Annotated in this window: 27 protein-coding genes; 10 read left to right on the top strand and 17 right to left on the bottom strand. The window is 75.3% G+C overall.

Going from position 1 to position 47,037, the window contains the following annotated elements; translation table 11 throughout:
- The 3 genes from GBN72_RS15140 to GBN72_RS15130 all read right to left on the bottom strand — a co-directional run.
- On the bottom strand, positions 1-14,278 hold a 14,278-nt coding region (locus GBN72_RS15140; protein ID WP_246212501.1), incomplete at its 3' end, for a non-ribosomal peptide synthetase.
- Positions 14,279-14,415: 137 nt separating this feature from the next.
- Entirely contained in the window at positions 14,416-16,035 is a 1,620-nt protein-coding gene (locus tag GBN72_RS15135; protein WP_151772314.1) for a serine hydrolase domain-containing protein, read from the bottom strand.
- A 928-nt stretch (positions 16,036-16,963) separates the two neighbouring features.
- On the bottom strand, positions 16,964-17,767 hold the full coding sequence (locus GBN72_RS15130; protein WP_151772313.1) for a cyclase family protein: 804 nt from the start codon (positions 17,765-17,767) through the stop codon (positions 16,964-16,966).
- 199 nt (positions 17,768-17,966) lie between these two features.
- Between GBN72_RS15130 and GBN72_RS15125 the strand changes: the two genes are divergently transcribed.
- Both GBN72_RS15125 and GBN72_RS15120 read left to right on the top strand, forming a co-directional pair.
- The gene (locus GBN72_RS15125; protein WP_151772312.1) at positions 17,967-20,132 is read left to right on the top strand and encodes a thiamine pyrophosphate-dependent enzyme; all 2,166 of its coding nucleotides are present in this window, start codon (positions 17,967-17,969) and stop codon (positions 20,130-20,132) included.
- A complete protein-coding gene (locus tag GBN72_RS15120) occupies positions 20,132-21,928 on the top strand; it encodes an indolepyruvate oxidoreductase subunit beta family protein (protein ID WP_151772311.1) in 1,797 nt (598 codons plus the stop codon). The genes GBN72_RS15125 and GBN72_RS15120 overlap by 1 nt, the downstream gene beginning before the upstream one ends.
- Positions 21,929-22,036: 108 nt before the next feature.
- Here GBN72_RS15120 and GBN72_RS15115 read toward each other — a convergent pair whose 3' ends face one another.
- From GBN72_RS15115 to GBN72_RS15085, 7 genes are read right to left on the bottom strand one after another with little or no spacing between them, the layout of a single operon-like run.
- Positions 22,037-22,924: a PaaX family transcriptional regulator gene (locus GBN72_RS15115; protein ID WP_246212500.1), complete on the bottom strand. Its 888-nt coding sequence runs from the start codon at positions 22,922-22,924 to the stop codon at positions 22,037-22,039.
- A gap of 1 nt (position 22,925) precedes the next feature.
- Positions 22,926-23,414 (bottom strand): acyl-CoA thioesterase, encoded by a 489-nt coding sequence (locus tag GBN72_RS15110; RefSeq protein ID WP_246212498.1) that lies wholly within the window; start codon positions 23,412-23,414, stop codon positions 22,926-22,928.
- Positions 23,411-25,786: a bifunctional salicylyl-CoA 5-hydroxylase/oxidoreductase gene (locus GBN72_RS15105; protein ID WP_151772310.1), complete on the bottom strand. Its 2,376-nt coding sequence runs from the start codon at positions 25,784-25,786 to the stop codon at positions 23,411-23,413. The genes GBN72_RS15110 and GBN72_RS15105 overlap by 4 nt, the downstream gene beginning before the upstream one ends.
- The gene (locus GBN72_RS15100; protein ID WP_151772309.1) at positions 25,783-27,420 is read right to left on the bottom strand and encodes an AMP-binding protein; all 1,638 of its coding nucleotides are present in this window, start codon (positions 27,418-27,420) and stop codon (positions 25,783-25,785) included. Before GBN72_RS15100 ends, GBN72_RS15105 begins: the two co-directional genes overlap by 4 nt.
- Positions 27,417-28,352 (bottom strand): acyl-CoA thioesterase, encoded by a 936-nt coding sequence (locus GBN72_RS15095; RefSeq protein ID WP_151772308.1) that lies wholly within the window; start codon positions 28,350-28,352, stop codon positions 27,417-27,419. The genes GBN72_RS15100 and GBN72_RS15095 overlap by 4 nt, the downstream gene beginning before the upstream one ends.
- The gene (locus tag GBN72_RS15090; protein ID WP_151772307.1) at positions 28,352-28,837 is read right to left on the bottom strand and encodes a cupin domain-containing protein; all 486 of its coding nucleotides are present in this window, start codon (positions 28,835-28,837) and stop codon (positions 28,352-28,354) included. The genes GBN72_RS15095 and GBN72_RS15090 overlap by 1 nt, the downstream gene beginning before the upstream one ends.
- A 52-nt stretch (positions 28,838-28,889) precedes the next feature.
- The gene (locus tag GBN72_RS15085; protein WP_151772306.1) at positions 28,890-29,729 is read right to left on the bottom strand and encodes a fumarylacetoacetate hydrolase family protein; all 840 of its coding nucleotides are present in this window, start codon (positions 29,727-29,729) and stop codon (positions 28,890-28,892) included.
- Between the two features lie 156 nt (positions 29,730-29,885).
- Between GBN72_RS15085 and GBN72_RS15080 the strand changes: the two genes are divergently transcribed.
- Positions 29,886-30,314, top strand: coding sequence for a RidA family protein (locus GBN72_RS15080; protein WP_151772305.1), 429 nt, complete (start codon positions 29,886-29,888; stop codon positions 30,312-30,314).
- Between the two features lie 102 nt (positions 30,315-30,416).
- On the opposite strand, the gene GBN72_RS15075 is transcribed toward GBN72_RS15080, so the two are convergent.
- The 3 genes from GBN72_RS15075 to GBN72_RS15065 form a co-directional block, all read right to left on the bottom strand.
- Positions 30,417-31,433 (bottom strand): AraC family transcriptional regulator, encoded by a 1,017-nt coding sequence (locus tag GBN72_RS15075; protein WP_164540645.1) that lies wholly within the window; start codon positions 31,431-31,433, stop codon positions 30,417-30,419.
- Positions 31,434-31,561: 128 nt separating this feature from the next.
- Positions 31,562-32,662 (bottom strand): LLM class flavin-dependent oxidoreductase, encoded by a 1,101-nt coding sequence (locus tag GBN72_RS15070; RefSeq protein WP_151772303.1) that lies wholly within the window; start codon positions 32,660-32,662, stop codon positions 31,562-31,564.
- Positions 32,663-32,724: 62 nt separating this feature from the next.
- Positions 32,725-33,228: a flavin reductase family protein gene (locus GBN72_RS15065; protein WP_151772302.1), complete on the bottom strand. Its 504-nt coding sequence runs from the start codon at positions 33,226-33,228 to the stop codon at positions 32,725-32,727.
- A 476-nt stretch (positions 33,229-33,704) separates the two neighbouring features.
- Between GBN72_RS15065 and GBN72_RS15060 the strand changes: the two genes are divergently transcribed.
- The 4 genes from GBN72_RS15060 to GBN72_RS34105 all read left to right on the top strand — a co-directional run bounded on the left by GBN72_RS15060 (position 33,705) and on the right by GBN72_RS34105 (position 38,045).
- Positions 33,705-34,601 carry an ABC transporter ATP-binding protein gene (locus GBN72_RS15060; RefSeq protein WP_151772301.1) on the top strand — a complete coding sequence of 299 codons (897 nt, stop codon included), beginning with the start codon at positions 33,705-33,707 and terminating at the stop codon, positions 34,599-34,601.
- Entirely contained in the window at positions 34,598-35,590 is a 993-nt protein-coding gene (locus GBN72_RS15055; protein WP_151772300.1) for an ABC transporter substrate-binding protein, read from the top strand. Before GBN72_RS15060 ends, GBN72_RS15055 begins: the two co-directional genes overlap by 4 nt.
- A 4-nt stretch (positions 35,591-35,594) precedes the next feature.
- On the top strand, positions 35,595-37,646 hold the full coding sequence (locus GBN72_RS15050; protein ID WP_151772299.1) for an iron ABC transporter permease: 2,052 nt from the start codon (positions 35,595-35,597) through the stop codon (positions 37,644-37,646).
- Between the two features lie 255 nt (positions 37,647-37,901).
- Entirely contained in the window at positions 37,902-38,045 is a 144-nt protein-coding gene (locus GBN72_RS34105) for a hypothetical protein (RefSeq protein WP_164540643.1), read from the top strand.
- A gap of 99 nt (positions 38,046-38,144) precedes the next feature.
- Here GBN72_RS34105 and GBN72_RS15045 read toward each other — a convergent pair whose 3' ends face one another.
- The gene (locus GBN72_RS15045; RefSeq protein ID WP_151772298.1) at positions 38,145-39,197 is read right to left on the bottom strand and encodes a DUF3533 domain-containing protein; all 1,053 of its coding nucleotides are present in this window, start codon (positions 39,195-39,197) and stop codon (positions 38,145-38,147) included.
- A gap of 359 nt (positions 39,198-39,556) precedes the next feature.
- Between GBN72_RS15045 and GBN72_RS15040 the strand changes: the two genes are divergently transcribed.
- Positions 39,557-40,996 (top strand): hypothetical protein, encoded by a 1,440-nt coding sequence (locus GBN72_RS15040; RefSeq protein ID WP_151772297.1) that lies wholly within the window; start codon positions 39,557-39,559, stop codon positions 40,994-40,996.
- A 119-nt stretch (positions 40,997-41,115) separates the two neighbouring features.
- On the opposite strand, the gene GBN72_RS15035 is transcribed toward GBN72_RS15040, so the two are convergent.
- Together GBN72_RS15035 and GBN72_RS15030 are read right to left on the bottom strand one after the other, a co-directional pair.
- Positions 41,116-42,651: an MFS transporter gene (locus tag GBN72_RS15035; RefSeq protein ID WP_151772296.1), complete on the bottom strand. Its 1,536-nt coding sequence runs from the start codon at positions 42,649-42,651 to the stop codon at positions 41,116-41,118.
- Positions 42,648-43,199, bottom strand: a complete 552-nt coding sequence (locus GBN72_RS15030; protein WP_151772295.1) for a TetR/AcrR family transcriptional regulator — start codon at positions 43,197-43,199, stop codon at positions 42,648-42,650. Before GBN72_RS15030 ends, GBN72_RS15035 begins: the two co-directional genes overlap by 4 nt.
- A gap of 562 nt (positions 43,200-43,761) precedes the next feature.
- Between GBN72_RS15030 and GBN72_RS15025 the strand changes: the two genes are divergently transcribed.
- Positions 43,762-45,093 (top strand): phosphatase PAP2 family protein, encoded by a 1,332-nt coding sequence (locus tag GBN72_RS15025; RefSeq protein WP_151772658.1) that lies wholly within the window; start codon positions 43,762-43,764, stop codon positions 45,091-45,093.
- Between the two features lie 55 nt (positions 45,094-45,148).
- Here the strand turns inward: GBN72_RS15025 and GBN72_RS15020 are convergent, their stop codons facing one another.
- Positions 45,149-45,352, bottom strand: coding sequence for a type 2 periplasmic-binding domain-containing protein (locus GBN72_RS15020; RefSeq protein ID WP_369695885.1), 204 nt, complete (start codon positions 45,350-45,352; stop codon positions 45,149-45,151).
- A gap of 334 nt (positions 45,353-45,686) precedes the next feature.
- Here GBN72_RS15020 and GBN72_RS15015 point away from each other — a divergent pair, with 334 nt between their 5' ends.
- Positions 45,687-46,997, top strand: coding sequence for an MFS transporter (locus GBN72_RS15015; RefSeq protein WP_164540640.1), 1,311 nt, complete (start codon positions 45,687-45,689; stop codon positions 46,995-46,997).
- Positions 46,998-47,037: the final 40 nt, after the last annotated feature.

The raw sequence follows: 47,037 nt of genomic DNA, 5'->3' as shown, positions 1-47,037 counted from the left end.
GCTCGGCGGCGGCGGCGAGTTCCGCGACGCTCTGGTGGGTGAACAAGTGGCGCGGCGTCAGGTGCAGCCCCGCGCGGCGGGCGGCGGAGACGATGCGGATGCCGAGGATGGAGTCGCCGCCGAGCGCGAAGTAGTTGTCGTCGGCGCCGATGCCGGGCACGCCGAGCACCTCGGACCAGATGGCGGCGAGCGTCTGCTCGGCGCCGGGCCGCGGCGGGCGGGAGGCGCCGCCGGGGCCGGGGGCGGACCACACGGGGTCGGGCAGGGCCCGCCGGTCCAGTTTGCCGGTGGCGCCGAGCGGCAGCCGCTCCAGCGGCACGACCAGCGACGGGACCAGGTGGCCGGGGAGGGTGCGGGTGAGCAGGTCGCGCAGTTCGGCCGGGTCCACGGCCCCGGACCCGCGCGGCACCGCGTAGGCGACCAGCCGGCGGTGGCCCTCGTGCTCCACCACCCGGGCCGCCGCGGCGGCCACCCGCGGGTGGCGGGTCAGCGCGGCCTCGACCTCGCCGGGTTCGATGCGGAACCCGCGCACCTTGACCTGGTCGTCCGTCCGGCCGAGGTGGACCAGGTCCCCGTCCGCGGTGCGGCGCACCAGGTCGCCGGTGCGGTACATCCGGTCGCCGGGCCGGCCGAACGGGTCGGCGAGGAAGCGGGACGCGGTCAGGCCCGGGCGGCCGAGGTAGCCGCGGGCGACGCCGGTGCCCGCGAGGTACAGCTCGCCGGTCGCGCCGGGCGGCACCGGGCGCAGCCGGGCGTCCAGGACGTGGGCGCGGGTGCCGCCGACGGGGCGGCCGATGGGCGGGTCGCGGTCCAGGTCGCCGGGGTCGCAGGCGAAGGCGGTGGCGTAGACGGTGGCCTCGGTGGGGCCGTAGACGTTCAGCACCCGGCAGCCGGGCACCGCCGCGCGCACCTGCCGCACGGTCCGCGCGGGCAGCGCCTCGCCGGCCAGGACGACGGTGTCCGCACCGGCGTGGACGGTGTCCTCGGTGAGCAGCCGGCCGAGCGCGGACGGCACGGCGCTGAGCAGGCCCGCCCGCCACGGCCCGGTCCGCTCGGCGAGCGCCAGCAGGTCCCGGACCAGTTCCACCCGGCCGCCGGACAGCAGCGGAGCGAAGATCTCGAAGACCGACACGTCGAAGGTGAGCGAGGTCGACGCCACGACGTGGTGGAGACCGTGGCCGGCGAACTCGGCGGCGGCCCAGTCGGTCAGCGCCGTCACCGACGCGTGGGCGACGACCACGCCCTTGGGCCGGCCCGTCGAGCCGGAGGTGTGGATGACGTAGGCCGGGTGGTCCGGCAGCAACGGCCGGCGGCGCTCGTCGTCGCCGACGGGGGCGGGCGAGGCGGTGGCCAGGCGCACCGCGGTCTCCGGGTCGTCGAGGGTGACGCGCGGGCACGGGCCGTCCGGGAGGCGTCCCGCGGTGGCCAGGCCGGTCACCACGGCGGCGGGCCGCACGTCGTCGAGGAGGAGGGCGATCCGTTCGGCGGGGTGGCCGGGATCGACCGGCAGGTAGCCGGCTCCGCTCTTGAGGACCGCGAGGAGCGCCACCACCAGGTCGGCGGTGCGGGGCAGCGCGAGGGCGACGAATCGTTCCGGCTCCGCGCCCGCCCCGATCAGCAGCCGGGCGAGCCGGTTGGAGCGTTCGTCGAGCTGCCGGTAGGTCAGTTCCTCGTCCCCGCAGACCACCGCCGGGGCGTCGGGGGTTCGGGCGGCCTGGGCGGCGAACGCCTCGGGCAGCGTGCGGCGCGCCGCCGTCGCCGCCTCCCCGGCGGGCCCGTGGTGCGGGACGTGCTCGTCCCCGGGGGTGAGCACCGGCAGGTCGTCCAGGCGGCGGTCGGGGTCGGCGGCCATCGCGGTCAGCAGGGTGCGCAGGCTCGCGCCCAGGCTCTCCACGGTGGCGGTGTCGAAGACGGCCGGGTCGTGGTCGAGGGAGACGGACAGGGTGTCGCCGGGGGCGACGACCACGCTGAGCGGGTAGCTGGTCGGCTCGACGTCGCGTTCCTGGGTCAGGGTCAGGCCGTGGCGGGTGACGCCGTCGCCGTCGAAGGGGTAGTTCTCGAAGACCAGGATGCTGTCGAACAGGCCGGCCCCGCCGGGCACCTCGCTCCAGGTCCGCAGCTGGGCCAGGGAGACGAAGTCGTGCCGCCGGGCCTCCGACTGGGCGGCCTGGAGTTCCCGCAGCCAGTCCGGCAGCAGGCGGCGTCCGTCGACCCGGACGCGGGTCGGCAGGGTGTTGATGAACAGGCCGACCATGGTGGTGACGCCGGGCAGGCCGGCGGGGCGCCCCGAGACGGTGGTGCCGAACACCACGTCGTCCCCGCCGCCGAAGCGCGACAGGATCAGCGCCCAGGCGCCCTGGAGCACGGTGTTGAGGGTGAGGCCGGCCCGCTGCGCGGTCTCCCGCAGCCGCGCCGAGACCCGCGGGTCGAGGGTGACGTGCACCGCCGCGCTGGAGGAGGCGCGGTGCGCCCCGGCGGGGCGGCGGTCGCGGGGCAGTTCGGTCGGCGCGGTGAACCCGGCCAGCGCCTGCCGCCAGTGGCGTTCGGCGGCCGCGGCGTCCTGGCGGGCCAGCCACCGCAGGTGGTCGGCGAACGGCGCCCGGCGGGGCACCCGCGGGCGGCCTCCCCCGGTCAGCGCCGCGTAGCGCTCGCACACCTCGTCGAAGACCTGGGCCGCGCTCCACCCGTCGAGCAGCACGTGGTGGAACGTCCACACCACCCGCACCCGGTCGGGCGCGAGGCGGATCAGCGTCAGCCGCATGAGCGGGGCGGTCGCCAGGTCGATGCCGGCCAGCCGGTCCTCGGCGAGCAGCCGGTCCAGCTCGGCCGCGCACTCCGCCTCGCTCCGGCCGGTCCGATCGAGGTGGGTGACGGGCACGACGGCGCGGCGCCGCACCACCTGGAGCGGCTCGGCGGTCTCCTGCCACACCAGTTGGGTGCGCAGCACCTCGTTGGCGTCCGCGGTGCGCTGCCACGCCTCGGCGAGGGCGTGCGGGTCGGTGACGCCGGAGAGAGTGAACTGCACCTGGTTGACGTAGGTGCGGCTGTCCGGGTCCATCAGGCCGTGGAACAGCATGCCCGCCTGCATCGGCGTCAGCGGGTACACGTCGGCGACCTCGCGGCCGTCCCCGGCGATCCGGTCCACGGCGGCCTGGTCGAGGCGGGCCAGCGGGAAGTCCGACGGGGTGCGGCCGCCCGCGCCGGGCTCGGCGCAGTGGGCGACGACGGCCTCCAGCGCGCGCACCATGTCCTCGGCCAGACGGGTCACCGTCGCGCGGCGGTGCCGTCCGGCGCTGTAGTGCCAGCCGATCTCCAGCTCGCCGTCCTCGACGCGGGCGACGACGTCGAGGAGGTGCGGACGCCGCTCCTCGGGCGCGTCGGCGCCGTCCAGGCCGCCGGGCACCGAGCGCACCAGGGCGGCGCCCTCGGTGTGCCAGTCGAAGCGGCCCAGGTAGTTGAAGCTGATCGCGGGGGCCGGGCCGGCCGGGAGGTCGCGGGTGAGGCGGGTCAGGACGCCGTGGCCGAGTCCGCGGCCGGGCACCGCCCGCAGCTGCTCCTTGACGGACTTCAGGGCGGTGCCCCAGTCCCCCTCCGGCACCCGCAGGGCCACCGGGTGGACGCTGGTGAACCAGCCGACCGTGCGGGACAGGTCGACGTCGTCGAAGAGCCCGTCCTCGCGGCCGTGGCCCTCCAGGGTGACGGCGACGGTGTCCCGCCCGGTCCAGTCGGTCAGGACCCGGCCGAGGGCGGTGAGCAGGACGTCGTCGACCCGGGTGCGGTAGACGCCCGGCACGTCGCGCAGCAGCGCGTCGGTGCGTGCGCGGTCCAGCCGTACGGTGACCGAGTCGGCGTCGGCGACGGTGTTGCCGCCGTCGGCGTCCACCGGGAGCGGCGCGGCGCAGTGCCGGGCGGTGGCCTCCCAGTGCTCCCGCTCCGCGGCGAAGCCGCCGTTCCCGGCGTGCTCGTGGAGCCTGCGCACCCACTCCCGCACGGAGGTGGTGCGCTCCGGCAGCGCGGCGGGTCCGCCGGCCCGGGCCTGCGCGTAGGCGGTCTCCAGGTCCTCCAGGAGGATGCGCCAGGAGACGCCGTCGACGGCCAGGTGGTGGACGGCGAGCAGCAGGCGGGGGGCCGGGACACCGGTGAACAGGCGGGCGGTCAGCAGCGGTCCGCTCTCCAGTTGGAAGGCGGTGTGGGCCTCGGCGGTGAGGCGGGCCTCCTCCGCCCGCGCGGCGGCCGGGTCCAGGCCGCCGAGGTCGTGCACCCGGAGCAGCGGCGGCTCCTCCTCCCCGGGGGCGGCGCAGGTCTGGAGCCAGGAGCCGTCGTCGCGCCGGGTGAAGCGGGAGCGCAGGGCGTCGTGGTGGTCCCACAGGGCGCGCAGCGCGCGGCGCAGGGCGTCCGCGTCGACGTCGGGCGGCGTCTCGACGACGACGCACTGGTCGAAGACCTCCGGGCGGCGCGGGCCGGCGTCGAGGAACCAGTGCTGGACGGGGGTGAGAGCGACCTCCCCGGTCACCGGCGCGGTCCCGGCGACCTCCGGGGCGCCGCCCGCCTCGCAGGCGGCGGCCAGGGCGGCGACGGTGGGGTGCCGGAACAGGTCGCGCGGGGTGAGGGCCAGCCCGGCGGCCCGGGCCCGGGAGACGACCTGGATGCCGAGGATCGAGTCGCCGCCCAGCATGAAGAAGTTGTCGTCGGCGCCGACCTGTCCGACGTCGAGCAGCTCCGCCCAGATCCCGGCGAGGGTCTGCTCGGCCCCGGGCCGGGGCGCGCGGTGGGCGTCGCCGGCGGCCGACCAGGCGGGGGCGGGCAGCCGGCGGCGGTCCACCTTGCCGTTGGCGGTCAGCGGCAGCTCGGGCACGGTGACGAAGGCGGCGGGCAGCATGTAGTCGGGCAGGTCCGTCGCCAGGTGCGCGCGCAGCTCGGCCGGGGCCGGCTCGGCGGTGTCCGGGGCGGGCACCAGGTGGGCGGCGAGCCGTTTGGTCCCGGCGTGCTCGTACAGGGACACCAAGGCCTCGGCGACCGCGGGGTGGGCGGTGAGACGGGCCTCGATCTCGGCGGGTTCGACCCGGAAGCCGCGGATCTTGATCTGGTCGTCCGCGCGGCCCACGAAGTGCAGTTCGCCGTCGGCGTCCCGGCGCACGATGTCGCCGGTGCGGTACATCCGCTCGCCGGGCCCGCCGAACGGGTCGGCGAGGTAGCGGGCGGCGGTCGCCCCGGGGCGGCCCGCGTAGCCGCGCGCCGGGGCGGCGCCGGCGAGGTACAGCTCGCCGGGGACGCCCGGCGGCTGGGGCTGGAGGGAGTCGTCGAGGACGTACGCCCGGGTGTTGTCGAGCGGGCGCCCGATGGGGAGCACGGCGGGCAGCGGCTCCCCGGCGGTGAAGGGGCGGCGGGTGGCGAAGGTGGTGGTCTCGGTCGGGCCGTAGCCGTCCACGACGGTCAGGCCGGGGCAGGCGTCCAGGACGCGCCGCACCGCCGCGCCCGGCACGGCCTCCCCTCCGGTCCACACCTCCCGCGCGCCGCGCAGGCAGGCGGGGTCCTCCTGGGCGAGCAGCCGGAACAGGCCCGCGGTCAGCCACAGGTGACGCACGCCCCGCTCGGTCACCGCGCGGCGCACCACGGCCGCGTCGGTCCCGCCGGGCGGCGCGAGGACGGCCGTGCCGCCGCGCAGCAGCGGCACCCACAGTTCGTAGGTGGAGGCGTCGAAGGCGTGCGGTGAGTGCACCAGGACCCGTTCGTGCCCGTCGAAGGCCCGGTCCAGGGCGAGCGCGGCGACGTCCCGCTGCCGTACGGCGACGCCCTTGGGGGTCCCGGTGGAGCCGGAGGTGAACATGAGGTACTGCGCGTTGTCGGGGTGGACCGGCGGGTGGACGGGCGGAGGGACCTGCGGCGGGACGGCGCCGGGGGGTCCCCCGGGCTCCGCGTGCGCCTCGGGTCCGCCAAGGGCGTCGGGGGCGTCGGGGGCGTCGGGGGCGTCGGGGGCGCCGTCCGCCCGGACCACCCGTCCGGCGGGCAGCACCGCGCGGGCCGTCCCCTCCCCCGCCGCGTCGGTGAGCAGCAGGTCCGCGCCGGCCTCGGCGAGCATCAGCCGCAGCCGTTCCGCGGGCGCCCGCCCGTCGAGCGGGACGTACACGCCGCCGGTGCGCACCAGCGCGAGCTGGGCGACGACCAGGTGCGCGGAGCGGTCCATGAGCACGCCCACCGGGCGTTCCGCGGCCACGCCGAGCGCCGCCAGGCGTCCGGCCAGGGCGGCCGCGCGGGCGTCGAGTTCCCGGTAGGTGAGCCGCTCGGCGCCGGTCTCCAGGGCCACGGCGTCGGGCGTCCGCCGTACCCACCCGGCGAACAGTGCGGCGGTCGTGGTCACCGGCGCGCCGGTGGTGGCGCCGTTCCCGGCGTGGACCGCCTGTTCGCGGCCCGCGGGCGTGAGCAGGGGCAGGCGGCGGGGGGCGCGGTCGAGGTCGTCGGCCATGCCCTGGAGGAGGACGGTGAGGTGCCCGGTCAGCCGTCCGGCCGTGGAGGCGTCGAACAGTTCGGGGTCGTAGCCCAGGCTCAGGGCGAGTTCGGGTCCCGGCTCGACGACCAGGCTCAGCGGGTAGTTGGTGGTCTCGACGCCTTCGAGCCCGCTCAGCCGCAGCCCGTGGGCGGCGGCCAGGCCGTCGTCCACCGGGTAGTTCTCGAAGACGACGATGCTGTCGAACAGGCCGGTGCGCTCCGGCAGCCCGGTGAACGCCTTCATGCGGGTGAGCGGTACGGAGCCGTGCCGCCGGTCCTCGCCCTGCTCCTGCTGGAGGCGGCGCAGCCACTGCGGCAGCGTGCCCGCGCGGGGCACCGTGACGCGGGTGGGCAGGGTGGCGATGAACAGGCCGGTCATGGCCTCGGCGCCGTCCAGCTCGGGCGGGCGGCCGGAGACGGTGGTGCCGAGGACGACCTCGTCACGGCCCGCGTGACGGCTCAGCAGGAGCGCCCACGCGCCCTGCACCAGGGTGCCGAGGGTCAGTCCGGCCTCCTTCGCGCGTTCCCGGAGCGCCCGGGTGGTGGTGGCGGGCAGCACGGCGCGCACCGCCTCGCGGGACTCGGCGCGGTGGCTCTCGCGCGGCTCGCGGTCGTAGGGCAGCGGGGTGGGCTCGTCGAGGGAGGCCAGCCGCTCCCGCCAGTGCCGTTCGGCCTCCTCGCGGTCGCGGTCGCCCAGCCAGGCCACGTAGTCCCGGAACGGCCGGCGGACGGGCAGCGCCGCGGTGTCCGGGTCGGCGACGCAGGCGAACACGTCCGACAGCACGTGGAAGAGGCTCCAGCCGTCGAGCACCAGGTGGTGGAAGGACCACACCACACGCACGCTGTCGTCGCCCAGCCGGACCAGCGTCAGCCGCTGCAGCGGCGCGCGGGCGAGGTCGATGCCGCGTTCGCGTTCCTCGCGCAGCAACTCCCGCAGCCGGGACTCGCGTTCGCCCTCCGCGACGCCGCTCCAGTCCAGGTGGGTGACCGGCACGGGCGCCGCGCCCCGCACCACGAGCAGCGGTTCGGGCACGTCCTGCCAGACGGGGTGGGCGCGCAGCACGGGGGTGCGGTCCGTCACCCGCTGCCAGGCGGCCTCGAGCGCCTCCGGGCCGGGCACGCCGTCGAGGACGAAGGTCAGCTGGTGGAAGTAGACGCCGCTGTCGTCCTGGGAGAGGCCGTGGAAGAGCATGCCGGCCTGGGTGGGGGTGAGCGGGTGGACGTCCTCCACGCCGGCCGGGTCGTCGCCGGTGATCCGGTCGACGGCGGCCTGGTCGAGCCGGGCGAGCGGGAAGTCCGACGGCGTGCGGCCCGCGGCGCCCGGGCGGGCGGCGTGCCGGGCCAGGCCGGTGAGCGCGTCGGCGTACCGCTCGGCGAGCCGGCCGACGGTCGCCGCGTCGTGCAGGTCCGCGGAGTAGAAGAAAGTGAACTCCAGCTCATCGTCGTTCAGTTGGCCGACGACCTCCAGCGGGTGGGGGCGTACGGCGCGCGGGTCCGCGTCCAGCCCGAGCGGGCGGAAGGCGGCGCGGTGGAGACCGTCCGGGCGGCCGTGCGGGGTGAAACGGCCCAGGTAGTTGAAGCTGATCTCGGCGGCCGGGCCGTCGGGCAGTGCGCCGGGGGCCGCCAGGTGGCGCAGCGCGTCGTGGCCGATGCCGTGCCGGGGCACCGCGCGCAGTTCCTCCTTGACCCGTTTCAGCACGGCGTCCCAGTCCTCGTCCGGTTCCACGGCGAGGGCGACGGGGTGCCGGGTGGTGAACCAGCCCACGGTCCGGCCCGTGTCGACGTCGTCGAACAGCTCCTCCCGGCCGTGGCCCTCGACGTCCACCAGGACCCGCCCGTGTCCGCTCCACGCGCACAGCGCCCGGCCGAGCGCGCTCAGCAGCACGTCGTTGGCCTGCGTGCGGTAGGTCTCCGGCAGGGTGCGCAGCAGGGCGGCGGTGTCCTCGGCGTCCAGCCGTACGGTGACGGCGCGGGCGGAGGCGTAGGTGTTGGGGCCCTGCCGGTCCGTGGGCAGGCGCGTTCCGGCGCCGGCGGTGGCCCGCGCCCAGTGGGCCTCCTCCCCGGCGAAGCCGCCGCCGGCCGTGTAGGCGCTCAGCCGCTCGGCCCAGTGGCGCAGCGGCGAGGTCTTCGGCGGCAGCGCGTGGGCGCCGTCGTGTCCGGCGCGGCGGGCGAGGTAGGCGCGGTCGAGGTCCTCGAGCAGCACGCGCCAGGAGACGCCGTCGACGACCAGGTGGTGCACGGCGAGGTGCAGCACGGGCGGGCGGCCGGCGCCGCGGTCGTGCAGCACGGCGCGCAGCAGGGGGCCGCGGGCGAGGTCGAACGGGCCGTGGTGGGGCGCGTCGGTGTCCGGCCCCCGGTGGCGGGCGAGGGCGAGGCGGGGCGCGCTCGCGTCGATGTGCCAGCGGACCGGTGTGCCGTCCTCCCCGCCGGTGAACCGGGAGCGCAGGGCGTCGTGGTGGGCGAGCAGGTCGTTGAGGGCGTCCTCCAGCGCCGCCTCGTCGACGTCGTCGCCGGTCTCCAGGGAGAGTGTCTGCGCGAAGTGCCCCGCGTGCCCGGGCCCGCGGGCGAGGAGCCAGTGCTGGATGGGCGTCAGCGGCGCGGGCCCGCTCGGCGGCACCGCCTCGGGCACGGCGGGCCGGTCGCCGGCGGCGGCGTCGGCGCACCGGGCGAGGGCCGCGACGGTCTGGTACCGGTAGACGTCGCGGGAGGTGACGGCGAGGCCCGCCTGCCGGGCCTGGGCCACGACCTGGATGCTGAGGATGGAGTCGCCGCCGAGGGCGAAGAAGTTGTCGTCCGCGCCGACCCTCTCGACGCCCAGCGCCTCGGCCCAGATGGCGGCGAGGATCCGCTCGGTGTCCGTGCGCGGCGCCACGTGGCGGGCGGGCCGCGGGGCGTGGCCGGGGTCGGGCAGCCTGCTCCGGTCCAGTTTGCCGTTGGGGTTGAGCGGCAGTTCGTCCAGGACGACGACCGTCGCGGGCACCATGTAGTCCGGCAGGGTGCGGCCGAGCGCGCGGCGCACGGCGCCGGGTTCCACCGTGGCGCCGGGCTCGGGCACGACGTAGCCGGCGAGCCGGTGGTGGCCGTCGCCGCCGTGGGCGGCGGCCGCCGCCTCGGCGACGTGCCGGCAGCCGCGCAGCGCCTCCTCCACCTCGCCGAGTTCGATGCGGAAGCCGCGCACCTTGACCTGGTCGTCCGTGCGTCCCAGGTACTCCAGTTCGCCTTCGGCGTTCCAGCGCGCCAGGTCGCCCGTGCGGTACATGCGGCCGCCCGGCACGGCGAACGGGTCGGCGACGAACCGGGTGGCGGTCAGGCCGGGACGGCGCAGGTAGCCGCGGGCCAGCCCGTCGCCGCCGAGGTACAGCTCGCCCGGGACGCCCGGTGGCTGCGGGCGGAGCATCCGGTCGAGGACGTAGGCGCGGGTGCGGGCCGCCGGGCGGCCGATGGGCGGGGCCTGGTCGGGCGCCTCGTCCCCGGCGAACCACGCGGTGGCGTAGACGGTGGCCTCGGTGGGCCCGTAGAGGTTGGCGATCTCGCAGCCCGGCATGGCGGTGCGCAGGTCGTGCACGGTCTGCGCGGGCAGCGCCTCCCCGGCCAGGACGACGGTGTCCGCCGTCACCGCCGGGACCGCGCCGGTGAGCATCCGGGACACCACCGAGGGCACGCCGCTGACCAGCCCGGCCCGCCGCGGTGCGGAGGTGTCGGCGAGGGCGGGCAGGTCGGGGACCACCTCCACGGTGCCGCCCGCCAGCAGCGGGCACAGCAGCTCGAAGACGGAGACGTCGAAGTTGAGCGAGGTGGCGGCGATCACGTGCCCGAGCCGGCCGGCGAACCGGTCCGCCGCCCAGGCGGCCAGCTCGACGACGCTGCGGTGGGTGACGACGACGCCCTTGGGACGGCCGGTCGAACCCGAGGTGTAGATGACGTACGCGGGGTGGGCGGGGTCGAGGGGGCGGGTCCGGTCCGCGTCGGTGAGGTCCGCGTCCGGGTGGCCGGGGTCCGTGCGGTGGGGGTGCGATCCGGCCGGGTCGGCGAGGCACTCCTCCAGGATCAGCGGCTCCTGGTCCGGCGGCAGCGCGTCCGCGGTGTCGCGGCCCGCCACGACGAGCGCGGGGGCGGCGTCGGCGAGCATGAAGCGGATGCGCTCGGCCGGGTATTCCGGGTCGACCGGCAGGTACCCGGCGCCGCACTTCAGGACGGCCCAGAGCGCCGGCACCAGGTCCGCGGTGCGCGACAGGCAGAGGGCCACCAGGGTCTCCGGGCCGGCGCCGCGGGCGACCAGCCGCCGGGCGAGCAGGTTGGCGCGGCGGTTCACCTCGGCGTAGTCCAGCCGTGCGGCGCCGCACACCACGGCGGTGCGGTCGGGCGTGCGGGCGGCCTGCTCCTCGAACAGGGCGGGCAGGGTCCGCCCCCCGCCGCCCCGGTCCTCGCGGTCGCGGTCCTCGCCGCCCCGGTCCTCGCGGTCGCGGTCCTCGAGGTCGTCCTGGCCGCCCTCCCGCCGCGGGGCCGCCTGCGGGCTTCCGGCGCGCAGCAGGGCGTCCCGTTCGCCGTCGGTGAGCAGCGGCAGTTCGGCGAGGGTGCGGTGCGGCCCGTCGGCCAGCCCTTCGAGGAGGTGGTGCAGGTGCCGGGCGATCCGGGCCGCGGTGCGCGGCTCGAACAGGTCGGTGTTGTACTCGACCGTCAGCTCGCAGCCGCCGTCGGGCACCGGAGTGAACTCCAGGACGAGGTCGAAGCGTGCGGCGGGCCGCGGAAGGGGGTGCTCCTCGACGTGCACGCCTGCCGCGAGCGGCGGGTGGGCGAGCGGCGTCTGCTGGACGACGAGGGCCTGCACGAGGGGCGTACGGCTCGGGTCCCGGGGCGGGGCGAGTTCCTCGACCACCCGGTCGAAGGGCGTCCCGGCGTGCGCGAAGGCGTCGAGCACCGTGGACCGCACGGACTCCAGGAACCGGTTGACGGTGAGCGTGTCGTCCACGTCGGCGCGCAGCACGACGGTGTTGGCGAAGAAGCCGGTGACCTCCTCCAGGTCCCGCCGCCCGCGCCCGTCGGTGACGGTGCCGAAGGCGACGTCCCGCTGCCCGGAGTACCGGGAGAACAGCACGGCCGCCGCACCGGCGAACAGGGTGAACAGGGTGGTCCCCCGGTACCCGGCCGACTCGCGGAGTCTGGCGATCAGGCGGGCGGGGATCCGCAGGCGGTGGGCGGCGCCCACGGTGCCGCGGACGGCCGGCCGCGGGCGGTCGGTGGGCAGGTCCAGCTGCTGGAGGCCCGCCAGGTGGCGTTTCCAGTGGGCGAGGTCCTCGGCCTCCTGCTCACCGGAGCGCCGTTCGTTCTCCCAGACGGCGAAGTCCGGGTACTGCAGCCCGGGCGCGGGCAGGCCGTCGGGCTCCCCGGACGCCTCCGACCGGTACAGCGCGGTGAGTTCGCGGACCAGCACGCCCACCGACCAGCCGTCGGTGACGATGTGGTGCTGGGCGAGCAGCAGGACGTGGTCGTCGGCGGCGCGGCGCACCAGCAGCACCCGGGTCAGCGGGCCCGCCGCGAGGTCGAAGGGGCGGCGCAGCTCCTCGGTGAGCAGGCGTTCGGTCTCCTCGGCGTGCCGTCCGGCGGGCAGCGGCGCGACGTCCGCGGTGCGCAGCGGCAGCCGGGCCCCGGGCGCCACCCGCTGGGTGCCCTGTCCGCCGGAGGTGGGGAAGGTGGTGCGCAGGGAGTCGTGACGGGCGGTGAGCCGGTCGAGGGCGCGGCGCAGCGCCTCGGGGTCGAGCGGGCCGCGCAGCCGCAGGGCGACGCCGGTGTTGTACTCGGTCCCGTCCGCGTCGAGGTCGCTGAGGAACCACAGGCGGCGCTGGGCTCCGGACAGGGGCAGCGGCCGGTCGCGCGGGGCGGGCGGGATCGGCTCCGGCGGGGCCGCGGCGGACGGGTCGTCCAGCAGCGGGGCCAGCCCGGCGACGGTGCGGGCGGTGAACACGTCCCGCACGGACAGCTTCACGCCGAGTTCCTCACGGACCCGGGAAAGGGTGCGCGCGGCGAGGACGGAGTCGCCTCCGAGGTCGAAGAAGTCGTCCTCGGCGCCCACCGGGTCGACGCGGAGCACCTCGGACCAGACGGCGGCCAGGGCGCGTTCGGCGGGGGTGCGGGGCGGCACGTGGCCGGCGGCGGGGGCGTGGGCGGGCGCGGGCAGCGCCCGGTGGTCGATCTTGTTCTGCTGGGTGAGCGGCAGGGCGTCCAGGACGACCACGGCGGAGGGGACCAGGTGCGCGGGCAGCGATTCGCCCAGCGCCGCCCGCAGCGTCTGGGGCCGGGGCGGCCGCTGCGGGTCCGCCGGAGTGACGTAGCCGACGAGCCGCCGCCGGCCGGGGGCGTCCTCGCGGGCCACCACCACGGCCTCGCGCACGGAGGCGTGTCGCAGCAGGGCCGCCTCGATCTCCCCGGGTTCGACGCGGAAGCCCCGCACCTTGACCTGCCGGTCGGCGCGGCCGAGGAACTCCAGCTCCCCGTCGGCCCGCCACCGGGCCCGGTCACCGGTGCGGTAGAGCCGGGCGCCGGGCGGCCCGAAGGGGTCGGCGACGAAGCGGGACGCGGTCAGGCCGGGACGGTTCAGGTAGCCGCGGGCCACCCCGGCCCCGCCCACGTACAGTTCACCGTCCGCGCCGGGCGCCACCTCCCGCAGCGCCTCGTCCAGGACGTGGGCCCGGACGCCGGGCAGGGGGGCGCCGATCGCCGGGGCGCCGGTGCCGGCCCGGAGCGGGCCGGTCCAGGTGGAGACGATGGTCGCCTCGGTGGGGCCGTAGGAGTTGACCATCCGCCGCCCCGGCGCCCACCGGTCGACCAGTGCGGCCGGGCAGGCCTCGGCGCCGACGATCAGGGTCCGCAGGTGCGGCGCGCCGTCCGGTCCGGGGTCGGGCAGCGTGGCGAGCGCGGCGGGCGGTATGAGCGTGTGGCTGATCCGGAACTCGTCCAGGACGGCGGCGAGTTCGTCGCCCAGCCAGGGCCCGCCCGGCGGCACCACCAGCGTGGCCCCGGCGAGCACCGACACGAACAGCTCCAGCACGGACGCGTCGAAGCTCGGCGAGGAGAACTGGAGCACCCGGTCGCCCGGACCCACGGCGTACCGCTCGGCGGCGGCCGCGACGAAGCCGCCGATCCCCCGGTGGGTGACCGTCACCCCCTTGGGAACGCCGGTGGAACCGGACGTGTAGATCACGTAGGCGGCGTGGTCCGCCCCGACGGCGACGTCGCCCGTGTGCCACCGAAAGCCCTCCGCCGAGGCCGCCTTCCCGGCCTCCGAGGCCGCCTGCGCCCGGGCCGGCGCACCCGCCTCCGCCCCCGCCCTCGTCTCCGTCGCCGCCCCCGTCTCCGTCTCCGTCTCCGCCGTCCGCCGGACGGCCGCCAGGTCGTCGAGGACGACCGCGGGCGCGGCGTCGGTGAGCATCAGCGCGCGCCGGTCCGCCGGGTATCCGGGGTCGACGGGCAGGAAGGCGGCGCCGGTGAGCGCGGTGGCCAGCTCGGCGGCGATCAGCTCCATCGAGCGCGGCAGGACCAGCGCCACCGTGCGCTCCGGTCCGGCCCCGCGCCGCAGCAGGTCGCCCGCGATGCGTCCGGCCCGTACCGCGAGCTCCCGGTAGGACCAGGTGCGGCGGCCGTCGGTGAGCGCGGGCGCCTGCGGTGTCCGCGCCGTCCACCCGGCGAACAGCGCGGCGATCGTCGGATGCGCCGTCCCGTTCCGCGCGGCCGGGGCGCCGGGGGCGGCCCACGGGAAGGAGGACGCCGGGGCGGGCTTGTCGTGCGGATCCGTCATGGATGCAGTCCTTCGGAGCGGAACGGGAACGGCGCGCGGCACCGCCGGGCCCGGGCCGCGGGGGCCGGGGCACGGCGGGGCGACGCGGCACGGGCCGCGTTCGGAGTCTGGGGAGGGTGCCGCGGGACCTGTCGGTGCTACCGCGGGGACGGCGGGGCGTCCTGGGGCCGGCCGGTACACGCGGGCCACGGGGACGTCGCCGTGGCCGTCGCGGAATCCGGCCGCGCGGCAGGGGCGGACACGGGTCCGCCTGCGGGGGAACGGGCCTCCACGCGGGCGGCCTTCACGGAGGAGCCGGTCACGGGCACCGCCGCGCCCGGGGGGCGAACGGCGGGGACGCCCGGTCCGGAGGCGTCCGCGGCACGGGCTCCCGCGGCACGGACGTCCACGGAACGGGGACGCGCTTGCGGGTCCGGCACCCGGCGGGCCGCGCGTCCGGAGATCTGCACCCGGTCGAGGACCCCGGTCAGCGGGTCGCGGTGGAAGCGTCCGCCGGGCTCCCGGCGGCCGCTCGCCGGGTCGGCCAGGTCGAAGGAGAGGTCGGCGTAGCACACCAGCGGCAGCGGGAGGTCTCCGTCGACGGAGAGGAACGGGTGGCCGGAGGCGTCCAGGCCCACCCGGTACTCGGCGGAGCCGTTGCGGTAGGAGCCGGCGCACCCGGGGGGCAGCGGGGAACGGTTCCGGCCGGGGACGGGACGCGGCGAGGCGGGCACCGCCGGGCCGGTGAACTCAGCTATCTCCCCCGCGAGTTCGCGCCACATGGCGGTCGCGGAGCTCGCGTTGCCGGTGAAGGCGACGACCACACCGGTCCCGGGGTCGGCCCGCAGGTGGCAGGAGGTGCCCTGGGCGTTGCCGTCGTGACCGCACCACCAGCGGTCCGCACCGCGGAACAGGGCCGCGCCGGCTCCCCAGGCGTCGGCCAGGGCGCCGGGGTGCGCGCCGGGTACGGGCCGGCACATCCACGCCGCGGCGGCCGGCGGCAGGGCGGTGGAGCGGCCGGCCAGCGCCCGGCCGAGCGCCAGCAGGTCGAGGGCCCCGGCGAGCAGGGCGCCGGCCGGCGCCTCGACGGGGGCGAGGTTCTGCGCGACGGGCATCGGGCGGCCGGAGGCGGTGTTGCGGGCGTGACCGGCGGCGACGGGCCGGTGGGGCGCGGCGTCACCGAGGAAGGCGGGGCGTATGCCGAGCGGTTCGAGGAGGAGCGCCCGCACCGCCTCCCGCCAGGTCATGCCGGTGACCTCTTCGACCAGCCGGCCGGCCGCCACGTATCCGGCGTTGGAGTAGCTGAAGCCGGTGCCGGGGGCGAACAGGAGGTCGCGCGGGGAGCAGACCGAGGCGAGGTGGCGGGCCGCGGTCCAGCCGGCGGCGGTGTCGGAGTCCGGGCCGGTCGGCAGCCCGGAGGTGTGGCTGAGCAGGTGACGGACGGTCACCTGCGGTAAGCGGCGCAGCTCCGGCAGCAGCACGGCGGCGGGCTCGTCGAGTTCGAGGTCGCCGTCCTCGGCGAGGAGCGTGACGACCGCGGCCGTGCACAGCTTGGTCACCGAGCCGGTCGGCACGGCGGTGTCCTCGGTGAAGGGCGCGCCCGTGGCGGCGTCGGCGGTACCGGTGTGGACGCTGATCACCTGGGTGCCGGTGTGCAGCGCCAGCTGCGCGCCGGGGACCCGGTGCGCGCGGGCGAGTTCGTCGAAACGGCCCTGGAGCGAGCGGTGGCCAGGGGCCGGACGCCTTTCGGCGACCGGTGTAGGGGGCACGTGCGGCATGGAACGGAGCCTCCTGGGAACTGGTGCTCTGGTGCTCTGGCGACGTGACACACCGACCGGACCGGGGACGGATCCGGCCGGCAGGGGGACGCTGCGCCGCACGTTCGTGACGTTCGTGCGCGGGGCCGGCCCGGGAAGGCCGGCCGCCTGGGCCGAGAGAGAGACTAAGCACAACTGCCGTGAGGCGTCTGCTAACTAGTGATTCTGGGCCATACACATCCAGACACTGATGGCCCAGCTCAAAACACCCCAGGATTTCACAGAAAGTGACCTGCCGTGTTCTCCCGGGCCGCCCGCGCGGAGTTCGGGGAAGGGAAGCGGCCTCGGCCACGCCCGCGGGGCGCGGAGCGCCGCACCCGGGCCGAAAGCAGCCCCGCGGCACGCGGGTCCTGGGACGACGGTGGAGGGGACGGGCGGATGGGGCGCCGGCCCGGCGCCCGCCCCTCCCGCTCCGCCCCGCACACCGCGTCCCAGCAGGCACGGTGGCGGCCGTCCGGCGACCCGGCCGGGCCGCCGCGGACGGCGTGGCGCCGTCCGCCGGGGGAGGTACGGCGGGACCGGGCCGGTACGGCGGGACGCACCGGTCGCGGGCCTGCTCCCGGCACCGGCGGTCCGGCCCCCGGTCGTCGGTCCGCGGACGACCGGACGGCGCGCGCCCGACGGCCGCGCCGGGCGTGCGCCGAGGGAGCCCGCGGGGCGTCCGGACGGCCGGGCGGGCGGGCGGCGCCTTCACGCCGTCCGCAAGATGGCCGACACGAGTCGGATCCCGGACGCCCCGCCCCCGTCGGCGTTCCGTGACCGCCGCGCCCCGGGCGCGGATCGCGCCGCTCCGCCGCCCCGGTGGCCCGCGCCGGTACGGGCGCGCCGCCCCGCCGGTGAGGGCCACGGCCCGTGCGGCGCGGCGGGCCACCGGGGCGGCGGGCCGGCGTCACCGCGCGGCGGCGGGGACCAGCGCGAGGACCCGGCACGGCGCGCCCGAACCGCCGACGATCGGCAGCGGCGCGGCGACGACCACCGCCCCGGTGGCCGGGAGCCGGTCCAGCCGGCGCAGCTGGGTCAGCCCGTACTTGCCCGCTCCCAGGAGCATGGAGTGGCAGGGGTAGGGCGGGTCCAGCTCGCTCGCGTGGCCGGCGTCGGTGCCGACGGTCTCCACGCCCATGCCCAGGATGCCGGTCTCCTCGGCGAGGTAGCGGGCCGCGGCCGGGGTGAGCCCGGGGGTGCGGGGACCGTTCTCCCCGACGTTGGCGAACGCCTCCGGGTCGTCGGCGTACCGGGACCAGCCGGTGCGGTGGAGCAGCCAGCTGTTCTCCGGCAGCGGCCCGTGCTCCTCCTGCCAGGCCAGCAGGTCGGGGACGTCGAGCAGGTAGGAGGGGTCGGCCTCGGTCTGCGCGGTGCTGTCGACGACCACCGCGGGGCCGGCCAGCCGCTGGGCGGGCACCTGGGCGACGTCGTCCAGGTCCCTGCCGGTGATCCAGTGGTTGGGCGCGTCGAAGTGGGTGCCGGTGTGCTCACCGGTACGGAAGTTGTTCCAGTACCAGCCCGGGCCCCGGTCGTCGAAGCGGCTGATCTCCTCCAGTTCGAAGCGGGCCGTCTGCCCGAACTGCTCCGGCAGTTGCAGCACCGGGGTCCCGGCGTGCAGGGGGGAGGTCAGGTCGACGACCTCGATCGTGCCCGAGGCCAGCTGTTCGGCCACCGCGGCCAGACCGGCCGCGGCACTGATGACGTCGCTCATGAGGGGTCCTTCCTGCTTCGGGGCGGGGGGCGGTGCCGAGCATGGCACCCGTCGGGCACGTCCGTCGAAGACCCTCCGCGCTCGGTGGACCGAACTCGCGCCGAACGGATAGCCGCTGCGCGGGCGTCTTCCTAGGGTCGCCGCACATCCCCACCCACGACCTCGGCCCACGCCGGTGGTACGGAGCAAGGAGGCAACGATGGCGGAACGGTCTTTCGCCGCCGAGATCGGCAAACTGCGGCAGGGGGCCGGGACGACCTTCAGCGGGGAGGGAATCCTGGCCGTGACCAAGGCGCTGCTGCAGTCCGGCGTCGCCTATGTGGGCGGCTACCAGGGCGCGCCGATCTCCCACCTGATGGACGTGCTCGGTGACGCGCACGAGGTGCTGTCGGAACTCGACGTGTACTTCGAGAACAGCGCGTCGGAGGCGACGGCGGCCGCGATGCTGGCCGCCTCGGTGCACCAGCCGCTGCGCGGCGCCGTCACGTTCAAGTCCACCGTCGGCACCAACGTCGCCTCGGACGCGCTGGCCAACCTCGCGAGCGGCGGTGTCACCGGAGGCGCGCTGATCATCGTCGGCGAGGACTACGGCGAGGGCTCCAGCATCATGCAGGAGCGCTCGCACGCCTTCGCGATGAAGTCGCAGATGTGGCTGCTCGACCCGCGTCCCAACCTGGAGGCGATCGTGGACGCGGTCGAGGCGGGGTTCGAGCTCTCCGAGGTCAGCAACACCCCGGTGATGCTGCAGCTCCGGCTGCGCTCCTGCCACCTGCACGGCACGTTCACCGCCAAGGACAACGTGCGCCCGCCGACGACCGTCAAGGACGCGATCGAGAACCCGCGCCGCGACATCGACCGGGTCGTCCTGCCGCCCGCGAGCTTCCTCCACGAGCGGGAGAAGCACGAACACCGGTGGCCACAGGCCGTCCGGTTCATCAAGGAGCGCGGCCTCAACGAGGTCTTCGGCAACGGTCTCGCCGACGTCGGCATCATCGTCCAGGGCGGGCTGTACAACACGCTCAACCGTTCGCTCGAGATGCTCGGCGCCTCGGACCCGTACGGCCGCACCACCGTCCCGCTCTACGTCATGAACGTCACCTACCCGGTGGTGGACGAGGAGATCCTCGACTTCTGCGCGGACAAGAAGGCCGTGCTGCTGCTCGAGGAGGGGCAGCCCGACTACCTCGAGCAGAACCTGCACGCCGTCCTGCGCCGGGCCGGCAGCACCACCGCGCTGCACGGCAAGGACCTCCTCCCCGCGGTCGGCGAGTACACCTCGACCGCGGTCACCAAGGGGGTGGCGCGGTTCCTGCGCACCCATCTGCCGGAGGCGGTCACCGAGGAGCCGTCGCTGCTGCTCGCGGAGTCCGACCCGGCGAGCCCCTTCGCGCCGCGCGTCGCCGCGCCCGCGATGCGCCCGCGCCCCCCGGGGCTCTGCACGGGCTGTCCGGAGCGTCCGATCTTCAGCGCCCTGAAGCTGGCCGAACGTGAGACCGGCCCGCACCACATCAGCGCCGACATCGGCTGCCACCTCTTCGCCGTCAACGAACCGTTCAACCTCGGTGCGACGACGATGGGGTACGGCCTGGGGTCGGCGGGCGCCTCCGCCCTGAACTCCAAGGACGCGGACCGGCGCACCGTCGCGTTCATGGGCGACGGCGGCTTCTGGCACAACGGTCTCACCAGCGGCGTCGGCAACGCGGTCTTCAACGAGAACGACCAGCTGCTGGTGGTGGTCGACAACGCCTACAGTGCCGCGACCGGCGGCCAGGACGTGCTCTCCTCCCAGGCCGACAACCCGATCCGCTCGACCAGGCACCCCATCGAGCGGGCCGTGCGCGGGATCGGCGTCCGGTGGAGCCGCACCGTCACCGACACCTACAAGGTGTCCGCCCTGCGGGACCTGTTCGTCAGGGCGCTGACCACGAAGGAGCCCGGTCCCAAGGTGATCGTGGCGCAGAGCGAGTGCCAGCTCAACCGCCAGCGCCGGGTGAAGAAGCAGCGGGCCGCCGACCTCGGGGCGGGCAGACGGGTGGTCCGGGAGCGCTTCGGCGTCGACCCGGAGACCTGTACCGGCGACCACGCCTGCATCCGCATCTCCGGATGCCCCTCCCTGACCATCACCGACAACCCGGACCCGCTGCGGACCGATCCGGTCGCGACCGTGCTGGACAGCTGTGTCGGCTGCGGTGTCTGCGGCGCGAACGCGCACGCCGCGGTGCTCTGCCCGTCCTTCTACCGCACGGACGTGGTGCAGAACCCGACCCGCCGGGACCGGTTCCTGGCCGCGGTGCGCACCCGGTGGATCGCCCTGGCCTCCAGGGGACTCGAGACCCGTGCCGCACGATACGAGGTGACAGCCTGATGACGACCACGACCCTTCGGACCGACGTGCCCGGGGCCCGCCGCGGCCCCGGCTGGCGGGACGGACTGCGTCCCGTCACCCTGGCCGTCCTGGCCATGGGCGGCGAGGGCGGCGGCGTCCTCGCCGACTGGATCGTGGCGGTCGGCGAGGAGGCCGGCTGGACCGCGCAGACCACGTCGGTGGCCGGTGTCGCCCAGCGCACCGGCGCGACCGTCTACTACGTCGAGATGCTCCCGCCGCCGGCGGGCGGCGTGCCCGTGGGAGGGCGGAGGGAACCGGTCCTCAGCCTCTTCCCCACCCCGGGCGAGGTCGACATCGTCATCGCCTCGGAGCTGATGGAGTGCGGCCGCGCCGTGCAGCGCGGCTTCGCCACACCCGACCGCACCACCCTGATCACCTCGACGAACCGGGTGTACTCGGTCGACGAGAAGATCGGGCTCGGCGACGGCCGGGTGGACGCGGACGAGCTCTTCGCCGCCGCGCAGCGCGCCGCCAGGGTCCTGGTCGCCGCCGACTTCGCCCGGATGGCCGACGACGCGGGGAGCGTCATCAGCGCCTCGCTCTACGGCGCGCTCGCCGGGTCCGGGGCCCTGCCCTTCACCCGCGAGCAGTTCGAGGCGCCGATCCGGGCGTTCCCGAAGGCCGCGGAGAAGTCCCTGAGGGCCTTCGCCGCCGCGTACACCGAGGCCGCCGGGCAGGTGTCCGCCGACGGGGCGGGGACGGCCGGGACGGGACCCGCCGGCACGGGAACGGCAACGGCAACGGCAGGGACGGCGTCGTCCGCGACGGGACCCGGCGGGGCGGAGGCGGGCGAGGAGCCGGTCACGGCCGCGCCCGCCCGGCCGGCCGCACCGGGCGGACCGGTCCCCGTGACCATCGGCCGCCGCCGCCCGGAGACCGAGGAGGACCGCAAGCGGGCCGCGGAGCGCGAGCGCACCCGGATCGCGGCGAGCGACCCGGCGTCCCTCGTCGGGCCGGCCCTGACCGCCCAGGCCGGACGGACCGCGCTGCTGCCGGCCGCCGCCCGCTCGACGGTGCTGCACGGTGTCGTCCGGACCGCCGTCTACCAGGGCCCGGAGTACGCCGACCGCTACCTGGACCGGGTCGCGAGGGTCGCGGCCGCCGACCCCGACCGCGACGGCGACGCGGCGCTCACCCGCGAGGCCGGGCGTCACATCGCGCTGTGGATGTGCTACCAGGACACCATCCAGGTGGCGCTGCAGAAGACCCGGCGCCACCGGATGGCGCGGGTTCGTGAAGAGGCGAAGGCCGGTGAGGGCCACCTGGCGCAGGTGCGGGAGTTCCTGCACCCGCAGGTCGAGGAACTGACCGACATGATGCCCGCCCGTCTGGGGGCGTGGCTGCTGCGGTCACGGGTGTTCGGGCGTCTCGTGCACCTGCTCACCCACCGGGGTCTGGTGCTCAACACCACCTCGGTCACGGGGTTCACCGCGCTGGCGGTGCTCGCCCGGATGCGCCCGCTGCGTCCGCGGTCCCTGCGGTTCGTCCGGGAGCAGGAGGCGATCGACGCCTGGCTGGACCTCGCCCTGGCGAAGGCCGCGGACGGCCCCCGTCTCGCCCGCGAGATCATCGAGTGCCAGCGGGTCCTCAAGGGGTACGGCGCCACCTACGCCCACGGCGACGACAGCTTCGGGCTGCTGATGGCCGCCGCGCGGGAGCTGCCGGCCCACGACGGCTCCGCGCGGCGCCTCGAGGCGCTGCGGGCCGCGGCCCTCGCGGACGAGGACGGCGCCACGCTGCGCGAGGAGCTGGCGAACCGGCCGGTGGCGGGCTGACACGGCCCCGGACGGCGGGAAGCCCCGGGGCCCGGTGACGGCGGAACGGACTCCGCCCTCACCGGGCCCCGGGGCTCTCCCGTGCCCCGCGGCCCGGGCGCGGACGGGTCAGGCGCCGCGCTCGCCGCCCTTGCCGGGCGTGGTCCGGGCCGACCAGTGCGGTGCGGCGTGCGCCAGCGCCCGGCCCTCCAGCAGGGCCACCAGCCGCTCGAAGAGCCGGACCGCGGCCGGACCGGCCCAGTCCTCTGCCAGCACCTCACGGGGCAGGCCGGGGTCACGGAAGGGCAGTTTGCGCCAGTGGTCGAGCACGGAGAGATAGGTGACGAAGGCGTGCTCGCCCTCGATCACCGCGGACGCGGCGAGCCGTTCCGCCTCGGCCCCGTACCGCGTGACGAACTCCCGGTAGCGCCCGTCGATCTCGTCCAGGTCCCAGCCGTTGCGCACCATGGTGTGCAGGTCCTGGCCCGCCACGTAGTCGCCGACGAAGACGGCGCAGTACCGGGTGAGGTCGAGTTCGGTGATGGCGCGCCGGGCGGCCGGGAGCATCCGCGCGGGGGCGATCCACACCGCCGAGCCGATGTTGCCGAACCCGAGGGAGGTCAGGTGCGCGGTCAGCTGGTGGCGCAGGGAGCGCGCGGACTCGGGCACGGAGAAATTGACGAAGCACCAGCCGTCGCCCAGGTCGGCGGGCTCGCGGGCGTGCCAGATGACCTGGTCGCCCTCGGCGAGCGCGTCCAGCGCGGCCGGCGTCAGCGTGTAGCCGCGCATGCCCGCGCGGGTCTCCGCGACCAGCCAGCCGCGCCTCTTGAGCCGGAAGACCGCGGTGCGCACGCTGGCCGCGTCGAGACCCGTCTCGGCCAGCAGCGCCACGGTGCCCGCGATCGGCATCCAGCCGCCCATCTTGCGGACGACCGAGCCGAGGAAGCTGACGAGCACCGTCCGCGAACGGCCGGCGGGCGCGGCGGCGGCGGTCGGGGTGCCCTTGGTCTCGGTCATTTCAGCCAGTATGCCGGACCGGCGGCACCCGGCCCGCACCCGGTCCGGCCAATGCGGTGACCCACTCCCGGGGCCACGGCACCGCCGAGGCGTCGCCGTGCGCGCCCTGTCCGACGTGCACGGTCACGTAGGAGCCGCGCGCGGCCCGGCGGGCCGGACGGCCGTCGAACTCCTCGCCCCACACCTCGAAGCCGAAGGTCATCGACGCGGTGCCGACGCGCACCAGCTCCACGACCGTCCGGACCTCCTGGCCGAAGAAGAGGGGCGCCTCGAAGTCGGCCTCGTAGCGCACCCGGGGAGCGGCCGGGAAGTAGCCGTGCAGGCCCCGCTCCCGCATGAGCGAGGCCTCCGCGGCCTCCACGAAGCGCACGACGGTGCTGTTGTGGTAGATGCCGGCCGCGTCCGTGTCGATCCACTCGATCCGGGTCCGGTGCACACCGGCGGGCCTGACGGCCGCGCCGGGTGCGCCGTCCTGCTGGGCGGTGGTCACGGGGACACCGTGTCGCGGCCGGGCGTCCACCGCACGTGCACGGCGTCGTCGCCGCCCGGGCGCAGCAGGGACAGCCGCGGCGGCACCTTGTCGGTACGCGACGCCGGCGGCCTGCGGCTGCCTGCCTTCCACTGCACCGGCCACTGGGCCCCGCTGCCCCGGTACTCCTGCGCGGCCGCCGCCTGGAGCGTCCACTGCGGGTTGTGGAGGTGGGTGCGGCCCAGGGCGCACAGGTCCGCCCGTCCGGCGAGCAGGATGGAGTTGACGTCGTCGTAGGAGGAGATCGCTCCGACGGCGATCACCCGCACGCCGGCCGGGGCGGCCACCCGGTGGCGGATCATGTCGGCGAACGGCGTCTGGTACGAGCGCCCGAAGGCGGGCTTCTCGTCCTTGGTGACCTGGCCGGAGGAGACGTCGATCGCGGCCGCGCCGTGTTCGACGAAGGCGCGGGCGATCTCCACGGCGTCCTCGGCGGTGTTGCCGTCCGGGACCCAGTCGGTCGCCGAGACGCGGACGATCACCGGGATCTCGTCCGGGACCGCGGACCGCACCGCGTCGAAGACCTCCAGGGGGAACCGCAGCCGGTTCTCCGGCGTGCCCCCGTACTCGTCGGTGCGCCGGTTGGCGACCGGGGAGAGGAAGGACGACAGCAGGTAGCCGTGGGCCGCGTGCACCTCGATCAGGTCGAACCCGGCGCGCACCCCGCGTACGGCGGCCGCGGTGAAGTCGGCGACCACCCGGTCCATGTCCTCGCGGGTCATCTCCCGGGGGGTGTGGCAGCCGCTGCCGTAGGGGATCGGGGAGGGGCCGATCACCTCCCAGTTGCCGTCCTCCAGCGGCTGGTCGATGCCGTCCCACATGAGCCGCGTCGATCCCTTGCGGCCGGAGTGGCCGAGCTGCAGCCCGATCCTGCCGGTGGTGTTCTCGTGGACGAAGTCGGTGACCCGGCGCCAGGCGTCGCCCTGCTCGTCGGTCCACAGTCCGGGGCAGCCGGGGGTGATCCGGCCCTCGGGTGACACGCAGACCATCTCGCTCATCACCAGGCCGGCCCCGCCGAGCGCCTTGGAGCCCAGGTGCACCAGGTGGAAGTCCCCCGGCACGCCCTCGACGGAGGAGTACATGTCCATCGGGGAGACGACGACGCGGTTCTTCAGTTCCAGCTCGCCGATCCGGACGGGCTGGAACATGGCCGGAGCGGCGCCGGGTGCCTGCTGGTGCCGGGCGAACTCCTCCTGCATCAGGTCCGCGAAGGCGGCGTCGCGCTCCTTGAGGTTCTCGAAGGTGATCCGGCGGGAGCGGGTGAGCAGGTTGAAGACGAACTGGGCCGGGTCCTGTCCGGCGTACATGCCGATGTTCTCGAACCACTCCAGCGACGCCTGCGCCGCCCGCTGGGTCGACTCGACGACCGGCTTGCGCTCGGCCTGGTAGGCCTCCAGCGCCTCGGCGACGCCCGCGTTCTCGTGCAGGCAGGCGGCGAGCGCGAGGGCGTCCTCCATGGCGAGCTTGGTGCCGGAACCGATCGAGAAGTGCGCGGTGTGGGCGGCGTCGCCGAGCAGCACGACGTTGCCGTCGTGCCAGCGTTCGTTGCGGACCGTGGTGAAGTTCAGCCACTTCGAGTTGTTGGTGAGGACCCGGTGGCCCTTCAGCTCGTCGGCGAAGATCTCGGCGATCCGGGCGACGGCGTACTCGTCGGAGACACCGGGCGGGAAGATCTCCGCCTCGGTCCGGTCGAACCCGGCGCGCCGCCACACGTCCTCGTGCATCTCCACGATGAAGGTGGACCCGGCGTCGGAGTACGGGTAGCCGTGGATCTGCATGGTGCCCCACTCCGTCTGCTTGACGAAGAACTGGAACGCCTCGAAGACCAGGTCGGTGCCCAGCCAGATGTACTTGTTGCGCCGCCGGTCGAGCGAGGGCCGGAAGGCGTCCGCGTACTTGGTGCGGACGGCGGAGTTGAGGCCGTCGGCGGCGACCACCAGGTCGTGGGACTGCCGCAGCTCGTCCACGTCCGGGGCCTCGCGGCGGTGGTGGACGACGACGCCGAGTTCGGCGGCCCGCTCCTGGAGGATCCGCAGCAGTTCCTTGCGGCTCATCGCCGCGAAGCCCTGGCCTCCGACGGTGAACGGCCGGCCGTCGACATCGATGTCGATGTCGGTCCAGCGGGCGAAGCGGCTCTCCATCCTGGCGTGGACGGTCTCGTCGGCGTTGTCGATGGCGCCGAGCGTCTCGTCGGAGAACACCACGCCGAACCCGAAGGTGTCGTCGGGCGCGTTGCGCTCCCAGACGGTGACCTCGTGGGCCGGGTCGAGCTGCTTCATCAGGGCGGCGAAGTAGAGGCCTCCGGGGCCGCCGCCGGCGATCGCGATCCTCATGATGTCTGTGCCTCCACGAGCTGACGCAGCTTGAAGTGCTGGAGCTTGCCGCTCGGATTGCGCGGCAGCGAGTCGGTGAAGCGCAGGTCGCGCGGGTACTTGTACGGCGCGATCTGCTGCTTGACGTGGTCCTGGATCTCCTTGGCCTTCGCCTGGTCCCCGGCGACGCCGTCGCGCAGGACGACGAACGCGCAGACCACGGAGCCCCGTTCGGGGTCGGGGGCGGCGACGACCGCCGACTCCAGGACGTCCTGGTGGGTGTCGATCGCGGCCTCGACCTCGGGGCCGGCGATGTTGTAGCCGGACGACAGGATGATGCTGTCGTCGCGCGCCTCGTACCAGAAGTAGCCGTCCTCGTCGCGGCGGAAGGTGTCGCCGGTGACGTTCCAGCCGTTGACGACGTAGGCGGCCTGGCGTTCGTCGTCGAGGTAGCGGCAGCCGACCGGGCCGATCACGGCCAGCCGCCCCGCGACGCCGGGGCCCACCTCCTCACCGTCGGGGCCGAGGACGGTGGCGCGGTAGCCGGGGACCGGCCGGCCGGTCGCGCCCGGGCGGATGTCGTCGCCGGCGGCCGAGATGAAGATGTGCAGCATCTCGGTGGCGCCGATCCCGTCGACGATCTCGATGCCGAGCCGGTCGCGCAGTTCCTCCCACAGGACCCGCGGGATGTGCTCGCCCGCGCTGACCGCCGTGCGCAGTCCGGTCAGCCGCTCGCCGGCGCCGGAGGTGAGGATCTGCCGGTAGGCGGTCGGGGCGGTGGCCAGGACGGTGACGCCGTGTTCGGCCACCAGCTCGGCGAGCCGCGCCGGAGGGGCCGTCTCGGTGAGGAAGGCGCAGGCGCCCGCCCGGAGGGTGAAGACGACCAGCATGCCCAGGCCGAAGGTGAAGGCGAGGGGCGCGGTGCAGGCGACCAGGTCGTCGGGGCGCAGCCGGAGCGTGTGCTGTCCGAAGGTGTGGTCGATGGACAGGATGTCGCGGTGGAAGTGGACGGTGATCTTCGGGACGCCGGTGCTGCCGGAGGTGGGCCCGAACAGCGCGACGTCGTCCGCGGCGGTGTCGGCCGCGGTGAACCGGCCCTCCTTCCGCGCGGCGCGGCTGCTCAGGTCGTCGGCCGTGTCTCCGCCGTGGGGGACGACGGTAAGGTCCGGCGCGTGCGTCGCGCGGACGGTGAGCACGTCGTCGAGGAAGCGGTGGTCGACCAGGGCGACGGCGGGCCGCGTCTTCTCCACGATCGGCGCCAGTTCGCGGGCCCGCAGGGCGGGCACCGTGGTGACGACGACGCCGCCCGCCTTGAGCACCCCCAGCCAGGCGGCCACGGTCCAGGGGGTGTTGGGGGACCGCAGCAGCACCCGGTTGCCGGGGACCAGGCCGAGGTCCTCGGTGAGCACCTGGGCGACCTGGTCGGCCCGCCGCCGCAGCTCGCCGTACGTCCACAGCGTGCCGTCGGGGGTGCGCAGCGCGGGCCGGTCCGGGCCGAACCGGTCGACCGCGCGGTCGGCCAGTTCGGCGGCGGCGTTGAGGCGCTGCGGGTGGTGGAGCTGCTCGGTGGTGAACTCCAGCACGGGCCACTGCCCGGCCGGCGGGAGGTGGTCGCGCGCGAAGGTGTCGGTGTGGCCGGAGGGGGAGAGGGTCATCGCCGTCCTCCCTGGGGGGCGCGGATCATCCCTTCCTGGACCACGGTGGCCAGATGGGTGCCGTCGGGCGTGAAGAAGCGGCCCGCGGCGAGGCCGCGTCCCGCGTCGGCGGCGACGGCCTGCTGGGCGTAGAGCAGCCAGCCGTCCACCGTGCCCGGCCGCGGGGCGCGGTGGAACCACATGGCGTGGTCGAGGCTGGCGGTGACGAGGCCCTCCCGCGCCCAGGGCAGGCCGAGCACGCGCAGCACCGGCTCCAGGATCGTGTAGTCGCAGACGTAGGCGAGGGCCGCGGTGTCCCGCTGGGCGTCGGTGAGCCCGTCGACTGGCCTGAGCGCGTCGAACGGCCTGACCCAGACCGCCTGGTGGGGCGTCCGCTCGCCCTCCACGGTGAGGTACACCGGGCCGGGCACGTGCCGCATGTCGAAGGAGCGGCCCGCCGACCAGTACGCCTTGGACGTATCGGTCATCGTCCCGCCGGTGCGGCCCTCGAGGTGTTCGGCGGCGCTGGGGAGTTCCTCGGGGGCGGGCGGGCCGTCGGCGCCCAGCCGGGCCGGGACCTCGGCGGCGTATCCGGCGCCGGGCTCACCGGCCGCGAAGTTGGCCAGGCAGACGTACAGGGCCTTGCCGTTCTGGTAGCCGCGGACCTGCCGGGTCGCGTACCCCCGGCCGTCGCGCAGCACCTCCACCTCGTAGCGCACCTCGGCGCCGATCTCGGCGGGGCGCATGAAGTAGGAGTGCGTGGAGTGCAGCGTCTTGCCGTCCTCGACGGTGCGCATGGCGGCGGCCGCGGCCTGGGCGACCAGGTCGCCGCCGTAGGCCTTGGGCCAGGGGCAGGGCTGGGTGACCGCGGTGAACGCGCGGTCGAAGTGCTCGGGTTCGGCGGGGGTCAGGGTGACGGCGGCGGTGAAGGTCTCGGAGGTGATGTCGGTCATCAGGGCCGCTCCGTCCAGTCGCGCAGGTCGGCGTCGGTGACCTGGGGGAGGTTGACGACGATGTTCTCCGGCGTGCGGGTGGTCATCCAGGTCAGCGGCTTGTTGCGGTCGAGGTTGCACTCGACGTGCGGCATGAACGGCGGGACGAACACCCAGTCGCCCTCGGCCATGTCGATGTAGTCCTCGAACCTGGCGCCGAAGTAGATGCGCGCCCGGCCCGAGAGCACGTAGCCGCCGGTCTCGGCCTCGCCGTGGTGGTGGGGCACGGAGCGGTAGCCGGCGTCGTTGCTGACCTTGCCGAACCAGATCCTGGTGGCCGGGGTGTGCTGGGGGCCGACCCCGGAGATCCGGCTGGCGCCCTCGGACTGGCCGGTGTTGCCGGGTTCCTGGCCGCCGCGGGTGACGACCGGCACCACCAGGCCGCTCGCGTTCGCGTACAGGGAATTGTCCCCTTCGAGGACGTACTTGCTGAAGTCGGGCTCCATGGTGGCTCCTTGTCGCGCGGGGTTGGGAGGGGGGCTTCGCGGGCGCCGGACCTCAGCCGGTGAGGCGCACGGTGTTGCGGAGGGTTCCGATGCCGCTGATCTCGGTCTCGACGACGTCGCCGTCGGCGAGGAAGCGCTGGGGGTCCCGGGCCACGCCGACCCCGCCGGGGGTGCCGGTGAGCACGAGGTCGCCGGGGCGCAGCACGGTGAAGGCGGAGATGTAGGCGAGCAGGTCGGCCGGGTCGAAGACCAGGGTCCTGGTGCTGTCGCGCTGCACCTCCTCGCCGTTGACCCGGCAGACGACCTCCAGGCCGGCGGCGGGATCGGCCTCGTCGGGGGTCACCACGACCGGCCCGACGGGCGTCGACGCGTCCCAGGCCTTCCCCTGGAACCACTCCAGGGTCCGGTACTGCCAGTCGCGCACCGAGATGTCGTTGGCCACGGTGTAGCCGGCGATCCCCGCGAGCGCGGTCCGGCGGTCCGCGCCCCGCAGGGTGGCGCCGACGACGACGGCGAGCTCGGCCTCCCAGTCGGCCTGGACGCCCGCCGGCAGGACGATGTCGTCGCCCGGGCCGGTCAGGGTGTCGGCGTACTTGGGAAAGAGCGTCGGGTGGGCCGGCAGCGCGCGTCCGGTCTCCCGGATGTGGTCCGCGTAGTTGAGGCCGCAGCAGATCACCTTGCGGGGGGCGGGCAGCGGCAGCACCGGGACGGCGTCGGCGAGGACGTCGCCGGCCGGGGCGGCCCGGAGCGCCGCCGGCGCCGTGGCCGGTGCGGCGGGCGCCGTCGCGAGCAGGGCCGACAGGTCTGTGGCGGGGAGCGCACGCCAGGTGTCCCCGTCGAGCACGGCGGCGGTGGTGGTCCCGGTCGCGTCGGCGACGGTCGCGAAGCGCATCGGACGTCCTTCCTGTTACCGGCCCCGGGCCGGCCGGCCTGGTCGCCCGGTCGGCCCGGTCGGGCTGTCGTGTTTCCTTTTTCTCTCGCCCGTCAGCAATCTGTCAATACCTGCTACGGTGGCGCGTACGACAGCACCCGTCTCGCAGGAGCCCCCATGACCAGTGGTCCGACCCCGATCCCGATCAACCCCGCGTCCCTGGCCAGGCCCAGCGGCTACTCCCACGGCACACTGAGCGGCAACACCCTGTACCTGGGCGGCCAGACGGCCCTCGACAAGGACATGCGCATCGTCCCCGGAGGCATCGTCGAGCAGTTCCGGCAGGCCTTCGGCAACGTCCTCGCCACCCTCGCCGAGGCGGGCGGCGTGCCGGAGGATCTGGTCAGCATCACGATCTACCTGACCGACATCGCCGACTACCAGGCGCACGGCAGGGAGATCGGGAAGGTCTGGCGCGAACTCGCCGGGCCGGTCTACCCCGCGATGGCCGGCATCGGCACCACGGGACTGTGGCAGCCCGAGGCGATGATCGAGATCCTCGGCGTCGCCGTCGTCCCCGACGAGCGCCTCGTCCGCCCCTCCTGAACGCGCACGTGTGCGGCGCCGCCCCGGCCGGGGCGGCGCCGCACACGTGTCACATATGTCAGAAGCATGTCGGCCGAGGAAGATTCAGAACGGATGTTCTCCTCAGCCGGCGTCGGCCCACGGGGCCTGGCGCACGGTCTCCGAGGGGCTCTCCCCGAAGCGCTGGCGGTAGGCGATCGAGAACCGGCTGAGATGGGTGAAGCCGCAGCGGTGGGCGACGGCCGCCACGGTCGGGGCGCCGCCGGAGGGCCTCGGACGCATCAGCAGCCGCCGCGCCTGCCGGAACCGGATGTCCCGCAGCACCTCGATGGGCGTCTTGCCGTAGCGCTCCCGGAAGAGGTGCTGGAGCTGTCGGGCGCTGAGGTTCATCGCGTGGGCCAGGTCGTGGACGGTCACCGGCTCCTCGTAGTGCTCCTCCAGCCACTGCCGGCCCCGTTCCACCACGTCGCCGGGCAGGCAGGTGCGGACGTCGCCGGCCAGCGCGGGGGTGCCGGTGTGCGGCAGGCCCATCAGGATGCCGGAGAGCAGCACCTCCTCCAGGTGCCGTTCCACCAGTGCTCCCAGACCCCCCGCGGGCGCGCTGCTGAGCGTGCGGCACACCATGTGCCAGCTCGTCTCCAGCAGTTCCGGCGGACCCGCGGCCCCGCCCCCGGACGGCGGCAGGAACCGCAGCGTGCGGTCGGCGACCCGGCCGGTGAGGCCGGCGAGGTGCTCCTCCAGACGGGACGTCGTGGTGGAGACGACGAGCGCCCCGGCGACCGGGTCCGGGAGCATCATGGTGTGCTGCTCCTGGAACAGCGCGAAGCCGCTCCGGAGCGTCGAGAAGGGCTGCCCCTCGCCGGAGGAGACCTTCATCGGGCCGAGGGGCACCGTCAGCGTGAACCGGTTGCGCGTGGGGAAGGCGTCCACCACGACCGGGGCGCCGTACCGGATGTAGACGAGGCTGAGCGCGCCGACGGCCGCGAAGCTGACGAACCCGTCGGGCCGCCCGCCACCGCGCGGCTCGACGTCGTGGACGACCGCGTGCCGCTGCACCGAGTCGCGGAGTTCCGAGATGCTGCGGCTGCGGACCGTGTCCCTGGAGAGCAGGGGAATCCTGGAAGTCCGCGTGTGAGACATGTGCATACGTCCTTCGCCGAGCCCCGGGTGGGGCGTGATTCTAGGCGGCGGACGACGGTGGCGGAACACATCCGGAGCTGTGGATTCCGCCACGCGCGTCACCGCCGCTCGCGTCGCCGCCGCACGCGTCACCGCGGGGCGCGGATGCCCTTGGCCTCCAGCCTGGGCAGCACTTCCTGGGCGAAGTACTCCAGCTCGGAGACGTAGTCGACGAACGCCAGGGTCATGCCGCCGAAGCCCGCGCGGTGGAACTGCTCGATGCGGTCGGCGACCTCGTCGGGCGTGCCGATCAGCGGGCAGCTGCCGTGGCCGGCCGCGAAGCGCGCGCGGTTCTCGCGGAGCATCTCGGGCGTGAACGACTGCGCGTGCATGCCCTGCAGCCGCATGAGGTTGTCCACGGCGTTCCAGTCGGCGTTCTCGTCGGCGTAGTAGTGCAGGTAGTCCTCGGCCTCCCGGCGGGTCGGGCGGCAGACGACGTGGCTGAGGGTGAAGGCGCCGACCTGCCGGGAGTAGCGCTCCCGTGCGGTCGCGTGGATCCTGTGCGCGATCGCCTCGCCGTCCTCGGGGCCGCCGACGATGGTGAAGGCGAAGTCGGCGTTGCGGGCGGCGAAGTCCCTGCCCTGCTCCGACGAACCCGCGTTGAGCACGGGCAGCACGCCGTCGTGGGGCTTGGGCAGACCCTCGACGTTGCGCAGCTGGTAGTAGGTGCCCTCGTGGTCGAAGCGGCCGGGCGTGGTCCAGATCTTCCGGATCACGTCCCACCACTCCTGCGCCAGCGCGTAGCGCTCGTCGTGGCCCTCCGGCAGCTCGACGCCGAAGGCCTCGTACTCCGGCTGGTTCCACCCGGCCACGATGTTGATCCCGGCGCGGCCCTGGCCGATGGCGTCGACGGTGGCGAGCTGCTTGGCCACGACCACCGGGTGGTTGAAGGCCGTGTGGATCGTGGCGAAGACCGAGATCCGACGGGTGTGGGCCAGCAGGCCGGCGGCGAACACGGTCGGGTCGAGCACGCCCTCGTGGAAGTTGGTCTCACCGCCGTACCCGATCCAGCGGGCGATGGGCAGCAGGAAGTCGATCCCGGCCTCGTCGGCCAGCCGCGCCAGCCGGAGGTTGTCCTCCCAGCTGCCCGACCAGCGCTCGGGAATCCTGGTGACGGCAAGACCGGACGAGCAGTTCGGGGAGAACAGGCCGAGCTTGAAGTCCTTGCCGTCCGTGATGCTCTTCGACATCGGTCACTCCAGTGGGTCGGCGCCGCACGGTGACGCGCGGCGGAGTTGGGTGTCGGCCGCCCTCAGCAGGCGGTCGGGGCCGGGAGCAGGGCGCCGCGGCTGAAGGCGAGAGCCTCGCCGCCCGGCTCGTGCACGGCGATCACACGGCCGACGAGGATCACGTGGTCCCCGCCGTCGTACTGCCGCCAGGCGCGGCACTCGAGGCGGGCCACGCCCATGTCCAGCAGCGGGGCGCCGGTCGCGCCCGGCGTCCGGTCGAGCCCGGTGAACTTGTCACCGCCCCGGCGCGTGAAGCGCCGGACGGCGTCGGTCTCGTGCGCGGCGAGGATGTGCACGGCGAAGCCGTCGGCCCGGAGCCAGGTGTCCAGGCCGGTGGAGTCCCGGCTGACGCACCAGGACACCAGCGGCGGGTCCAGCGACACGGACGCGAAGCTGTTGGACACCAGCCCCACCGGGCAGCCGTCCGCCTCCGCCGTGACCACCGCGACGCCGGTCGTCCACGCGGACAGCACCCGCCGGAACGCGGCCGGGTCCGTCGCCTGGACGGACACGCTGACAGGCACCATGCGGCACCTCCGGTGCAATCGGGGGAATCGGAGGGCTCATTGTGGGAGCGGGCCCGCGGGGAAGGCTGTCCACCGGGCGCGCCCGCTGTCCGTTCAGCGCGCTGATCCGCGGGCCGCCTCGGCACGGACCGGCACGGACCGCGCGTGGCGGTGCCGCCGCGGCGCGGGTACGCGCCGCCGTCGAGCACCGGGCGGCGGTTCCGGGGCGCGTCGGCGTCCGGGCCCGCGGGCGGGGGCGCCGCCGGATGCCGGTCCGCCTTCCGCGAATTTCCGTCCGGCACCAGGGAGCGGACGCATGGCCGCAGGTCGGCGCCACGGGCGGCCCGCGCGCGACATCTGGGCCCCGTTCGAGGGGAGTTGATCCCGCGGGTGCCGCGGCCGCGGCATGCGCGGCCCCGTGCCCCCGGCCGCCGTCGCGCCGGGCGATACCGAACCGCAATCGAAAGGACTCTTTAGGTTAGGCTAACCTCAGTGCCGTGAGAGCCGAAGAGACCTCCCTGGTCACACCCCCGCGCGGGCACCGACTCACGGCGACGGACGTCACCGTGGCCTACGACGGCACCCCTGTCGTCCACCAGGCCGACGTGACCCTGCGGCCGGGCGAGGTGACCGTCCTGGTCGGACCCAACGGCAGCGGCAAGTCCACGCTGCTGCGCACCATGGCGCGCCTCCAGCAGGCGCGCAGCGGCGCCCTCACCCTCGCCGAGGCGCCCGCCGACGAGCACACCGGCGAGCGGGCGGAGACCGACGCCCTCGCCCTGACGGCACGCGAGTTCTCCCGCCGGGTGGCCCTGCTGACGCAGGCCCGCCCCACGCCCACCGGGCTCACCGTCCGCGACGTCGTCGAGTTCGGCCGCTACCCGTACCGCGGCCGCTGGGGCAAGGCCGACCCGGGCGGCGCCGCCGCCGTGGACCGGGCGCTGGCGCTCACCGGCACCACCGGACTAGCCGACCGCGGCGCCGAGCACCTCTCCGGCGGCCAGCTCCAGCGCGTCTGGCTGGCCGGCTGCCTGGCCCAGGAGACCGGCGTCCTGCTGCTCGACGAGCCCACCACCTACCTGGACCTGCGCTACCAGGTCGAACTCCTGGACCTGATGCGCGACCTGGCGGACGACCACGGCATCGCCGTCGGCGTCGTCCTCCACGACCTCGACCAGACCGCCGCCGTCGCCGACCGGGTCGTGCTGCTGCACGACGGCCGGATCGTCGCGGACGGCGAGCCCGCCGAGGTCCTCACCCCGGACCGGCTGACCGCGACCTACGGCATCCGCATCGAGGTCGACACCGATCCCCTCACCGGCCACCTGCGCACCCGCGCGGTCGGCCGCCACCACTCCCGCACCGCCCCGGAAAGGCTCATACCCTCCTCATGAAGCGTCACCTCCTCGCCGCGGCCACGGCCGCCGTCGCCGCCCTCGCGCTCAGCGCCTGCGGCACCACCGAGCCCGCCGCCGACGCCAAGGACACCAAGGCGTCCGAGGCCGTCACCCTCACCGACGCCTCCGGCGCCGAGGTCAAGCTCGACGGCCCGGCGACCAAGGTCGTCGGCACCGAGTGGAACGTCGTCGAGAGCCTGCTGACGCTCGGCGTCGAGCCCACCGGCGTCGCCGACGTCAAGGGCTACAAGCTGTGGAACACCGCCGTCCCGCTCGAGGGCGAGCCCAAGGACATCGGCACCCGCGGCGAGCCCAGCATGGACACCGTCGCCGCGCTGGCGCCCGACCTGATCGTCGCCACCACCGACCTGCCCGAGGCCGCCGTCAAGCAGCTCCGCGACATCGCCCCGGTCCTCCAGGTCCGCTCCGCCGACGGCACCGGCCAGGTGGACCAGATGCTGGAGAACGTCGACCTCATCGCCAAGGCCACCGGCACCGAGGACAAGGCCGGGCAGGTGCGCGAGCAGTTCGACGCCAAGCTCGCCGAGGGCAAGAAAGCGCTGGAGGAGGCCGGCCTGGCCGGCGAGGGCATCGCCTTCGCCGACGGTTACGTGACGTCCAACCAGGTCTCCGTGCGCCCCTACACCGCCACCTCCCTCATCGGCGAGGTCAACACCGGCCTGGGGCTGAAGAACACCTGGGATGTGAAGGGCGACGAGTCCTACGGGCTGGGCGCCACCGACGTCGAGGGCCTCACCAAGCTCCCGGAGGACACCCACTTCGCCTACATCGGCAACGAGGGCGACGAGAACGCCACCCCGTACGCCGAGGGCGGCATCCTCAAGGACAACGCCGTCTGGAAGTCGCTCCCGTTCGTCGAGGCCGGTGACGTGCACCGCCTCGACGACGGCATCTGGATGTTCGGCGGCCCGGGCTCGATGGAGGCGTACGTCGACGCCGTCGTCGAGGCGCTGACGAAGAAGTAACGCCATGGCCGTCACCGCCCCCAGAACAGCCACCCCGGCCGCCGCCGCGGTGACGGCCGCACTGGCCCTGCTGGTCGCCGTCCTCGCGTCGGTCGACGTCACCCAGGGCACCGCCACGGCGGGCGCGCCGGAGCTGTGGAAGGCGCTCACCGGCGCCGCCGACCCCGGCGACGCCTCCGTGGTGATCGCCTCACGGCTGCCGCGCGTGGTGGCCGGCCTGCTGGTCGGCGCCGTGCTCGGCATGGCGGGCGTCGCCCTGCAGGCCGTCAGCCGCAACGTGCTCGCCTCCCCGGACACCCTGGCCGTCAACGCCGGTTCCTACCTGGCGCTCGGCGTGGCCGCGGTCACCGGGGTCTCCCTGCCGCTGCTCGCCTCCTCCGGCATCGCCTTCGCCGGCGGCCTCGCCGCCGCGGCGGTGGTCCTGTCGCTGTCGGGGCTCGGCGCGGGCACCGTCCGCCTGGTCCTCGCCGGCAGCGCCCTGACCCTGGGTCTGACCGCGGTCACCCAGGGGCTGCTGCTCCTCTTCCCCGAGCAGACCGAGGGCCTCTACGCCTGGAACCAGGGCTCCATCGCCCAGAACGGCTTCGACGGCGTGGTGCAGATGCTCCCGATCGCCGTCGTCGGCCTCACCGGACTGCTGCTGACGGCGCGCCGGGTCGACGCGCTCGCGCTCGGCGACGACGCCGCCCGCGGGGTCGGCGTCAACGTCCGCGCCACCCGCGTCACCGTGGTGGTGCTGGCCTCCCTGCTGTCCGCCGCCGCCGTCACCCTCGCCGGGCCGATCGGTTTCGTCGGCCTGTGCGCCCCCGCGCTGGTGCGGCAGCTGGCACGCCGCGTCCGCGCCTTCACCCGCCTGCGGGCGTCCGTGCCGCTCGCCGGGCTCACCGGCGCCGCCCTGGTCCTCGGCTCGGACGTGGCGCTGCGCGCCGTGGTCCCCGACGACCTCTCCGTCGCGGTGCCGACCGGCGTGGTCACCAGCCTCGTCGGGGCGGTGTTCCTCGTCGTGGCGGCGACCCGGCTGCGCGACACCGCCGAGTCGTCCGCGCCCGACCGCCTGCGGCTGCGCAGCCGGCGGGTGTTCGTCACGGTGCTGTCCGTGCTGGTGGTCCTGCTGGTGGGCGTGGCCGTCGCCGCCGTGCTTCTGGGCGACACCAAGCTGCTCCTCGGCGACGTCGCCAACTGGGCGCAGGGCAGGGCCGGACGGGCCGTCTCCTTCGTCCTCGACACCCGTGTCCCGCGGGTGGGCGCCGCGCTGCTGGCGGGTGCGGCGCTCGCGCTGGCCGGCACGCTGGTGCAGGCCGTCACCCGCAACCCGCTCGCCGAACCCGCCGTGCTGGGCGTCTCCAACGGCGCCGCGCTGGGCGCGGTCCTGCTGGTGACCTCGGTGCCGCTGGCCGGGTCCTGGGGCGTGGCCGGAGCGGCGTTCGCGGGGGCGGCGGTGGCGTCGGTGGTGGTGTTCGGGCTCGCCGCGAAGGGCGGATTCCGTCAGAACCGGCTGGTCCTGGTCGGTATGGGCGTGGCCACCGCGGCGACGTCCCTGATCAGCCTGCTCATCGTGCTCACCGACCCGTACAACGCGACCAAGGCGCTGACCTGGCTCTCCGGCTCCACCTACGGGCGCACCTTCCCGGACCTGGTGCCGCTGGCCGTGGTGCTGGCCCTGGGTGTCGCCGTGGCCGCCGCCCGGCGCACGGAGCTGGACCTGGTCTCCCTGGACGAGGACACCCCCAAGCTGCTGGGCATCGGCCTGTCGCGCGAACGCCTGGTGCTGCTGGTGCTGAGCGTGCTGCTCAGCGCCACGGCGGTGGCGGCGGCGGGCACCATCGGCTTCGTCGGCCTGGTCGCCCCGCACGCCGCCCGCGCCCTGGTCGGCCGCCGCCACGTCCGCGTCGTGCCGGTCGCCGTCCTCCTCGGCGCGGTGCTGGTCTGCACCGCCGACCTCCTCGGCCGCACGGTCATCGCCCCCGCCCAGGTGGGCGCCGGCCTGATGACCGCGCTGATCGGCACGCCGTACTTCCTCTGGCTGCTGGTCAGGAGCCGCGGGGGCCGCGGCTGACCCGGCCTTCGGCCACCGTTCGGCCACCGGGTCGCGCGGCGGGCCTTGGCCGGCCGCCGCGGCTCGAGGACGGGAGCCGCCGCATCCCCGCGGCGGCTCCCGTCCTCGTCGGTCCCGTCGGCAACGCGACGCGGTCCACGCCGACCGGCGAGCGGGCCCACCGTCCGGGCGCCTGCCCTCCGGCACGGGCGGCGTGTCCGGCGGGATGCGCCGGCACGGCTCCAGGGCACCGGTGCGGCGGACGGCGCGTGCGTCATGCCCCTCACCGCCCGTGACCCGGCACGTGCCCGGCTCACCGGCACCCACCGGGTCGATCTGAACAGCTCGGCCGCCCGGGGCGAGGCCCTCGGCTCGGAGAGTGCCCAGGCGGCCGCGTACGAGTGGTGTCACGCCGGCTGATCCGTCCGGGCGGCGGGAAGCGGGCCGCCGGCCCGCCGCGGGAGGGTCACCCGTTCCGGGCCGTGCCCCGACGGGCCGTGAGGTGACGCCGCCCGGCGGTCACATCTGGCGGACCTCGCTCTCCTCGATCGTCCGGCGGCCGAGGCCCAGCACGGAGAACAGCAGCGTCAGCAACGTCCCGCCCAGCGCCCACGCGCCGAGGACGAGCAGCGGTCCGGTGATGGCTCGGCCGTCGAAGTAGGCGATCGACCGCGCCGTCCAGGTGCCCGCCCCGGGGATGAGGGCCGGGCCGATGTCCCGCCAGAACGGGGGCAGCAGGGGGTAGGGGTACGCGCCGCCCGCGCTCGGGTTGCCCGCGATGACGACCACCAGGACGGTGAGCCCGATGCCGATGATGCCCAGCGCCGCCTGGAAGGCGAAGGTGATCGCCCCGGTCGCGAACACGACCAGCGCTCCCAGCCACCACAGGCCCGCCACGCTGCCCGGCATCGCGCCCAGCACCGGACCGATCACCACCGCCCCCAGCAGACCGAGCAGCACCGCGTACACGGCGAGCGCCAGCAGCCGGATCACCGCCCGGCGGAGGTTGGCCGGCCGTGCGCCGTACCCCACGGCCAGGATGGCCGCGCACAGGTAGCCGCCCACGCACCAGCCGACGATCAGGTAGAACGAGGACAGCCCGCGCGCGTCGCCCCGCCGCACGGGGACGACGTCGACGGTGCGCACCTGCCGTCCCTGCCGGGCCTCGGCCCGGACGACCACCTCCTCCAGCGCCTCCGCTACCGGGGTGCCGCCACCGCTCGCCACGAGCAGGCGGTCGGCGGGGGCGCGCGGGTCGACGACGAGCGCGCCGTAGATCCTCCGGTCCTCGATCTGCCGTCGCGCCTCCTCGGCGGAGGCGACGGGCCGCGCGTCGAGCGGGGACCCGGGCAGCGCGTCCAGCTGCTCCACCAGGGCGCCGCCGCGCTGCGGTGCGGTCACCACGCCGAACGCGATGTCCCGGGGCCTCGGTTCGTGGAACGCGCCGGCGTAGGAGGCGATGAACAGCACGCCCAGCGCCAGCACGCCCAGGACGAGCAGCGCGGACCGCGGGCGGACCGCGTCCTTGACCTCTTCGGCGAACGTGGGCCTGGCAGGCGCTCCGGTATGCATGGTCCCAGCCTGGCCATCCGGCCGTCACCCCGCAGGCCAGGTCCGCCGGGCGGGGGAACGGGCGGAGCCGCACGGGGGGACACGGGACCGCCCCCTGCGGGCGGTGTGACACGACCGGTGGCTGAGACGCCTGTTGTGCGGCCGGGCGTTCGTTCGCCACACTCGCCCCATGGACCGCAACGCGCACCTGAGCCGTCGACTCGACGTCGACCTCGCTCACGTGTGCTCGGCGATGTGTCACCGCGCCCTCTGAGCGCGGTGTTCCCCGCCCGGCAGTGCCGGGCTTCTCCCCTCCTGCCGGGCGGAGTGTGCACCGCTGTCCGCGTGTTCCCGCTTCCCACCCCTTGGACGGATGACCCATGCGCCTCGCGCCCCTTACCCGTGCCGCCGTCGTCGCCGCGTCGACGCTGCTGGCCCTGACCTCGGCGACCTCGGTCTCGGCGGCCCCGGGCGGGCCGCTGCCGCCCGCCAATCCGTACGCCGGCCCGCTGGGCACCGCCACCATGCACGGCGACACGGCCTCCTCGGACGCCACTCCCCTGCCGGGGCCGGCGGCCGGCACCTTGTCCTCGCGCCGCACCGCCCTCGCCTCGGCCTGCCCGACCGTGCTGGTGGGCGCGGACGGCTTCCCGGTGGCGCTCTGCACGACCATCTTCGGCCGCACCCCCACCGTCCACCTCCTCGACCCGGCCACCGGGGATTCCCTCGCGGAGCTGGCGCTCACTCAGGGGTCGCTGCTCGGCGGCGTGTACGCCTACCTCGACAACGAGGACCGGCTGGTGGCGGTCGACGGCAACCGGGACCTGCTGCGGGTCGCCCACCGGCGAGGCGCCTCCGGCGACTGGGAGCTGTACGTGGACAGCCGCCTGTCGCTCGCCCCGGCGGTGCCGGCCGGCGACTCGGTGGTCGGCGTGTCGCCCGACTGGGAGGGCCGGGTCTGGTTCGCCACGGCCCAGGGCGTGGTGGGCACCGCCGACGACCGGACCGGCACGGTGCGGTCGGTCGCCCTGCCCGCGGGCGAACAGGTCGCCAACTCGATCTCCACGGTGCCCGCCGGCACGGCCGTGGCGACCACGCACGCCACCTACCTGCTGACCGCCGCCTCGGACGGCACGCCCCGCGTCACCTGGCGCCGGACCTACGACCGGGGGCCGGGCCGCAAGCCGGGGCAGCTCAGCTGGGGCACCGGCTCGACGCCCACCTTCTTCGGCCCGCGCACCGGCGCCGAGTACCTGACCGTCATCGACAACGCCGCGCCCACCGTGAACCTGCTCGTCCACCGGGTGGATGACGGCTCCCTCGTCTGCTCGGTGCCGGTGCTCAGAGCGGGCGGCAGCGGCAGTGAGAACTCGCCCGTGGCGGTGGGAGGCAGCGTCTTCATCGCCTCGACGTACGGATACCCCTACCCGCAGCTGCCGGAGGGCGCGGGCGAGAGCGTGCCCGCGTCGGGCGCCTTCGCGGGCGGCCTCTCACGGGTGGACGTGCGGGCGGACGGCTCGGGGTGCGACCTGAAGTGGGACAACCGGGTCCGCTCGGCGGCGGTGCCCCGGCTCTCCACCGCGGACGGCAAGCTGCGCACGGTGCTGCGCGAGCCGGTGATCCCGGGCACCACCTCCACGTCGGTGCTGGACCCGTACCACTACGCCGAGATCGACCCGGAGACCGGCGCGGTGACCCGTACCAAGTGGCTGGGGAGCGGCTTCATCTTCGACACCCTGCAGATGGTCGGCTCGATCGCGCCCGGCGGCGTGGTCCTCCAGGGCACGACCACGGGCGTGCTGCGCGTGACCGCCGAGTAGCCGCGGCGCGCACACGGAGCGGGGCGGGCGGCTCCGCCGGCCGGCCCGGCCCGGCCCGGCCGCCCGCCCGGTGCGGACCGGACCCTGACGGGACGGCGGGCGGCGGGCCGTCGGCGTCCTCAGTGCTGGACGGGTTCGTCGGTCAGCTTCTGGCCGCGCAGCAGGACCCAGGCGACGGCGGCGGCGAGCAGCAGCAACGCGGCGCCGACGCCGGCGGCGAGTGCCACGCCGTCGACGAACGACTCGCGTGCCGCCCGCAGCAGCGCGGCGGCCGCCTCGCCGGGCATGTCCGCGGCGGCCACGACGGCTCCGCCCAGCGATTCGTGCGCCGCCTGCGGGGTGCCGGCCGGACCGGTGAAGTCCCGGTAGACGCCGGTGACGAGGGACCCCAGCAGGGCGATGCCCAGGGCGGTGCCCAGTTCGTACGCCGTCTCCGAGACCGCGGAGGCGGCGCCGGCCTGCTCCTTGGGGACGGCGGTGAGGATGACGTCCGAGGTGACCGTGAACGCCAGTCCCGCGCCGAAGCCGACGACCAGGAGGACGGCGCCGATCTGGGGGTAGCCGGTGGTCCGGCTGATCGTCGTCAGGGCGGCGAGGGCCAGGCCGATCACGGCCAGGCCGCCGGAGACGACCGCGCGCACCGAGAGGCGTCGTGCCGCGCCGCCCGCGACCAGACCGGCCACCACCGCGCCGACGGCGGCCGGGAGTTCGGCGATGCCCGCTTCGATGGGCCGGCGGCCCTGGACCAGTTGCAGGTACTGGGAGAGGAAGAACAGCAGCCCGGACAGCCCGAGGATGGTCAGCAGGTTCGCCAGGACGGCGCCGCTGAAACCGCGGCTGCGGAACAGCCGGACGTCCACCAGCGGGACCGGCAGACGGCGCTGGCGCCGGACGAACGCCCGGAGGGCGACCGCTCCCAGCAGACCGGCCCCGAGGGCGGGCCAGGCGAACCCGTGGGCGGCGGTCTCCTTGAGGGCGTAGACGACGCCGACCACGGCGGCCAGCGACAGGAGGACGCTCGGCAGGTCCCACGGTCCCGGCGAGGGGTTGCGCGACTCCGGGAGCGTGCGCACCCCGACGACGACCAGCAGGGCCATCACCGGAAGGTTGATCAGGAAGACGGAACCCCACCAGAAGTGCTCCAGCAGGGCGCCGCCGGCGATCGGGCCGACCGCCATGCCCGCCGAGGCCGCGGCGCTCCAGAGGCCGATGGCGAGACTGCGCTCGCGCGGGTCGTGGAAGATGTTGCGGATCAGCGCCAGCGTGGAGGGCATCAGCGTGGCACCGGCGACGCCCAGGAGCGCACGGGCGACGATCATCGTCTCCGGCGTCTGCGCGTAGGCGTTCAGCACGGAGACCAGCCCGAACGCGGTGGCCCCGATCAGCAGCAGCCGCTTGCGGCCGATGCGGTCGCCGAGGCTGCCCATGGAGATGAGCAGGCCGGCGATCACGAAGGAGTAGGCGTCGCCGATCCACAGCAGCTGCGTGCCGGAGGGCTGCAGATCCTCGCTCAGGTAGGGCGTGGCCAGACCGAGGACGGTGGCGTCCACCGCCACGAGCAGCACGGCGAGGACCAGAACGCCCAGGGCGACCCAGCGGCCGGCGGCCCGCTGCGCGCCGCCCTGTTCGGCGGCCTCGTGCACGGGAGTGGTCATGACGCGTTCCTCCGTATCGCGCCGCCGAGCAGGAGCTCGACGACCATGTGGACGAATCCGTTGCGGGCCGCCCGGCCCTCGGTGACGGCGTAACTCCCGGCCGCCAGCAGGCCGTAGAGCGCCTCGGACAGCCACGCCGCGCTCAGGTCGATGCGGAACTCCCCGCTCTCCTGGCCCCGGCGGAACAGCCCGGTGAGCCGTTCGTCGATGCGGGCCCAGCCTGCGTGCCGTTCCTCGCCCTCGAAGAGCTGGGACTCCGAGTAGAGGAAGGCCAGCAGTCCCGCGCAGGATTCGGCCTCGCGGACCAGGCGGCGCACCGCGTCCACGGCCGCGCCCTCCTCGACGCGCGCCGCGTCCAGGGCCGCTTCGCACTCGGCGATGCCCAGGTCCTCCAGGGCACGGACCAGCGCGTCGCGCCCGGCGAAATGGCGGTTCAGCGTCGCCCTGCTCACCCCCGCGGCACGGGCGACCTCCTCCATCGTCGCCGTGGCCCGCCGCGTCAGCAGCTCGGCGGCGGCGCGCAGTACGTCGTCACGATCGAAAGCCATGAGTCAACGATAACCCGAATGAGACATTGATGTCTCATGCGAGGCGAAGGTGGCGCATAAACCGCCCCTGTCTCTCCGCCGGAGCGGGCGCCGGGCGCCTGCGGGCATCCGCCGCCCGCGCGCTATTGACCTGTGCGGATGCTCCGTGTTTGTCTCGGCGCGAGGTCCTGGGGAGCGCCGACGTCGGCCGAGGCCGCCCGCTCCCGGGGCCCACCGACGGCACGGGTGGCGTGCGGAGCCGGAACGAGGGGCGTGGGGTGTTGCGGGGCTCGGGGGGACCCGTCGGGGTCGCGGGCGGGGCGGGCGCGGCGCGGGAGCGGACATGCCGGGCGGGACCGCCGTGCCCGCGGGCGCCGCACGGCGGCCGCCCGGCGACGACCGATCCGCTCCGGCGTGAGCCGCACACAGCGAAGCTGGCAGAGAAGTGACGAACATACCCGCGCAGGACCTTTCCCCGACGAGCGCGTCGAGCGAGGCGAGCGAGGCGGACGAGGCGGGCACGGCGGCCTCCGCCGGCCGGCGGAGGCGGCCGCGGAGACGGCTCTGGGTCGCGGCCGCCGTCGTGACCCTCGCGTTCCTCGTCGCCCTGGAGTTCGCCGCACGCCACCACGGGGTGCCGGGACCGATCACCAACCAGGTGCGGGAGGTGGCGTATCCGCCGGACTCGGGGGGACTGCTGTACGCCGCCATGGCGTTGACCATGGTGGTCCTCACCTGGAGGGAACGTTTCCTCGCGGTGGGCGCGGCGATCGGGGTCGACGTCGCGTTCCTGGTGGTCCGGTGGGCGGTCGACGCCCGGCCGGCCGACGGCCACCCCTTCGGCATCGGCGCCCTGTGGGTGGTCCTCGGCTGCGCGGTCGTGGCCGTCACCCGCCGCACCGGCCGCGAGCGCGTCCTGCTGCTGAAGGGGGCCGGGCTGGGCCTGCTGCTGGTGGCCGGCCGCAAGACCGGTGACACCTGGCTGCTCATCACCTCCAAGACCCGTCCGACGGTGCTCGACCAGTACCTGGCCGCCGCCGACCACGCGCTGGGCGACCCCTCCTGGCTGGCCGGCCGGCTCGTGACGGCCACCGGCCCCGTCGGCTTCCATGTCCTCGACTTCGTCTACGGCAACCTGGCGGTGGCCGCGGTCGTGGCGGCGCTGTACCAGCTGCGCCGGGTGGCGGTCGAGCGCCGCTTCCCGCGTCACCATCTGGTGCGCACGTTCCTGGTGATAGGCCTCCTCGGGCCCGCCTGCTACATGATCTTCCCGGTGGTCGGGCCGCTCTACGCCTACGGCGCCGGCAACGAGTACTGGGCGTCGGTCAGCCTGTGGGCGCCCGACTCGCCGCCCAGCCTGCCCTGGGCGGTGGGTGACCTGTGGCCCCGGATCCTGCCGCCGGCCGACGCCCCGCTGCCCATGCCGTTCGACGGGATCACCCCGCGCAACTGCATGCCCAGCCTGCACACGGCGTGGGCGACGGCGATCTTCCTCCACACCCGCACGGCCCCGCGGCCGCTGCGCTGGGCGGGAACCTTCTGGCTGGTGTCCACGGTCTGCGCGACGCTGGGGTTCGGTTACCACTACGGGGTGGACCTGCTCGCCGGTGTGGTGTTCACCCTCACCGTCGAGGCGGCGCTGCGCGCGCACGACCGCGGCTGGTGCCGGCCTGGGACCCTGCTGGCCGTCCACGGCGCGTCGGTCTTCGTCGCGCTGCTGGTGTCCTACCGCTGGCTCCCCGTGCCGATGGCGCGGCATCCGTGGGTCGCCGGGCCGCTTCTCGTGCTGGCCACGGCCTCGGTGGTGCTCGCCTACGTCCGGACCACGGCACGCTGGTCCGGGTCCTCCGTGCCGCCCCCGGACGCCGGGCCCCTGCCCCGGCAACGGCCCGCCCCGCGCGCGGAATCCGTCTGAGCGGCGACGTCCCGTCCCGCGCGCCGGGCCGCCCGCGACGGGCCCGGGCGGACCCTCACCCCTCCGGCACGTCCGCCGGACGCCGGCCCACCCGCGCGGGGGCGACCGGTTCGAGGAGCCGGGCGGGGCGGGCCTGGATCGGGGCGACGCGGCGGGTGCCCGGCACCAGCAGGGGCAGCAACGGGGAGCTGTCGACGGGCACTTCGGCGCGCGGCCCGATGCCGAGCATGGCGGGCTGCCGCACGGCCGGTTGCCGCACAGCGGGAGCGTCGTGGGCGCCGGTTCGGTTCCGTCTCCGACACGGTCGTCCCCGGCGCCGCCCCGGTGGCGGCTGCCCGCCGCCGCGGCGGACGCGAAAACCGCTGTCGCCGCGGAGCGTTCCGGGCTACCGTCGGACGGTCGAGTGACCCGTGAGGAGCTGAGGCATGGTCGGTCGTCCGAGCGCGCGTTGACGCCGTGGGCCTTCGTCGGCCCGTCATCGCGTGCCACCCTTGATCCGTGGCACGGCGAGCCCTCCCCGCCCGACCGGTGCCGCGCCCCTGTGGCGCGCGCCGGGTGGCGGGTCCCGTTCCCGGCAACCCGAGGGGTCCCCTGTGCCGTCCGCCTCCCCCGTCGTCCCCGGCGCGTCCGCCCCGGGCCTGTGGCGGGACACCGGCTTCCGCCGACTCTGGCTGGGCCAGACCGCTTCCCAGCTCGGCGAGCACACGAGCCTGGTCGTCCTGCCGCTGGTCGCCGTCCTGACGCTCCGCACCGACGCCGGTGAACTGGGCGTCCTCCGCGCGGTGGGGCAGGCGCCGATCCTGATGTTCTCGCTCCTCGTGGGCGCGTGGGTGGACCGGTGGCGGACCCGCACGGTGATGGTGCTGGCCGACGCCGGCCGGGCCGTGGTGCTGGGCACGGCGGCGGTGGCCGGCGTCCTCGGCCTGCTGGGACTGCCCGCCCTGCTCGTGGCCGCCTTCGCCGTCGGCACCCTGTCGGTCTTCTTCGACGTGGCCTACCAGGCGTCGCTGGTACGGGTGCTGAGGAGGGATCAGCTGCTGCGGGGCAACAGCGCCCTCGAGGGCAGCCGGTCCGCGGCGCAGATCGTCGGCCCCGCTCTCGGCGGCGCGCTGGTGTCCCTGCTGTCGTCGGCGGCCGCCGTCGCGTCGGGTGCGCTGTTCTTCACACTGTCGTTCCTGTCGATCCGGCGGACCGGCCGCCGCGAACCGGTCCCCGGGCGCGCGGAAGGGTCCCCGCGCGTCGGGCGGCGGATCCTGGACGGCCTCCGGTTCGTCGCCGGCGATCCGTCGCTGCGGGCCGTGTGCCTGGCCTCGGCCGCCTTCCAGTTCTCGCTGGCCGCCATGACGACCGTCCACCTGCTCTTCCTGCCGCGCGAACTGCACCTGTCGGGCACCGCCGTCGGGCTGGCGCTCGCGGCGACGGGCCCGGGCGCGCTGCTGGGCTCGCTGCTCGCCGCCCGTCTGCCGCGCAGGTTCGGGTACGGCGCGGTGCTCGTCTGCGCGGCGGCCCTGGGCGACGGCATGATGCTGTGCGTCCCCGCGCTGCACGGCCCGGCGGCGGTGACGGTTCCGGCCCTGGTGGCGGTCAACTTCGTGTTCGGCGCCTTCGGCCAGCTGGTCAACGTCACGCTCATGGCGGTCCGGCAGACGCTCACCCCGGACGGGATGCAGGGCCGGGTGGCGGCGACGATCACCTTCGCCGGGATGGGTCTGACCCCGCTGGGCTCACTGCTGGGCGGACTCATCGCGCAGTGGTGGGGGCTCCGCACGGGCCTGCTGGTGACGGCCGCCGGGATGCTGCTGTCGCCCGCGCTGATGGCACTCTCCCCGCTCGCCCGCCTGGGACGCACCCTTCCGGCCCCGCCCCCGTCCGCCACCGCCCCGCCACCGAAGCCTTCGAGGTGACCCGCGGACCCCGGGGTGGCCGGGGCCCCCGGGCCGGCGG

This window comes from Streptomyces abyssomicinicus, assembly GCF_008974245.1.
GTDB classification, from domain to species: Bacteria; Actinomycetota; Actinomycetes; order Streptomycetales; family Streptomycetaceae; genus Streptomyces; species Streptomyces abyssomicinicus.
This window is presented reverse-complemented; position numbering and strand designations above follow the sequence as displayed.

Excerpts from the sequence above, each read along its gene's own strand:
- GBN72_RS15135 (WP_151772314.1), bottom strand. The coding sequence starts at position 16,035 with ATGCCGCACGTGCCCCCTACACCGGTCGCCGAAAGGCGTCCGGCCCCT.
- GBN72_RS15130 (WP_151772313.1), bottom strand. The coding sequence starts at position 17,767 with ATGAGCGACGTCATCAGTGCCGCGGCCGGTCTGGCCGCGGTGGCCGAA.
- GBN72_RS15125 (WP_151772312.1), top strand. The coding sequence starts at position 17,967 with ATGGCGGAACGGTCTTTCGCCGCCGAGATCGGCAAACTGCGGCAGGGG.
- GBN72_RS15120 (WP_151772311.1), top strand. The coding sequence starts at position 20,132 with ATGACGACCACGACCCTTCGGACCGACGTGCCCGGGGCCCGCCGCGGC.
- GBN72_RS15115 (WP_246212500.1), bottom strand. The coding sequence starts at position 22,924 with ATGACCGAGACCAAGGGCACCCCGACCGCCGCCGCCGCGCCCGCCGGC.
- GBN72_RS15105 (WP_151772310.1), bottom strand. The coding sequence starts at position 25,786 with ATGAGGATCGCGATCGCCGGCGGCGGCCCCGGAGGCCTCTACTTCGCC.
- GBN72_RS15100 (WP_151772309.1), bottom strand. The coding sequence starts at position 27,420 with ATGACCCTCTCCCCCTCCGGCCACACCGACACCTTCGCGCGCGACCAC.
- GBN72_RS15095 (WP_151772308.1), bottom strand. The coding sequence starts at position 28,352 with ATGACCGACATCACCTCCGAGACCTTCACCGCCGCCGTCACCCTGACC.
- GBN72_RS15090 (WP_151772307.1), bottom strand. The coding sequence starts at position 28,837 with ATGGAGCCCGACTTCAGCAAGTACGTCCTCGAAGGGGACAATTCCCTG.
- GBN72_RS15085 (WP_151772306.1), bottom strand. The coding sequence starts at position 29,729 with ATGCGCTTCGCGACCGTCGCCGACGCGACCGGGACCACCACCGCCGCC.
- GBN72_RS15080 (WP_151772305.1), top strand. The coding sequence starts at position 29,886 with ATGACCAGTGGTCCGACCCCGATCCCGATCAACCCCGCGTCCCTGGCC.
- GBN72_RS15075 (WP_164540645.1), bottom strand. The coding sequence starts at position 31,433 with ATGTCTCACACGCGGACTTCCAGGATTCCCCTGCTCTCCAGGGACACG.
- GBN72_RS15070 (WP_151772303.1), bottom strand. The coding sequence starts at position 32,662 with ATGTCGAAGAGCATCACGGACGGCAAGGACTTCAAGCTCGGCCTGTTC.
- GBN72_RS15065 (WP_151772302.1), bottom strand. The coding sequence starts at position 33,228 with ATGGTGCCTGTCAGCGTGTCCGTCCAGGCGACGGACCCGGCCGCGTTC.
- GBN72_RS15055 (WP_151772300.1), top strand. The coding sequence starts at position 34,598 with ATGAAGCGTCACCTCCTCGCCGCGGCCACGGCCGCCGTCGCCGCCCTC.
- GBN72_RS15050 (WP_151772299.1), top strand. The coding sequence starts at position 35,595 with ATGGCCGTCACCGCCCCCAGAACAGCCACCCCGGCCGCCGCCGCGGTG.
- GBN72_RS34105 (WP_164540643.1), top strand. The coding sequence starts at position 37,902 with ATGCCCCTCACCGCCCGTGACCCGGCACGTGCCCGGCTCACCGGCACC.
- GBN72_RS15045 (WP_151772298.1), bottom strand. The coding sequence starts at position 39,197 with ATGCATACCGGAGCGCCTGCCAGGCCCACGTTCGCCGAAGAGGTCAAG.
- GBN72_RS15040 (WP_151772297.1), top strand. The coding sequence starts at position 39,557 with ATGCGCCTCGCGCCCCTTACCCGTGCCGCCGTCGTCGCCGCGTCGACG.
- GBN72_RS15035 (WP_151772296.1), bottom strand. The coding sequence starts at position 42,651 with ATGACCACTCCCGTGCACGAGGCCGCCGAACAGGGCGGCGCGCAGCGG.
- GBN72_RS15030 (WP_151772295.1), bottom strand. The coding sequence starts at position 43,199 with ATGGCTTTCGATCGTGACGACGTACTGCGCGCCGCCGCCGAGCTGCTG.